This window comes from Streptomyces sp. ST2-7A (assembly GCF_021390475.1).
Classification (GTDB): Bacteria; Actinomycetota; Actinomycetes; order Streptomycetales; family Streptomycetaceae; genus Streptomyces.
In genome coordinates, this window is the sequence record NZ_JAJUWS010000011.1 from 57672 (window position 1) to 115342 (window position 57671).

Consider the following 57671-nt stretch of genomic DNA (forward strand, 5'->3'; position numbering starts at 1 on the left):
AGCAGGTCGCCCGAGAAGCAGCCACCGCACTGCGCCCCGATCATCCGGAGTATCTGAACGTGGTCCCGCCGCCTGAGCCGAAAATGCTGCGTTCGGTGGTTACCTCCGATTTGCATCAACTTTTCCTGCTCTTGGCTGCCATTTGTATGGTGGTTGGCGCCGTCGGCATCGCCAATACCACGCTGGTAGCGGTCCTGGAGCGGACGGGGGAGATTGGAGTGAGACGTGCAGTGGGTGCCCGGGCCCGACACATCGCCCTCCAATTCTTGGCTGAATCGGGAATATTGGGAGGGATGGGGGGAGTGATCGGCACCAGCTTCGGCACCCTGACCGTGGTGGCGGTGGCCGTGGTCCGTGACTGGACGCCGGTGGTTCCCACCCCGATGCTCTTCACGGCGCCGGTCCTGGGCGTGGTAATCGGTATAGTGGCGGGCTTGTATCCTGCTTGGCGCGCATCCCGTATCCAGCCCGCCGAGGCCCTGCGCCGCTGATCGCTGTGCTGCTCGACTCCCCTCACCCGCCGGTCTCACTCCTCGGCATCGGGCACCGGCGGCTGGATGCGTCCTATTCGGCCGAACGCGTGGCCATTGGAGGGTTGTGAGACGTGCGCGCAATGATGTCACGTCTGTGTTTTCGGTATTCAATCATGGTAACCGATTTGATGTGAAGGGCCGGGCGGTAACGGATGCTAAATCCTTCGCTTTTCACTCGAATCCGTGCTTCTTACTCCAATAGTTTGGCGGCGAGTCGCATCCGGTCCTCGTGCTGCTCCCGGGAGAGTTCCAGGATCTCGATATTCTCCTCGATGAGGCGATTTTGGTACTCGTCCTCGACCGATGACCACACGGCAACCAGGTCGGTATCCTTCTTGCAGTTGACATCCGCCATGGCGACATTGATTGCCTCGGGGCTCGATTGCTGGTTCTCGAGAAGATTTAGCTCCCACTGGGGGTTGATCGGATCGGTCACTTGATAACCGGATTCCGCCATGCAAGCCGACCAGGAATCGATCACATCGGTCACGCGGTTGTCATTGCGAGCTCGACCATTGGCCTCGAAGGCCAGATTCTGGGAGAAGAGTACATCCACATGCTCGTCGCTCGGCGCGTACAGTTTGAGGTAGGACTCGCGCTGGCAACCACCCACCGGTATCGGCGTTCCTGCGATCTCTTGGGTGGCCGGATCGTGCCGTTCCGCTTCTTCCTGACTGTCCGGGAGGTCGTTCGGATTCAGATTGTCTTCGCCTCCGTAAACGAGGAGAGCGGTTTCGCTCAGTTCCGCCAGGTCGCTCGAAGCGTCCTCGGGGCTCTCCTGCTCCGGCTGATTGTCCCGATGGTCGCCCCATGCGTACCCGTACCGGGCGGCATGCTCTGCGTCGTCGAGGCCGTACCGACGGTCCCCCATGTCCCCCGTCTCCTGTGTTGGGGCAACCTTTCCGGCCGGCGGAAAGACGAAACCGTAGCGGCGCATGCAGGTGTCGGTCAGGATGTCCTGTGCACGGCTGAGTTGTTCCTGATCTTCCGAGGACACCAGATACGACTCCAGCGGAAGGGCTGCCATCCCATCGACAGGCGGATCGACATCGCCTGGCCGTTCTTCGCCCTCGGCCGAGCAACCGGTTCCCGAGAACAGCAGAAGCACGATGACGCCGGGCACCGCGGCCGAGCGAAGACCGCGGTGTTGATCATTGCTCATGGTGATTATCCGTTGCCTTCATGGTCCGAGGTGTCCGTCCCGGACGGCACCGGTACGGACGTGAAATGGGACGGAGTCCGCCCGCCCGGTTGGCCGGGCAGGCGGACCCGGCATTCACTTGCGCATGCTGGAGATTTTGTTGTTGAAGGTGGATGAGGCGTCCCCACGGTGTCCGGAGGGAAGCCAACCATGAACACCGCTGTAGTTGTAGCCGGTGTAAACGTTCCACGTACCGGAGTGCCGGTTCCAGTAGGAACTGATGGTGTTGTCGACGATCAGGCTGTAGCTGTTCGCGTAGTACTCGTTTGCCAGAGTCGGATAGTTGTAGGGGGTGTCTATGACACTTCCCGTGGACAGGAATCCGCTATAGCCGCCGAACTCCCCGACGTCTACCTTCCCATCCCAGTACCACGCCTGGGCGGTGCCGGTACCCGCAATCAGTGCGCCTGCCGCTAAGGCCCCTGTCAGCCAGACCTGTGCTTTCCGAAGATTCCGCATCTCTCTCCTCTGCTGTTTTTCTGGTGCAGAGAAATGATGTTCGTCAAGATCCGATGAAGCCAGGTCGATTTCCAACCGAGACCGGAAACGTCCAGTCATTGACCAGGCATGCCTCCTTGACAGCCATCCTTTGGGGTGCGTAAAAGCAACCGCACGCCGGTTGTCGACCGGGGAGTCCAACGGCGGGGGACCAAGTTGTCGATGGACCTCTCCCGATCACGGCTGTCCCCGACCCCGTCTCCGACCCGGGGTCTTCCGATCCGGCCCGGGTCCAGGGACGGATCGGTTCCCGGACGACGAGGGTTCGCTTCGCTGACCCGGTGCGACCACGGACCTCATGTGAGAGGGGATTCGCGCCTCCTGCGGGAGACGGCCGGTGGTGTTCAGGGTGCGTGATGGGGGCGTTCCACCACGGTGATCGGTTCGGCGCCGGCGGCGTCGATCCGGACGAGGTGGCGAGTATCGGGAGTGATGAGTTCGATGCTCCAGACAGGGCGCCATTCACCGTTCACCTCCTCGGCCGAGAGGGTGGCAGCCGACTCCTCGGGAGCCGGAACGCCGGCGTGCCGGCGGGCAGCGGTGAAGGCTTCGGTCTCGGTCATCACCACGGGCGGCAGCTCGGGATCCGGGGTGGTGTCCGCGGTGAGATGGACGAGGTGGCCGTCCGAACGAAGCAACAGCTCCACCCGAGCCGGCATGATGACGCCGTCCACCACCCTCGCCCGGGTGACACGCCATTGGTCCGGGGCGTGTGGGGCAACCTCGATGTGACTTCCCTCAGCCGGAGGGACGGTGTGTGCGTCGAGGTATCGAAGCCCCGCCTCCTCGGCCTGTTCCGCCGTGGTGATGGGAGTCGGCTCCGGTGGGAGCGGCACCCCTTCGGGAAAGGCCGCATCGAAGCGCCGGCCGCCCGGCCAGTCGAGACCGGCGACGCCCTCGGCGAGATCAACGCTCACGGTGCCGCCCTCCCGGTTTCCGCCATAGCGGACGAATTCCTTCCCGGGTATCTCCACGGCCCCGTTCAGGAAACGGTGGAATTGCTCCGTCATGGCGGCGTACTGCTCCTTTGTGGCCTCCCGTTCCCCAGCGGTGAAGTCCATCACCACGGGTCTGATGGCGGTGAGGGCGACAGTGGTCAGGGTCACCGCGATCACGACGGCGATCACGGATACCGGGCGGGAACCGAAAGGTGGGCCCAGGAGCGGCCGGCGACGGACGGCACTCCAGCCGGTGGCGAGCAGCACGCCGATCCATGCGCCGGAGACGTTCATCACCAAGTCGCCGGTCTCGCAGACCCGCGCCACTGTCGGAACGATGGCCTGGGTGATCTCGACTCCGGTGGTGAGCAGTGCGGTCCACAGCAGCATGCCGGTGGGACGACGGGTGGCGAGAGTGCCCAGAAGACCGACAGGGAGGAACAGGACCAGGTTGGCCAGGCCCTGCTGGGTGGTGAAGCCCTCCAGCAGGGCCTTGCTGATCACGCATTCACCCGTCTCCTGGTGCCCGAAGTCGGAGAAAAGGGTGACGCGCAGGACGCCGGTAATCGCGGCCGCGTGCAGTGCGTGGGTCAGGGGACGGACGGCGCGTCCGCGCAGGGCCACGAAAGCGAGCAGTCCCACCGCTGAGCACAACAGCGCCGAGACAACCAGGAAGGAGATCAGGGAAGAGCCCTGCCCTTGAAAGATGTCCTTGTATAAGTTCATTGTCCTCGGTCGTCCGGAACTCGCTGGATGGTGTGCCGGCATGGATCGTAGCGGAGGTTTCCGAGGTCGTGGGCCGGTGCGCCGGGAGAAGGACCTTCTCGGGCACCACGCGCCGGCCGTCCGGGACGCCATGAGGAGGACCGACGGTGATTTCCGCCGGTACGCGGGTTTGTTGAGGGCCATTCTCCCGGAGTTCGGTGAGAAGAGTGCCGAAGCAATGACCGATGGGTGGAGAGGGGCACGGGTCCGATCCGGAGCGAACAATTCACCGTCGCCGAGACGCGTATTGGCCGAACCTCGTGCCGCATCGGGCGGGGATCCACCCTGTTCCGGGGTCCGGCACGACATCTCGCCGTCTTCCCGAACCAACCGGGGAGGCTCCTACGAGCCCGATCCGGTGCCTTGGGTCACACCGCGTCGCGTACTGCTCCTTGAGGGACAAGCTCTGTTCGATGCGGCTGTGGAAGAGGCCCTCGCGAGCGGGCCTCCCGGCTGGAGAACACGAGGACTGTTGTCCCTGTGCTGGACCTCCGGACTGTCTCCGCGCGTGATCATGTACCCACGGCGACCTGAAAACGCTTCGGTTCCTCCAGGGCGGCACGGGCGCCGTCGAAGTCGGTGAGGCGGGCGGCCACGGTGGCCACGGCCAAGCGGTGGGGGAGTGCGGTGGAGAACTTCAACCCCCGGACAGCTCGTTCATCGACCTCCGGCAGGACGAGTGCCGGCGCGGTCCGGGCTGCCTCCACCGCGTCGTGCCACATCCTCGTGGTCAGGTCTTCCCGCAGTCGTACGAACTGGTCCGTTGGGCGCTGGATCGGGTCGGCGACCGACGAGAGGGTCGCGGTCAGCGTCGCGTTGGCCCGGTACCCCGCCCACGTCCACCAGCGCACCTCGTGACCGTGACGGGTCACGATGGTGCCCGCCGGATGAACCGTCTCCGGGGCGTCCTCCTCCCTCCACGTCCCCAGGCACGCCTCGGCCCGGCGAGTGAGGGCGACAGGAGGATCGGTCCCGAGCAGCACCTCACGCATGGCCCTGGTCAGCGCGTGCGACAGTCCACCGGGCGTCCCACCGGACCACTTGGCGATCCCACCCCCTTCGACCGGTTCCACGAAGGCCCGCTTGCGCCCCCAGTCGATGAAGGTCACCTGCCAACTGCGGCCGGCCAGGAGCAGGCGACGAGGACCCGGCCGTTCCTCGGTGAGAACGGCGGGGTCCATCCGGCCGATCTCGGTGCGCCCGGAGAGGACGGTGAACTGGGGTGGCGCGGTGAAGGAAGCGGTCAGTTCGATGAAGTGCCGTCGGCCGAAACGCCGTTCGGCTTCGGAGCCGATGAACAGCATCCCCTCGTCAGTCTCCAGGAATCCCTCGTCGGTCAGGTACCGCAGGACGGGTGCGGCGGAGGCGTCGAAGGGGGCGAGGCCGTTCCATTGCTCGGCCCACAGCCGGTCGCCCAGCTTGTGCTCCTGGAGTGTCACCGAGAGCAGTTGCTGCGCGACGAGATGCCGTGGTTCGGGGGGCGGGACGACGGGTTCGACCCATCCTCGCCCCCACAGCAGGAGCAGGCCGGCGGCCTCCAGCAGGGAGTCCCGGTCGGTGGCCAGGAACAGGCAGTTGCGGGTGGTGTCGGGGCGGCGTCCGGTGCGTCCCAGGCGCTGCAGGAAGGAGGCGACGGTGCCGGGGGCGTCGATCTGGATGACACGGTCCAGGTCGCCGACGTCGATGCCCAGCTCCAGAGTGGAGGTGGCCACGATGACGCAGTCGCGTGCCTCGGCGAACGCCTGCTCGGACCGGGCTCGCTCCTCGGCGGAGAGCGAGGCGTGGGAGAGGAAGACCGTCACCCCGCGCGCCCGCAGCGCCGCTCCCAGTTCCTCGACCCGCCGTCGGGAGTCGCAGAAGACCAACCGCTTCTCACCGACGTGCAGGGCCGCGATGACCTTGGCGGCGTTGGTGAGGGAGCCCACGTGGTCGAGTTCGATCTCCCCGGGTGGTGGGCCCGGAGGAGGGGATGTGGGAGCAGTACTCGTTCCCTTTCCGCCGTCCGGAACGGCCGGGGCCGCAGGGTTGCCCGGCAGGTCGGGAGCCACGACCCGCCCCGGGCGGCTTCCCGCCCCCGCTCCCTGGAGCCAGGTCAGTAGCCGAGTCGGGTTGCCCACGGTCGCGGAGAGCCCGATCCGTTGGATGGGGCGTCCCGTCACCCGGGTGAGGCGTTCGAGGACCGCCAGGAGGTGCCATCCCCGGTCGTCCCCGGCGAAAGCGTGCACCTCGTCGACGACGACGGCCCGGACACCGCCCAACAGATGGGCGTGGTCCGTCTTCACCCCGATGAGCATGGCCTCCAGGGACTCCGGTGTCGTCAGGAGGATGTCGGGCCGTTCGGCACGGATGCGTTGTCGTCGGGATTGGCCGATGTCCCCGTGCCACAGGGCGGCACGACGGCCCAACCACTGCGCGTACCGGTCGACACGGGTGATCAGGTTGTTGAGCAGGGCCCTGAGCGGACACAGGTAGAGAACGGAGGTGCCGGACCACCGCCCCGAGGACATGAGCGAGAGGATCGGCAGGCAGGCGGCCTCGGTCTTGCCGCCGGCGGTGGGGGCGAGCAACAGGGCGTCCTCGCCGTCCATCACGGGATCGATGGCGGCGCGTTGCAGCGGCCGGAGATCGGGCCAACCGAGGGTGTTGACCACGTGGTGCAGGATGACGGGATCCAGCCGGTCGATCGGGTCGGTCGCCCCCGGCATCACGGTTCCAGGTCGATGTCGTCGGCCGACGCGGAGCGGGAACCGGCCGCCACCGGGGCGGGCGGGGCCGTGGCGAGGTTCCGCTCGACATCGGTGAGTTCCCCGGAGCCCACCGTCAGCCGGTAGTGCCGCCGGGGATCGAAGTCCGGGAACTGGTCGACGCGGTCGAGGACATCGCCCACCAGTTTCTTCAGGAAGAGCCGGGGCGCGACGCCGACCTTTCCCCCCAGGACCCCGCCGACGGCACCGGCGAGGTCGGCCACGTAATCGTCATCCACCACGGTCCGGATCCGTTCGGGTGTCTCGGCCCCCGAGGCGTACAGATCGCGGATTCCCCGACCGAGAGCGGTGAGGGACTCCGGGGTGAACCCCGGCAGACGGAGTTGCACGGCACGCGGATTGTCGAAGCGCGGGTCGGTGGTGAAGTCGGTGGCCAGACGTTGGGCCAGCGGTGCGAGGCGCTGCACGCCCTGCGGGCCGTCGTAGAAGGCGGGGGTGCCGGTGATGACGAGGTAGAGGCCGGGGAAGCGACCGGAGTGCACCTCGTCGATCAGCTGGCGCAGGGCGTTGAGCGCTTTGTCACGGGCGTCGGAGCGCACGCGTTGCAGGGTCTCCACCTCGTCGAGGACCACGAACAGGCCCCGGTGGCCGGAGTCCCGCAGGATGGTCAGCAGCCCTTGGAGGAAGCCGAGCGCGCCGAAGTGGTCCAGGTCGCCGCGTACCCCGGCGGATCGGCGGGCGGCGGCGGCCACGTGGGGTTGTCCCCCCAACCAGGCGAGGACCGCTGCCGCGGTCGCCTCGTCGCCGCCGGCGAGCGCGTTCCGGTACCCGCGCAGCGCGGTGGCGAAGGAGGGGGCGTGTCGGGACACCTCCGCGAGTCGGGCGGTGAGAAGTCGTTCCACCTCACCGCCCAACTCCTCCTCGGTCGCGCCGGCCGCGAGGACATCCTCCTCCAGCGCGTAGAACCAGGCGTCCACGACGGGGCGCAGCGCGCTCGGCGGGAAGCTCGGGGTGGACAGTCGCTCGGTCAGGCGCCGGTAGACGGTCTCCAGCCGGTGCAGCGGGGTTTCCGTCTCCGAGACCTGGATCTCGGAGACGGCGAAGTTGCGCTGTTTGGCGCGTTCGCCGAGCCAGCGGGTGAAGAACGTCTTGCCGGATCCGTACTCCCCCCGTACCGCCTTGAAGACCGAACCACCGGAGGCGACCGCGTCGAGTTCCGCGTCCAGGGCGGTCTCGAAGCGGTCGAGCCCGGTGGCGAGGAGATCCAGACCGCTCTCGGGCACGGCGCCGCGTCGCAGCGCGTCGATGGCGGCGCGGCGCCGGGTGGCGGAGACGGGGGAGCGGGGGATCTCGGTCACCGGATCATTGTTCCATTCCCGATGCGTCGGTACCCCGCTTCCGGATCATCCCCGACCGGGTGTGCCATACCCGAAATCGTGAGTCGGATCGGTGGTGAACCCTCGACTCCCCGCCGTACGGACGGCCCCCGGCGGTCCGTCGGGATCCCCCGGGTGACCCCGGGGGTGTTCACGGCGGGTCCGGCCGGGAGCCGACGGGGAGTCAGGTCAGACCGAACTGCGTCCTCAACAAAGTGGGATTCAAACGGACGGTCCGGCCGTCAGGGAGGATCTCCAAGACCTGGGCGCCGTCGTGGTTGAGGAGTTGACGCAGAACGGCGGCGAAGCCGTTCGCCCGGCCGATCGGATAGTCGACGCGTTGGGCCAGAGCGGTCACCGGGAGGGTGCCCCCGGCCTCCAACAGGACCCGAATCGCCTTCTCGACCTTGCCCATCGGCGGTTTGCGCGCCAAGAGGTCGATCTGGCTCCCGAACGTCTCCGAGGCGAGCAGCCCTTCGATGAGGACGTCCTCGCGATTCACCACGGTGGGTGTGACGAGCGCCCCGTCGTTCCCGGTCGCGGGCACCAGGGCGACATCGAACAGCGAGTCCTGGGGACGGTCCGCCCCCTCCTGCCTCCTCGACTGCTTCCGCCCCTCCTTCCGTCCCTCCTTCCGGGCCTCCGGCCCCGGTACCCCCGCTCGCGGAACCCCGGCCGGGGAGTGGGCCGTCGCCTCCTCGGGGCGGGCTGTCCCGGAGTCGAGTGCCCACCAGGCCGGCCGCTGGTCGCCCAGCTCCCGCCATCCCGTCGGGGGCTCGGCTCCGAAGGGCAGGAGGACCAGGATCGGGATGGCGACCTCGGCGAGGGAGGCGCCACCGTGGTAACCGGCCTTGCGCGCGGTGTACCGGGAGTCGGCGTCCCACAGCGCGACGATCGATCCGCCCGGATCGGGCTCGACCACCCGGGGGCCGCTCAGCGCGACCTCCGCCGGTCCGGTCTCCCCGCCGGGGGCGCGGTGCCGCGCGGACAACGGTGCCCCGGCCTCCACACGGTTTCCGTGCCGGTCCACCACGTGCCCGTGGTCGCTGGTGATCACCACCGCCATGCCCCGGGTGGCGGCCACCCGCAGCAGGTCGGGGAGGCCGGGGATGTGCTCCGCCCGCCAGGCGCCGTCGCCCAGTTTCCGTTCCTTGGCGAGTCGGTCGTCGATGGCGTTGAGGACGACGGCCACGTGGGTGCGGTCGTCCGCGAGGGCCTCGGTGAGAGCGGGGCCGAAGGTCTCCCCGGCGCTGTCGGCCCGCAGGTCCTCCTTGTGGAACAGGGCGGCGGGTGCCCCGCCCCACAGCGGTAGCGTGGGGAACAGCAGCTTCTCCTCCCGCTGCGCCCCCCGGGTGAGCCGACCGGTGAGGAGCGAGGCGCGGGAGACGACGGTGATCGTCGGAAGCGCGGCGGCCATCGGGCGCCGCCGGGGGACACCTTCCCGCAGCGGGTCGAACTCGGCCCAGGAGGAACGCAGTTCCTCGCCCAGTTCGGTGGCGATGGCGGCACTCATGCCGTCCAGGACCAGCAGCAGGACGCGTCGGTCGCCGGCACCGCGAACCACGGGGCGCACCACGCGCTCCAGGAACGTCTCCACCGTCAGCATGGCGCCGGGGGCGGTGCCGGCTTCGGTCCAGCCGGCCAGGGCGCGGGCGAACCCGCCGTCGATCCGGTGCCGGTGTTCGCGAACCCGGGCGGCGAGCTTGTCGTAGGCGGCGGCCAGGACCGGGTCGGGGTCCCCGCCGGCCTCGACGTGTTCCAGGGCGCGGTCCACCCAGCCGGTCTCGGCCATGTGGCGTTCCAACCCGGCGGCCACGGTGGACGTCTCGGCGGTCGGCCCGCCGGCGGTCCACCGCAGGAGCCGCAGGGCCATGCGGGTGCGTTCGACGCGGGGGCGGGCCTCCGGGGCACGGGCCCGCAGGTGCGCGGCCAGCTCCCGGATGGCGGCGGCGACCGGCGCGGGTTCGCCGTCGGCCAGGGCCCGTCCCACGACGGTGAAGCGTGCGTCCAGGCCGGCGGGCAGCAGGAGGCTGGCACGCGCGGCGGTCTCGGCCCCGAGCTGTCGGGCGAGCGTCGAGGCCCGTTCCAGGAGTATCAGGGCGGTTCGGCGGACCTCGTGGGCCGCCCCGAGCCCTTCGTCGTCCCGGGTCGCGCCGTCGAGGAGCCCGCGCACGTACTCCTCCGCCGCTCGGCCGAAGGCTCCGGCCAGGGCGTCGAACCGCTCACCGACCGCCGGCGGGTTCTCGCCGAACCAGCGTTCGGCCCGGCCGCGTGCCGTGTACACGGCGGCGTCGGGCTCGGCCCGCCCCCACAACGCCCCGCACACCAGACCGAAGGCCACGGCGTCCGGGCCGTGGCCGGCCTCGACCAGGGCGAGCAGCGTCCGCCCGGCGGCTCCCGCCTGTTCCTCCTCGCCGAGGAAGGCGACCAACCCCGCGCGTTCGGGGCCCCGCAGCTCCAGCAGGTGTTCGGGACGCCCCGGGGCCAGCGACCAGCCCAGCAGGGTGTGGATGTCGAGTTCCCCGCCCACTCCCGGGTGGTCGGGGGCGGTGCTTTCCTCCGCGTACCGCCCCAGTCGCAGCCGCCGCAGGGCCAGCGAGGCGAGGGCTGTGCGCCGGGAGAGCACGTCGCCCACCGGGTGGGGCCAACCACCGGGTGGGGTGGCGTCCAGGAGTGCCTCCGCGGCCCACTTCTCCCGGGTCAGACGCCGGTCGATCTGCCGGGCGCCGAAGGCGTCCCGCACCAGGTTCCAGTTGTCCACGGTGTCGACGCACCGTTTGTGGACCCGGGCCAGGAGGGCCGGGTCCAGCTCGTTCTCCTCCCGGTCGGTCAGCACGACGAGGACGGCCGGACCGGTCGCCCCCTCGGCGAAGTGGTCGAGCAGCAGCTCGTGCACGGCCAGGGGGGACGGGGCCGTCGCCACCCGGAAGCGCGGTCCTTCGCCCCGGGTGGCTTCGGCGGGACCCTCCCACCGCGGCTCGGAGCGCAGCAGCACGGCTCGACGGCGATCCCGCCCCGCCGCGGAATCGGCGAGCGAGCTCTGTCCGGAGAGGTACCGCAGGACCGTCGTGGTGTTCAACCGGACGAGGGGCGCCCCGACCGTCGTGGCCCCGACCCCGCCGGTCGTCCCGCGCGTGCCCGGGGCACCGGTGGTTCCCGTCACGCTCACGGCTCCACCACCCGCCAGGTGATCTCGACGGTGACGCCGGGCTCGCGCTCGGCCAGTTCGGCGAGCTCGGTCCGCAACTCGGCCACGGAGGCCCCGGCCGCCGCGGCGGTGGTCCGTCGGCCACCGGAGCGGCGCGGTCCGCCGGCACCGCCGGTCGGGGTCGGTGCCGGCCCGCCGTCGGGGAGGGGCGGGTGGCTGGTGGGGGTGTTCAGCGACACGTCCCCGGCACCGGGCGCGACGGGCGGGGGCGGGGGAGCGGCGGCGGCGCGGTTGCGCTTCGCCAGCGCCACGACCGCCCGCTGGGTACGGTCCAGCGCCTCCTTCAGGTCGTTGGTCCGCTGATCGCTCCGGGCGGCGTTGCGCAGGGACTCCAACAGCATCTCCCCCTCGGGTCCCTCCGAGGAGGCGAGGTCGAGGGTCCCCCAGGGCGCCGAGTCGAGCGCGTGCGCCACCTTCCGCGCCTGCTTGATCGAGGTGCCGAAGCGGTCCGCGCCGACCCCGCCGAAGTCGAAGCCCGCCAGGGCCTCGACGGTCCTGCGCGCCTCGGCCGCGCCCTGCCCGGGGGAACCCGCCAGGACGGTCAGCAGCTCCACGGCCCGCCGTGCGATCGCCGGCCGACCGGTCTCCTCGGTCTCGTCGAGCCCCAGGAAGTCGGAGTGCCGTTCCAGTTGGGTCACCAGCTCGCGGGCGTCGTCCCGGTGCCTTCCGGCCTGTTCGCCGATCAGCCGGGCGAACTGGTTGACCATGCGTCCGCGCCGCAGCGTGGGGGCGGTCTCCCCGAACAGGGCGGTGAACCGCTGCCGCGCGTTCTCCCAGTCCTCCGGGGAGGGCAGGGGCTGGCTGCGCAGCGCGTCGTACTCCTTGATCTCGTTCAGGGCGGGCGGGGGATCCAGCGGGGTTCCGGCGCGTACCCACACCCGGTCGTCCATCTCGGCGAAGGAGGCGACGACGAGTCGGACGAGGAAGTCGGGAAGCCCTCGCGGGGTCGGACGATCGGTCCAGTCGGTGAGGGTGATCAGGCTCAGATCACCGGTCACGCCCTCCTCGCGGGAGAGCTGTCGGAAGTGATCGGCCCAGTGGTGCGACAGTTCGAAGTACGCCTCCTTCTGCGTGCCCAGCCGGAGGGGGCCCGCCACCCGACGCATCAGGGCCCGTTCGGGGGCGGGGACCTCCGCGCGCCCGTCCCGGGCCTCGGCGGCGGCCCGCACGTGCGCGAAGACCTTCCGGGCGTCACCGACCTTGACGACGGTCCCGGTGTTCTCGGGGTCGAGGTCCGGGTGGTCGGGGTACTGGCTCGCGAGCAGTCTGCCCGCGATGTGCCGCAGGCCGTCCCGCATGGAACGGCCGAAGGACAGGGTCAGCCCGTCGACCTCGCGCAGGGACACCAGGTGGTCGTCGAAGCCGACCCCCACGTCACCGGGCTTCTTCTCCGCGAGCCCGTACGCCTGCTTGAAGGCACCGAGGACGTTCTTGAGCAGGGATTCGCGCTGGGTCTCCAGCATGCCCTTGGCGCGGGCCCGGTTGTCGGGGTTCAGGTGACCGGCGTACTGGGCGTCGAACCGTTGGTCGTCGGCCAGGGCCCTGTCGATGACGACCAGGCGGCGGAAGTCGGCGTACCGCTGCTTGGAGAGGTGGGTGGGCAACCAGGCGACGGTGCGCGACGGCTCTCCCTGCCGCTCCCGCAGCCGCCGCATGCGGTTGGCGTCCTCGACGGGACCGTACTCGCTCTCGTCGAACGGGAGATCGACCACGATCCGCCAGGATCCCTCCTGCGCGGGCGCGAGGTCGTGGTCGGGCAGTTCGTCCCGGTCCGCGACGTTGCCGAAGGCGATCTCGACGGCGCGTTCGGTGCCCCGCCACACGAACCGCATCTCGTCCTGCAACTGTCCCTGTTGAAGGTCCAGCTCCTCGACGAGCAGGCGCTTGGCGAGGGACTGCCGGTTGCCGGGGTTGTCGTTGACGCCGGCGTTGGCGAGGACGGAGTCCACGTCGACACCCGAGAGCTCCAACCGGACACCCGGGTTGGTGTCGGTACCGGTCTCCTTGATCTCGGGGAAGCGGCCGGCCCACTCGGCCACCTTGTTCTTCAGGATGCCGTACTCGCGGCCGGGGATCGGGGCGACCACCGAGCCGTAGTTCAGGGCGGACAACCGGCGGATCGTCAGGTCGGAGAGGGCCGGGACGCTGGGCGCGAGCGCCGACAGCAGGAGGGTGCCGATGATCCGGTTGTCCCCGATGAACTGCTGGATCCGGCCGCGCGACTGCGGGTCGGTGACCTCGCCGGGGCGGTTGGTGTACCGCTCGACGTCCTCCTCCGACACCTGGTGCGTGGTCAGCAGGTAGGGCCGCAGCTTGCCCCGGTAGAGCTTGTCGGCGGCCTCGAAGACCACCTTCAGGCTGTCGGTGAACGGCCGGTCGCCGCCTGTCGCGATCAGCTGGTACAGGTCGCCGACCGGGATCAGGTCGCCCAGCCGCAGTCCCTCCCGGTGCTTGGCGAGGAGTTCACCCATCAGCTTCATGCCGGTCCGGTTGCGCTGGAGCGCGGAGGAGACGTGTACGAGGGTCTCCATGAAGGCGGGGGAGAACGGATAGGTGAGCCGGAAGCTCTCCTCGTCCGCGCCGACCCCGCTCGCGCCCCGGTCGGAGCCCAGCAGGGTGTCCCACACCTCCTGGCGGACCTTGCGGGTCTTCTCGAACTCCGCGTCGATGAGGGCGCGGGCCTCCTCGTCCCGGGGCCTCAGCAGCCGGGCGTGCGCGACCTGCGGGAGGTTGCGGTCCTCCAGGGTGATCTTGTCGAACCGTCCCGAGGCCAGGTTGAGGCTGTCCTGGAGGGACGCCTCCGCCACCCCGAAGACCTCCTCGCCGACCAGTTCCCGCAGGTCGCGCTGGCGGGCGATGAAGGAGACGACGGGGACGGCGCGGCGGGAGTCGCCGCCCTCCACGAAGTTGGTGATCTTGCTCGCCTCCCGGGCCACGAACCTCTGGTCGTGGATGAGGGTGGCCAGCCACAGGATCAGCTCGTCGAGGAACAGGATCAGCCCGTCGTAACCCAGTGCCCTGGCGTGGGCGGCGATCACGGACAGGCCGGCGTCGAGGGAGACGAATCCGTGCTCGTCCTCGGCCGCGTTCCGCGCGAAGCCCGGCAGCAGGTGGGTGCTCGCGTCCTGCACCAGTCGGGCCCGCAGCTCGGACGGCGTGGACGGGTTCACCAGGTTGAGGGCCGACTCCCCGCCGTGCGCCTCCTCGGCGTCCATGGCGGTGTCGAGCAGTTGGGGACTCCAGCGGAACGGCTCGCCCCACTCGTCCTCCTCGTCCCCGGCCCCACCCCCGTCGGCCGCCCCCAGGCCGGCGATGACGGCCTCGTCGCCCATGCGGGTGCGCATCGCCCGGATGTCCTGGAAGAGGGTGTCGGTGCGGTACACCTGCGGAGTCGGGGCCTCCGGGTGCAGCTCCTTGACGTGCCGGACGTACCCGCCCAGGACCCGCTGCTCCAGGGACTTGGCGCCGAGCATGTGGTACGGCACGAGCAGGAACCGCTTCCCGTCCGTGCCGAGCCACTCGTGCCGGGTGAGCACCGGGTCCAGGTCCCGCCGGGCCCGGGCGGCGGGGCTGCCGCTCAACAGCGCGTGGAGCACTGCCATGAAGTGCGACTTACCGGAACCGAAGGAGCCGTGCAGGTACGCGGCCTTGGAGGTGTGGCCGTCCAGCGCGGCCCGGATCAGGCCGAGCGCCTCGTCGAAGTTCTCCAGCAGCCGCTCCGTGACCACGTAGTCCCGCAACGCCCGCTCGGCGCCCCCCGGGGAGGTCGCCTCGGACAGCTTGAGGACGAAGTCCGAGGTGGAGATGGACTCCTTGATGTCGATGACATCGCGGAGCAGGGGTGGCTGCTGGGCCATGGACGATCTCGCTCTCCGACGGGCGGCGGCAACGGGCTGGTCCGATCGTATGGCGTTGATCCGCCGCCCGATGCCCCTTTTCGACCATCGGCACCGGGCGACGGGCGCCGGGAGGGGCCGGGCCGCCCTATGCCGTCACCGGTGCCCCGACCCCGGCCGCCGGTCGGATGAGCGAGCGCAGCTTCTCGCGGGTTTCCGGGTCGGTGGAGTAAACGATCGTGCCGATCATGCTCCGGGTCAGCAGCACCTTGTAGGTGTTGCGGATGAGCCGGTCCACATTCTCGTCGGGGGTCGTCGACGTGAAGGTCGAGTCCTTGGAGGCGGTGCGGTCGACCACCCAGCGGTCGGTGCGCCACACCAGGTCCGGACCGATGATCACGCCCGCCCAGTCGTACTCGAAGCCCTGCGCGGTGTACACGCACCCCACCTGACCGAACCCCGCGTCCTCGGTGGCCCACAGCGCCGAGGGCGGCGCCCCGAGCACGGACCGATCACCCTGCAGGTTCCACGGCCGGGCCCAGTCGCCGATGACCACGTCGGCGGGCAACTCCGTCGTCTTCGGGGTGACCTTGCTCCACTTCCAGCAGTAGCCGGCCGTCATGCGGGCGCCGTACCCCTCCTCCCGGCGGGCGAGCAGGAACTCCTCCATCTCCCGGGGGCTCTCGGCGGTCAGCACCTCCATCCGACCGTCCGGCTCCCACACCGGCGGCCCGGTCTCCCCGTCCTCCAGACCGAGCAATCCCATGACCCATCGCTCGTAGGCGGCGCTGCCGCCGCACCGGTACTGCCCGTCCAGCTCCACCAGGACCGACTCCACGCCCATCCGCCCGGCGGCGGCCAGGATCTCCTCCGGGGTGCCCATCTCGCCCGGCCGCACCACCTGGTGCCGGTCGAGCAGGAACACCGGCACCCGGGCGGCGGCGATCAGCTCCTCCACCTGGGGGCGACCGGTGCGCAACTCCGCCTTCGTCCAGCGATTGGCGGAGGTCCTGCGCAGCCGGTGGGCCTCGTCGCAGATGAGGGCGTCCAACTCGTTCGGCTCGGCGGCCTGGAAGCTGTTGAAGTACTTGAACAGGTCCCGCACCACGGGCTTCCGGCGCCCGGCGACCCGCCGCATGGTCTTCGTGAAGGACTGGGAGCCGGTGGCGTGCAGGGCGGTCTCCCCGCGCCGGTACAGCTCCCCGAGGATGGAGAGGGCGATCACGCTCTTGCCGGAACCGGGGCCGCCGGTCACCACGACGACCCGCTTGCCGTTGGAGCGCCGCGACTCCCGCACGGCCGACATCACCAGCTCGTACGCCTCCCGTTGCTCGGCCAGCAGCACGAACTGCTCGCGGTCGCGCACCTCCTCCGCCGCCACCGACATCAGCTGCTTCGACGGCCTCACCTTGGCGTCGATCAGCAGGTCCGCCGCCTCGGCGCCGGGGGCGGGGGCGAGCCGGGAGCGCAGGAAGTCCAGGAAAGCGCCCCGCCGGTCGCCGGTGTACAGCCGGCCGAGCCGGTTCTCGCCGACGCTCCGCAGTCCGGCGACACCGACCTCCCCGGCGTTGTGCAGGAACGCCACCCCGGCCAGGGACTCCGGCACCCGCTCCACGGCGCCGTTGAAGGACTCCAGGTACGCGCAGTAGTCCCGGACCTGCTCGATGGGGTTGAGCACCGGCCGGGGGTAGGCGTCCACCCGGCACAGCGCCGGGCTCTCCTCCTCCGGGTACGCGGCGCTCCACTGCTTCAACTCCACGAGCACGTAGGACGGTTCACCGGTGGCCGGGTGGACGCCGGCGAGGACCGCGTCCACCCGTTTGCTGGTCAGCGGCAGGCCGTACTCCAGGAGCACCTCCACCTCCCCGAGCCCCGCCTCGTTCAGGGCGTTGACGAGAGCGGGGATGCTGCGCTCCCAGGAACGTCGCTCCGACGCACCGGGCCGATGGCCGTAGCGGTGCGCGAAGTTCTCGATCAGGTGCAGGGTCAGCGACCCCTCGAGGAGACGGGCGGCGACGGACGCCGCGGACTCACGGAACAGCAAGGACATGCCCCCGGACAGCACGAAGAGAACTCGTGCGGGTGGGGGCATGTCCTGCGACACTCCGCGAGAGCGGAGCGGGAAGCCCGTCGGGCCGCTGAGATGGCGCTCGCCATCCTAGGGGAACGCGACGATCACGGAGAGGTGATCCCCTCGGTCCCGGCCGGCTCCGCCGGGTCCGTCGGCGGGCGCCGGGCCTCGTCGCCCACAGGGGCGGCGGCGGACGGTTCCCCCGCCCCGGACGGAGGCTTCGGGGCGTCCGGGGGAGCGGCGGACGGTTCGGCGTCGTCGCCCCGGGCCGGGGAGGTGGGCGGTTCCGACTCCGGTCCGTCCGGGGACAAGGGGCGGAGTCGGTCGGGGTCGGCGTCCCACTCCCGCCCGCCGGAGAGCGGGCGCAGTTGCACGTACGGGCCGATGTGTCCCATCACCCGCCCGGTGCGGTCGAGTCGGGTGTCGTGCACGATCTCCCCGACCCGGGGAACACCCTCCGCCGTCACGGCGTGGCACCCTTCCGGATGACATCGGCGAGCGCCCGGGCCACGGCGGGGGAACACACCCCGAGGTGAACCAGCGCCGGTTGGGGATGCTCCCCGACCTCCGCCCACGGGGTGCGGACGTCGATGGCCGGCAGTTCGATGTCGGCCACGGCGAGGGAGAGCGCGAGCGCGTTGCGGGCGTCGAGGGCCTCTCCCACCCCGGGGACGGGGACGGGGGAGGAGGCGAGAGCGGTCGGTGTGCCGGTGGTGGGGACGGTCGGTGCTCCCGACGTGCGGTCCGGGTCTCCCGGTGTGGTCGTCACTGGGCCTCCTTGGTTCACGGGTCTCACTGTTCCCCCCACCGCACCGTGTCGAGTGAACTACTCTGCGTGGTGCGGGTGTCACGAGAATGCACCCGCAGGTGGTCGATCGCCCCCGTGAACGGGTCGGGCTTCCCCGCCGAACGGTGTCGCTTCCCCACCTTCCACACCGCCCGCGCGAGCGTTTCGGAAGGGAACGGTATGCCGCAGCGACGCGTCGTCACCGGCCGCAGCCGGGAGCCCCGCCAGCGGTTCGCCGAGGAACTGCGCAGTCTCCGCACCGGCAACGGGACGAGCCTGCGGCAACTCGGCGAACGGCTGGGCTGGGACTGGTCCCTCTTCGGCAAGATGGAGAAGGGCGACACCCTGGGCAGCGCGGACGTCGTCCAGGCCCTCGACCAGCACTACGGCACACCGGGCCTGCTGCTGGCCCTGTGGGAGTTGGCATCGAGCGACACCTCGCGCTTCCGCGAACGGTACCGGCGGTACATGGCGCTGGAGGCCGAGGCGGTCAGCCTGTGGCACTTCGCGGTGAGCGTGCTGCCGGGCCTGCTCCAGACCCCCGGCTACGCCCGGGAGGTGCTGGCGGCCGGTGGTCTGAAGGGCAAGGAACTGGACCAGCAGGTCGAGGCCCGGATGAGCCGCCGGGAGCTGCTGAAGGGGGAGGGCGCTCCGAGATTCCGGACCATCCTCTCCGAGGCAACCCTGCGTCTGGCCTTGTTGGACGCGGGGGAGTGGCATGGCCAGTTGCAGCATCTGGCCGAGATGGCGGAGCGCTCGAACGTCGTCGTCCAGGTGCTGCCGTTCAGTGCCGGTCCCTATGGGCTGGACAGCACGGATGTGTGGTTCCTGCGCTTGCCGGAGGGGCGTACGGTGGCGTACACGGAGAACGCGCACAGGGGTGAACTGATCGAGGAGAGCGCGGCGGTCGAGAAACTGCAAGGCGCTTACGATGCGGTGCGCGACCTGGCGCTTTCCCCGGCTGAGTCGCGGAAGTTCATCCTGCGGATGTTGGAGGAAGCACCGTGCGAACCATCGATCTGAGCGTCGCGACCTGGCGCAAGAGCACTCACAGCAACTCCGACGGTGGTGCCTGCGTTGAGGTCTCCGATGACTTCGGTGAGGTCATCCCGGTGAGGGACGGCAAGAATCCGAACGGAGGGGTGCTCCTCGTCCAGGGCGAGGGCTGGGCCTTCTTCGTATCAGCGGTCCAAGACGGACGACTGTCACCCTGAGTGGAACGGCGGGGGAGTGGTGATCCGTCATCGGATCACCACTCCCCCGCCTCCTCGGTTACTTCTTGGTGGCGCGGCGGCCTCGGGGGGCGGTGGCCGGACGCCAGGTGCGCAGGTCGTTGTCGGTGAGACCGTGCTTGCCCTGCTCGATCTGCCGGTCACCTTCGAAGAACTTGGCCGGGGTGGGGGAGAAGACCGGGTCCGGGTCGTTGTGCCACTGGTTCAGCCAGGGTTGCAGTTCCAGCAGCCCGGCGAGGAGTGGGGTGACCTCTTCGGTCGTCAACGCCTCGTGGGTGGCGATGTAGGTGTCGAGAGCGACCGCCTGCTCCCGGTGGTCCCAGCCCGCCCAGCCGTACAGGTCCGGCGTGGCCGTGTTGGTTTGCCCGTACGAGATGAACCGCTCCTTCGGCACATCCAGCTTCCCGCGTGCCCGCCAGTAGGAAGGGCGCAGGAAGTCGGCCGAAGTGTACTTCGGCGGCACGGGAATGGAGTCCCGGATCTTTTTCTTGGCCGGCTCATCCGGCGCCGCGTCCTCCTGCCGCTGGAGATCCCAGACGTGCTCCCAGTCCGCGCGCTTTTTCACCCCTGAGGGCTTGTACCGCAACGCGGGAAGGAACGGCACATGCTCGTCGGTGATCAGCTCGGTAACGACAGCGGCCAACTCCTTGCGGGGGGCATAGATCTTGGCGACGGAGGCGAAGTCCTCGTCACGGGACAGACCGTCGATCAGCCGAGACAGCGTGATAAGCGCCGGGTTCCCGTTCTCATCGAACCAGTGGGACCGGTCCTCCATACGGTCCAACAACCACTCCCGTAGCGCTTTTTCTTGAAGTTTTTCCCATCCCTCGGTGGCCCACCGTCGCTTGTACTCTGGCTGCTCGATCATATTGATCGCACGCGACGACTCGATGGCCTCAATACGCTTCTGCACCATTTCCCGGTACGCGGTAGGCCAGTGGCTGGGAATCTCAGTGATGGGAGTGGAACCATGCCGCTTAAACCATTCATCACTGGCTTCGCCTGCTGCGATGCGTCGCGCAAGGGCGATTTCGAAAGCGCGTTCGCCAAGGTTAATCTCGGGGAGGTTGATTGAGGCGGTTTCTTCGGGGGTGCTCAAATCCTCGCCATGTAGATTGTAAATGAAATACACTCGCCAATCCAGCTCTTCCTGTAGGGCGATCATTTTTGCCCGGGTCGAGTCCCACTTTTTTCTGGCTTTATTTAGATCGGGGGTTGAAGGGGTGTGTTGTGCAGTGAGGGCTGCGGGCGAGAACTCCAAATTTCGGTATTGGGCAAGATGTTCCAGGGCTTCGGTGAGGGCTTGAGGGTAAGAACCGGGGAGCGGGAAATCTTCTAGATTGGTTCCAGTGAACTCATAACTCCAAGACCATGGTTGATCGGATTTTCCACCTCCTGACTCTGGACTTCCGCCCTTTTTGTGGCTCACCTGCTTGAGCCAGAAACACGCCGTGGAGCTGTTCAGTACTCCGAGTAGGCGCAGGTGGTTCTCCTCACTCGCCCCCTCCCGCAGCTTGATGACCGGGGCAGATTGCTTGAAAGCCCTTCCTCCTCGGTCCAGTGCGAAGTGGTTGTGCGTTGCGACGAAAGCGAAAGTAATGGACAGGGGGGTGCGGTAGGCGGATGCGGTGTACTGCATGTAGTCCCACCACTGGAGACCGGCGTCAGCCATATCCCCTTGAAAGGTGCGTCGTACTTGGAGCACGCGGCGGAGCGCCCAGAGGTCGGCTTCCAGATCTCCAGGGCTGATTTCCTCGGCGTACGGAAACCAGATTGATTCTTCGGGCTCGGCTGTCCAGTCGCGGATGACTTCACCGATCATCAAGGGGCGAAGTGCGCCGCGGTGCGCCACGGTGCGATATGTATTGCGCCGAGGGCGGATGTATGCTTCATCGGCTCCTGCTCGGATCGCGCGACCCACGGGAGGCTCAATGACGGACTTCAGGGTTTGTGAGCTGGCTTTCTCGATTTGCTGGATCATTTCGAGTCCGCCGTCGGAAAGGACCCAGGGTTGATTGCCGAAGTAGGTCGATCTATCCAGGTCGCCCACTGAAACCCACTGACTGACCGAACCCGGAAAATCAATCTGTCGGGTGATCCCTTTCCAGACGAGGCCGTCTTCGCCGTTCTTCGGTGCGGTGGGCTCCCCCTGAACGCTTCGCACCGTCCGAATGGTTTCCGAGCGTGTGCTGCCTCCACGTCGTCTGCCGACCAGGATGACCGTGGGCGTTCCGTGTCCCGGAATGTAAGCGCCCGAGGTGTCGATGACCTCCGTCAACTCCACCTCGTGTGCGAAGAACGTCTCGATCAGCCGTGTTCCGAACTCCCGTTTCATGAAGGAGTTCGCCGTGATCTGACCGACCATGCCGTACCCGAGGCCGCTCTCCGCGTCGCCTGTCTTCGCCAGTTCGAAGAACCGCTGGGCGAATGGCACCGACAGCGCGTATGTGCCCGCGCAGGCGTCGTACAGCTCCCGGTACAGCGCGTTGAGCTTCTTGTCCTTCACCGTGATGTACGGCGGGTTCCCCACCACCACGTGGTAGCGGCCCTGGCGCAGGATCTCCGGGTACTCGTGGACGTCCTCGGTCTGGTACTTGAAGTCGGCGAGTTCGTCCGCGCCCTCCTCCTCGAATCCCTCGAAGAGGTTGCCCTGCTTGTACCGGTGCTTGATGAGGGAGTCGCCCACCGCGAGGTGGATCGGCCACTCGTACCGAGCGGCCTCGGTCAGCGTCCGCACACCGCTCGCGGCCATCGCCGCGATGAGCAGGCGGAAGCGGGCGATGGCCACGGCGAAGGGGTTGATGTCCACGCCGTGCACGGAGTCCAGCGCGGCCCGGACCCGCTCGTGGCGGTCGCGTCCGGGCTGTCCCTCGTCCCACAGCCGGACCAGGCGACGGAAGGCGCCCAGAACGAAGTGGCCCGACCCGCAGGTCGGGTCGATCATCCTCAGTTCCTCGTAGCCGAACTCCCGGACGGCCGGGTTCATCGTCCGGTCGAGGATGAACTCCTCCACGAACTCCGGGGTCTGCAGCAGCGCGTAGGTCTTCCGCGCCGCCTCGCTGAGGTCCTGGTACAGGTCGCCGAGGAAGCGGGTGTCCCACCCCTTGGTGCCGTCGCCGTCCTCCTCCAGCGGGTCGGTGAAGTCGTGGACGAGGACGCCCTCCTCGTCACGCTCGCGCCAGAAGGCCACCAGATCCCGGGCGCCGTCGTGGGACAGCGGGATCTGATACAGCGGGTTGTGCCGCCGGTCGAAGAGCAGACGCCCGGCCTGCCCCTCGCCCAGCTCCGCGAAGGCGCGCTCCAGCCAGCCCCGGTAGGTCGGGTCCTCCGCCCGCGCGACGTAGTCCTCGAAGCGGGCGATCGCCAGGTCGCGGCGGTCGACCCCGGGGGCCGTCAGGTACGGCTCGGGGATCAGCTCGTTGTCCTCGCAGAAGCGGACGAAGACCGTGCCCAGCACCCAGGCCACCGCGACCTGTGTGACGCGCTCGTCCAGCCAGGCGTTCCACGTCGCCGCCGTGCGGCCGAGCTTCCGTGCCCGGTCGTACTCCGCTCTCAGCCGGGCGTTGACCTCCGGCAGCGCCCCCACCTGTTTCCCGAGGTCCGTCTCCGCCGCCTTGACCTGTCGCTTCAGGTCCTCCAGCAGGGCCCTGCGGTCGATCACGTGCCGTCTCCCTCGGTTGTGTTCCCCACATCGGACCGGTGGGCGTTGCGCACCCACGAGTCCGGAAGTTCGATCCATTCGCCCAGCCCGGCCTGGTGGGCCACCGCCACCGCGCCCAGCCTCGGCTCCCGCGCCGGGTCCGGCTGCGGGACCAGCAGCCACAGGCCGCGCCCGCCCCCGCGGGCGGCGTCCGCGAGCCGGTCCAGCACGTCCATCGCCCCGTACCGGGCGAAGGCGGCCGTCTCCGTCAACAGCACCGGGCCCGGGCCGGCGTCGGGGTCGAGCAGCCCGCGCACCCGGGGCTCCACCACGCCCCAGGCGGTGCGCGTGTACTCGGAGAACTTCAGCGCCCCCCGCGAGCCGGGCTCGGCCACGTCCGCCCGCAGCAGCGTCTCCCAGGTCGGTTTCGTCCCCGGCCGGACCAGGCCGCGCAGGGCGTCCAGGAGGAGCCGGGTCACCGACACCGGGCGGGCGCCGATCCGCTCCGTCGTCAGCTCCGCGATCGCCTCCACCACGCGGTCGTGGTGCACGGTCAGCACCCGGTAGCCGTCCCGTCGCGCCGAGGCGCTCAACCGCTCCTCGGCCCGGATGGCGCCCGCCACCAGCGGGTCGTCCGACCAGCGGGTGAGGGTGCCGGGCGCGGTGGTGCCGCGCCGGGTGCCACCGCTCACGTAGCTGGACGCGGCGTCCATGTTGGCGGGCAGGTAGCGCGATCGGTGGTCGGTCTCGCGGGTCGCCACGACGAGGTCGAAACCGGCCTCGCGCAGCGCCTTCGTCAGCGGCCCGCCGGTCGGCAGCTTCCGGGTCGTCGAGCCCCGGCCGTCCGGGACGACCAGCTCGGGGAACCGGGACCGCACCCGCTCGTGGACCTCCTTCTCCGTCAGGCCCGGCTGCAGGCGCTCCGGGGTACCCGGGCTCAGCCGCACCAGACCCGCCTGGGTCAGGCGCAGCGCCCGCACCAGCGGCAGGTCGCGGGGGTAGATCTCCAGGCGGGGGGTGGCCGCCGCGTGGGTCGAGGCGGCGGCGGCCAGCTCCACCAGCCGCCGCTCGTCCCACTCGATCGTGCCCGCCGGCGTGGGCAGCGCGCTCAGCTCGGCGAGGACCGTCGTCGCGGTCGGCAGGGTCTCCAGGCGGGCCAGGTTGTCGGCGACGCGGCCCAGCCGCGCGGCGTAGTCGAGCAGGCCGGGGGCCGAGGGGGTGTTCGGGGCGTCCCTCTCCCGTACGTCCAGGGCGAGCAGGCCGGCGGCCGGGCCGTCCTCGGTGGCCCGGAGGTTGGGCTCGTGCAGGAACTCGGCCTCGTCCGGCCGGAGCTGCTCCGTCTCCACCACCGCCCGCACGGCGGCCAGCGCCAGCGCGCGCCGCTGCTCGCGGCCGGGCAGTTGCGTGCCGCGCCGCACCGCCAGGGCGTCGGCGATCTCCACGGCGGAGGCGACCCGGCCCAGACCCTCCAGCAGCCCGATGATCTCCTCGCGCAGTGCCCGCACCGCCCGGTGCCTCGCCCAGCGCTTGCGCTCCTCCTTCAGCATCAGAGACACGGAGACCTCGGTGGGGCCCAGCGCCTTCTCCACGTCCTTCTGCACGGGCCACACGCCGATGTCGGGGAGCCTGCCGTGCTCGTCGGGCAGCCTGAGCAGCAGCCGCGCCATCTCCGCCTTCTTGCGGTTGGAGCGGTTGTTGTTCACCTCGGGGACGAGGATGGTGGCGAGCGCGTCCAGGCTCACCGAGCGCAGGGTCGACTCGTCGATCCCGCCCGCGTCCTCCCCGGCCGCCAGGGTGCCCAGGAGGGAGGACTCGGCGCCGGTGAGGCGGTCGATCTCCTCCCTCGCCTCCGCCCTGCCCCTCGGGGTCAGGGGCGAGAGCGGCTCCTCGCGCAGCATCAGGCCCCATTGGCGCTGGCGGCGCTGCACCTCGCCGCGCGTCTTCGCGCCCAGGCCGGGGGCGTTGAGGAGCTTGCTGCGGCTGTGGTCCAGCAGGTCGCCGACGGTGGTCAGACCCAGCCCGTACAGGAAGGACTCGGCGGCCGGGCTGAGGCCGGCGGCGGACAGGTGCGTCTCGCGGGACACCTCGGCCGCCAACAGGTCGCGCTGCTGCTCGGCGCTGAGCGGCTCGGCCTCCGCGATCACCGGCTCACCCGACGGGGCCGGGGTGGCGGGGCCCTCGCCGGTGGGGCCCTCCACGGGCTCGGGGCGGTGGGAGGAGGGGCGGGAGCGGGGACCGGAGGGGACCGTCCGTGAGGCGTCCAGGAAGATCTTCCGCCAGGCATCCCGCATCGGCTTCAACTCGGGGAAGCGCCGGGCGGCGTCCCGGTGCAGCGCCTTCTCGAAGAAGGCCACCAGGCCGTCGCGCACGGCCGGCTCGAAGGCGTCCTTCGCGATCGTCGGGTGGGGGAACTCGGCCGGGTCGGTCATCCGGGGCGGCACCGAACCGTCCCCCCACCGGGGCAGCTCCCGCGAGGCCATCTCGTGCAGGGTGACGGCGACGGCGTACCGCTCGGCGTGCGAGTCGTACGCGGTGCGGGTCAGGGTGCCGATGAACGGGTCGAGGTAGCCCTCGGTGCCCGCGTCGTGCTCGCTCGCCGGGTAGCCGGCGAGCGAGAAGTCGATCAGGACGAGCTGGCGGGTGCGGTTGGGGCGGATCCGGATGGCGATGTTGTCCGGCTTGATGTCGCGGTGCCAGACCCCCTCGCCCTCCAGGAAGTCCACGGCGCCGAACAGGTACTCCCCGTACGCCTCCAACTGGTCCATCGGCAGCCGGCCGCTGTCGCGCAGCTGACGGGCGACCGTCTCCTCGCGGCGGGAGGGCCTGCGCGAACCGCCCTCGGCGCCCTCGCCGGCCGATTCGGGGGAGAGTCGCTCGTCGCCCACGTACTCCAGGGCCAGGACGGTCCGGCCCTTGACGCGCAGCGGGTCGGGCTCCACCAGCCGGATCACCCGGGAATCGGCGCGCAGCCGGTTCATCACCTCCGCCTCGCGGACCAACACCTCGCCACGCCCCTCGGACAGCGCCACCTTGAGCACCGCCAGCGGACGGGTCCTGCGCGCCTCCGCCCCCAGGTCGCGGACCAGGAAGGCCCGGCTGGTGGAGCCGGTGCCCAGGCGCCGGCGGACCTCCCAGCGCCCGCCCAGCACATCCCCGGCCACGGCCTCCAGCGGATCCTTCTCCGGCTCCGGGACGCCGGGGCCGGCCACCGGCGGGTCCTCGTCCCCGGGGGGCGCGGTCAGACCCTCCTCGACGATCTCCAGCATCTCCAGGAACTCGTCCACCGAGGCCAGACGCCGCTCGGGCCGGTACGCGGTCGCCGCCTGCACCAACTCGTCGATGTCCTCCGACAGGTCGTCCACCAGCGAACTGGGGCGCAACCCCTCGCCCGCCTCCAGCCGGGCCAGCAGCTCCGCCTGGCTCGCCGCCGGCGGCCGGCCGGTGACCAGCAGGTACGTCAGGACCCCCAGGCCGTACACGTCCGTGTACACCGGGTCCGCCCGGGGAGCTGTCAACTCCGGGGCGAGGTAGGGGTCGGAGTCCTCCGCCACGTGGCCGGTCGACAGCGCCGTCGGGGCGAGACGGCTCCCGGTGGGGCCGGCCCCGTCGTGCGACTCCGAGGCCCGTTGGGTGGCGACCTGCCAGTCCGAGATCCGCAGGTGCGGGGTCAGCCAGGACTCCTCCTCGCCGATCGCCCGCCCCGACGGGTCCCGCTCCCGGGGGATCACGTGGATCGAACGGGCGGCGAGCGCCCGGTGGTGCAGGCGGACCGAGTGCGCGGAGCGCATCGTTTCCGCGAGCTGACGGACCAGCGCCATCCGGCCGAGTATGTCCAGGTTCCCGCCGTACCGGAGCAGGTACTCGTCCAGTCGCACCGTCCCCGGGTGGTGCTCGAAGATCAGCGCCGGGCCGGCCGAGTGTCCGGACGGCAGGTACTCCTTGAGCTGCACCACCCCGGGATGGCGGAACCGCCGCAGCACCGCCGCCTCCCGGCGCGCGGCGTTCTCCACCGACCGCCGGATCGTCGCGTCCGCGCCGCGTTCGCTCAGGTAGACGCGGACCCGCGCGGTCTCCGGCAACTCGGTGTGTGTCCCCGTGTAGTCGGCCCAGGTGCGGCCGGAGTCGAAGGGCCTGCGCTCCAGTCGGTAGGGACCCACGTGGTACTCGAGCTCGCCGCGCCGGATGCCCACCCGGTCCAGCGCGCCCTTGATCTCCCGCGAGTCGGTGACCGTGATCCGGCGCCGCTCCTCGCGCGGCGGCTCCTTCAGCATGGCCACCAGCCCGGCGATGGTGTGGACGCCGTGGCGCTCGTGCGGCGGCAGGGTCAGCCGCAGGCCGTCGGAGGTCATGCACACGGCCTCCCCGACCCACACGCGCTTGCCGTGGCTTCCGAGGAGACCGGCCAACTCCTTGGCCTTCCGGTTGACCAGGTGCAGCGGATTGCCGTGCGGGCGGCGCCGTCCGGCGGGGGTGGTCTGCACCCAGGTGCCGTTCTCGACGGTCAGGGCGCCGTGCCAGTGCTTCAGCTCGATCATCCACACGCCACCGGGGGAGACGACCAGCAGGTCGACCTCGCGGACGTGACCGGTGTGCGCGGTGAAGGTGAAGTTCGACCAGGCCCGCCAGGGGTCCGCGTCCGGCAGTCTCTCCCGGATGGCTTCCAGGCCGCGGCGCTCGTGGTCGAACTCGGACTCGGTGACCGTGGTCCACCGGCCTTCCCGCATGCGCTGTCCCCACCTCTTGGCCCCGTGACGATCGGATGTCCGCTTCCGGCCGTGTGCGCCGTTCCGACCCGGTCGCGAACCCGCATCCTAGCCGGGGGCGGGGACGGGGAGGCGGTTTCCCGCACTCCGGGGAACGGACGGGCGAGCCGGTCGCCGCGTCCCGTTCGGCGGGACTCCCGCCGCCTCCCGGGAGAGGAGGTCGGCCCCCGGGAAGCGCGGTGCCGGAGGGTGATCCCGGCGCCTGCTGAACATGACATCCCATCGTTACTTCGATCAATTCCTTTTGTTTTTTAGTCGAAATCGATCATTTTCTGAATGGCTTTCGGCGAAAGGGGGTGTTGCGGAGGAGTCGAACCTTGTTCTTCCCTGTTCCCGGGAGCTCTGGTGGGGTGGTCGGGGAAGGGCGGAACCACGCGTTCCACTTCCCCGAAAGGGGCCCTGACCGTAGGATTCCGCTTCCGGGGGGAGGACCGGGCACGTTCGTGGTGCCGGCCGGTGGGGAACCGTGGCTTCCGGCGGGAGGCTCCGCGACCATTCGGACGCCCCCGTGGTGACGATCAGGGGGGACAGCGATCATGACGGTGCCGGAGGCTTTCGGAAGCCGTGTCGATCATCCGCGGCGGATGAGGACGGTGTTCGAGAAGTGGCGCTCGTCCCTGGTGGATCTGAGCGGACGCAACCGACTCCTCAACTTCCGGCACACCAGGAGCGCCTCCCTGGAAATCCGCTCCCCCGATCTCCTTCCCCTGGTGGAAGGGCTGGCGAAGGGCTGGGACTTCGTTCCGCTACCCGACGAGGAGCCGGAGGAGGAGGAAGAACGGGCCGGTTCGCCCACCGCTCTCACCGGGGCCCTCGCCGGCGTCCTCACCCAGAAGACCACCGGTCCCGCCCTCTCCCGCGCCCTCACCCGGCTGCGTGCGCAGTCCGTCCAGCTCTTCAACGACTACGGTCTGTGGACCCTCCACCTGGGTGCCGGGATCGTCCACTGGAGGGAGGACGGCGCACAGGTCGGTAACGACGCGCCGTTGGTGCTCCTGCCCGTGGAGATCGAGCGAGCCGACAACGGTCGCTTCCGACTGCGGCTCAACGAGGAGGAGGAACCACGGCACAACCCCGCGCTCCGGGTGAAGTTCGAACAACTCGGCATCGACTGGTCGTCGGTGACGGAGCACGACGTCACCGACCTCGTGGGGCTGCTGGACATCGTCGGCCGGATCGTCGACCGGCGGCCCGGGTGGAAGGTCGCGCCGCGGGCGGTCGTCTCCCTCTTCGCCTCCCACAAGGAGGCGATGTACCAGGACCTCCTGGACAACGAGCGGAGGATCTCCGAGCACGATCTGGTGCGGGCCATCGCCCTGGGGCCGGAGGCCGGCTTCGCACCGGACCGCTTCGACTTCGAGGAGATCGACCCCCGGGAGATCGACGAGGCGAGCCCTCCCGAGGAAACCCCCCTGGTGCTCGACGCCGACACCTCCCAACGCCAGGCGGTGGCCGCCGCGGTGGCCGGACGCTCCTTCGTGCTCGACGGCCCGCCCGGCACCGGCAAGAGCCAGACCATCACCAACATCATCGCCGGCCTGATGCACGCCGGGCGCACCGTCCTGTTCGTCAGCGAGAAGGCCGCAGCCCTCGACGTCGTGCTCAACCGGCTCGAGAAGGTCGGGCTCGACTCCTACGCGCTCGCGCTCCACAGCCACACCACCGGACGCCGCGCCGTCGCCGAGGCGCTGAACCGGGCGCTGGTCAACGAGCCGCACGCCAAGGGGCTGTCCGCCGAGGCGATGGAGAACGCCCGGGCCACCCGGAAGGCCCTGACCGCTTACGCCGACGCGATGAACGATGTCCGGGAACCGCTGCGGCGCACCCTGCACGACGTGATCGGCCGGGTGGGGCAACTCTCCGGAGCGCCCTCGATCAGCCTCTTCCCGGACAGGTTGCCCATAGGTGGCGGAGCGTCCGGCGCCGGAGCACCCGCCTTCCGGGTGGGCACCCTCACCGGCGGGGACCTGGACGCCCTCCTGCGAACCGCCGACATCCTCGCCGGGGCGTGGCGGACGCTGGCCGACCCTGCCTTCGCGTGGCGCGGACTGCGGGAGGGGACCGCCCATCCGGGCCCGGCACGGGAACGGGCCGACGCGGCCCTGGAACGTCTGCGCGCCGACGTGGCGACCCACCGCGACCTGCTGTGCGGACACGTCGCCGCCGAGGACGCCGAGGGCGTCGCACGGTTGACCCGGTTGTCCGCCCTGCTGGGCCAACGACCCGCGATCCCCGAGGAGTGGCTCACCACGGAGGACTTCGCAGCCGATGTGCAGGAGGCGGTCGACGCGTTCCTGCGCGACATGCGCGACGTCCACCGGGCCCGTGAGGCCGCACGCCGCTCGGCCGGTGAACGCTGGAGGGACATGTCCCCGCGACTGGGCCCCGAGCCCGGGAACGCGGAGATCGCGTTGGGGACGCTGTCCCCGCCCGGCCTGGACCTCGACCACGTGACCGAGGAGGAGGCCCGGAGCCTGGCGGAGGAGTTCGGGGTGGTCGCGGGGGCGGTGGAGAAGGCCGGGAAGCTCCTCGCGGAGATCCGTGAACGCGCGGGTGCCACCGTCCCCGTCGGCATCGAGGGGACTCGTCGGCTGATCGATGCCCTGAACACGGCCGCGAGCGCACATCGTCCCCCGGAGGCATGGCTGACCCCCGACGGTACGGCGCGGGCGGAGGAGACCGTGCCCCGTGTCCTCGCCGATGAGCTGCGGGCCTTCCTCGCCCGGCGGAACCGCGCCCGGGACGCCCGGGCCCGCGCGGTGTCACAGGCGGGCCCCGGGTGGCAGGCGCTCCCCGGGGAGTTGGACCCGGAGGCGCCCGAAGCGGAGCGGGCCCTCGCGACCCTGGTGCCCCGGGGGATCGACCTCACTCCCTTCACCCGCCTCCGGGCTTCCCGAACCGCCGAGTCGTTCCGGGAGCTGACAGAAATTCTGGAGGACTGGGCCGACACGGCCGACCGGGCGGCGGAGAGCCTCGGGATACCCTCCCCCCGCTCCTCGGAGGAGGCCGGGAACCTCCTCACCGTCATCCGAGCCGCCGGCGAACCCGACCGTGCCCCCGCGAACTGGTTGGACCCCGAGGTGCTGCCCCGGGCCGAGGAGGCCGTCGCCGAGATCATCGCCGCGGCCGGGCACCTGGACGCGGCCCGTCGGGCGGCCGAGGAGACCTTCACCGAGGCCGTGACAGCCGAGGACGACCTTCCCGAGGTGATCCGCCGCCTCGGCGAGGGACGCAAGGGCGTCGGAGCCCTGCTCTCCGGCGCCGTCCGGGCGGACCGCAGGCACATCGCCCGGCTCACCCACGCCGGCTCGTGGCGCAACGACCTCTACGACCGCTTGCCCCTCGCGGAGACCTGGCACGCCGCCCACCGGCGTCTCCGGGCCCTCTCGGCGACCCACCGCGACCTGACCGGTCGCTACGGGACGGGCGAACTCCCCGACGCCGCAGCCCTGGAACGTGCCCTGGCACACGCCCGGACCCTGCGCCGCGTCCTCCCCGAGACGGTCGAGAACCCCCGCCGGCGCGTGCTGCTCACGTCCCGGGTGGCCGACGGCCGGGAGCCCGGTACCTCCCTTCGGGAGGACGAGGCCGTGATGGCCAGGGCCCGGCAGCGGTGGGAGGAGAGTCTGCGCGAGCCCGACCTCGTCGAGCACGCCGGCGGCCTGGAAGCTCTGTCACCCGGGGCGGCGGCAGCGTGGCTGCGCGCACACGTCCCGGCGCTGGAACGCGCGGTGGAGGTGATGGACCTCCTCTCCCCGGCCGCCGAGGGCACCGCCGACCGCACGGAGCGCACCCTCGCCTCGGCCCGTGCGGCGATCACCGCCGTGCGGGCCGCCCGTCGGGAAACCACGGACTTCGAGGCACGGGCCGTCGAGGACACGGCGTTGCTGGGGGAGCGGTACCACGGGCTGGACACCGAGCCCGACCGGCTCGAGCGTCCGGACCCACGGGCGATCGCCCCCGACGACACCGCGACACAACTGCTGCGGGAGGCATCGGCGTTGATCCGTCGGGACCCCGGCCCGCACGCCGACGAGGGGGATCGCGCGTTCGCGGGTCGGTACGCCGCCGGCGGAGCCGTCGACACCGGTGCACTGGCCACCGCACTCGACGCCACCCGACTCGTCACGCGAGCGGTTCCGCGGACCCTCGCCGACCCGGCGGCCGGCTCCGGGCTCGTCGGGCTGCTGGCGGACGGCCAACCGGTGCCGCACGACCTGCTCCGGCGGGTCGCAGCCCTCGGCGACGAACTGGACACCTGGGAGAAGTTCATCCGCCAACCCCGGCCGGCCGCCGTCGCGGACGACCTGCGCGCACTGCCGATGACCGAAGCCGCCCGCTGGTCGCGTGCCCACATCGAGCCGTTGGAGGACATCTCCGATCTCCTCCGGGCCGTGACCAGGACCACCGGTGACCCGGGGATGACCGCCGGCCGGGCCCGCGAGGCGGTGGCGGCGGTCGTGGAGGCCCGCCGGGTCGAGGCCGACTTCGCGGGCGACGAGCGGGTGAGCACGGCCGTCCTCGGCGAGCTGTACCGAGGGCCCGACACCGACCGCGACGAGCTGCTCGCCGCGGTGGACTGGGCGGGGGAGGTGCGGCGCGTCGTCCACGGTGATCGTGCCGGCCCGCTCACCCCCGAGGCCGCACGGCTGATGCCCACCCTGCCGACCGACCGCTCGATCGGGGAGCGGGACCGGGAATGGCGCTCCGCGCTCGACGCGTTTCTCGAGCACTTCGAAGCCGACCGGGCACGGGAACTGCGAGGTGAGCTCTCCGCCTCCCTGCAGACCGCGCGCTCCCTTCTCGACCGACTGGCGGCGGACTCGCACGGAGCCGAGGCGTGGGGTCACCGAACCGAGGCGCTCTGCCGAATGGAGAACCTCGGGCTCGGGGACCTGCCCCGACGGATGGTGCGCGAGGGCGTCGGAGCCGATGACGTCCGTGAGGCGGTGGAGCGGGCCGTCCTCGCCGCCTGGGTGGAACACCACCTCTCCACCGACACCCGCCTGAAGCCCACCCGCGCGGCGGACCGTGACCAACTCGTCGAGAAGTTCAGGAGCGCGGACGCCGAACTCGTGCGGGCCGCACACGCCGAGGTGATCCGCGCCTGCAACAGCCGACGTCCTCGCCGCACCTCCACGGGATCGGCGGGAGTGATCCGGCGCGAGGCCGAGAAGAAGCGCCGCCACATGCCCGTCCGCAAACTGCTGGACGAGACCCGTGAGGTGGTGCGCCGGATCAAACCGTGTTTCATGATGAGCCCGCTCACCGTCAGTCGGTTCCTGCCGCCGGACTTCGTCTTCGACGTGGTGATCTTCGACGAGGCGTCCCAGGTGCTCCCGCAGGACGCGATCAACTCCGTCTATCGCGGACGCGCGCTCATCGTGGCCGGCGATCAGAAGCAGCTCCCACCCACGTCCTTCTTCAACGCCGGTTCCGAGAGCGAGGACGAGGAGTGGGACGAGGAGGGCGTCGACGAGTTCGGATCGGTTTTGGACGCCTGCAAGGCCAGTGGAGTCCTGCGCAGCCTCTCCCTGCGGTGGCACTACCGCAGCCGGCACGAGAACCTCATCGCCTTCAGCAATCACGAGTTCTACGACACTGAGATGGTGACCTTCCCCGGAGCCCTGGAGGAGGGGCCCGACATCGGCGTGGAGTTCATCCGGGCCGACGGCGTCTACGACCGGGGCGGGCGGAGCAACAATCCCCGCGAGGCGGCCACGGTCGCGCAGCGGGTCATCCACCACTTCTCCACCCGGCCCGACCTCACCCTGGGCGTCGTCGCACTGTCCAAGTCCCAGGCCGAGGCGATCGAGGAGGAATTGGACAAGGCGTTGGCCGGGCGCCCCGACCTGCAACACCACTTCACCGAGGACCGCCTGGACGGCTTCTTCGTCAAGAACCTGGAGACTGTACAGGGTGACGAACGCGATGTGATCATCCTTTCGGTGGGCTACGGGCCGGATCAGCGGGGCAAGCTCACCTCGTCCTTCGGGCCGCTCAACAGGGAAGGGGGGTGGCGGCGGCTCAACGTCGCCGTGACCCGTGCCCGCCGCCGCATGGAGGTCGTGGCCTCCTTCCACGGCTCCCGGCTCCCCGATGGCTCCAACGCGAGTGTCCGGGCGCTCAAGCGCTATCTGGAATACGCCGAGCACGGCCCGAACGTCCTCCGGGTCGAGAACGCGGACCCGGACGCCGAACCGGAGAGCCCCTTCGAGGAGGAGGTACTCGCCGTGCTCCGGGGATGGGGACACACAGTCCAGCCCCAGGTGGGCGTTGCCGGTTACCGCATCGATATGGCGATCCGACACCCCGACGCCCCGGGCGCGTACGCCCTCGGCATCGAATGCGACGGCGCCATGTACCACTCCTCCCGGGCCGCCCGGGACCGCGACCGGTTGCGCGAGGGGGTTCTGCGCGATCTGGGATGGGGACTGCATCGCATCTGGGGAACGGACTGGTATCGCAACCGCCGTGACGCCATCGAGCGATTGCGTCAGGCCGTGGAAGCCGCATGCGCTGTTTCCCCTCACGCGGCCCGGCCCCGGGCGGAAACGAAATCGGTGACCCCTGCAACCGGAACCGACGCCACCGCGCGGAAGGGTGAAGGGGATGACGCGGAGGCCCCGCGCCCCGTCCACTTCCGACCCGTCGGCGGAGAGATGGAGGAGTGGAGCCGCCCCTACCGGGAGACCGACATCGAGTCGCTGACATCGATCCGCGACCGTGGGATCGAGTCCCGGGCGATCGGATACCTCGAACTTCAGAACCCCGAGGCCAGGAGCATCGTGGCTGATGTGGCGCTGCACGTCATCCAAACGGAGGGACCGATCGAGGAGCAGTTGATCTTCACTCGAATCCGGGAGACCTGGGGCCTCAACCGTTCCGGAGCGGTGGTGCGCGACCGGATCCGCGACGCGCTCAAGGGGCTTGTGAAGACGCGGAGGGCCGAGCGTCTCGGTACGACATACATCCGTCCCGGGACAGAGATCACCTTCGCCCGCAGGCCGTCACCCGAATGTGCCCGCAAGGCCATCCTGGTTCCCGCCGTCGAGCGCCGCTTCGCCTTGAGCCGCACGGTCGAGGAGACCGTCGGTATCTCGCGCGATGAACTGCTCCGGGAGGTGGCTCGGTTCTTCGGTTGGGGGCGGGTGGGGGCCGACATTCGGAATGTCCTGATGAGGGATATCGACGCGCTGGTCGAGGAGGGCACGCTGCGCGAGTCGGCGGACGAACGCCTCTCTCCTGCCGAGGGCTGAAGGAAAGGGGTGGGAAGGTCTGGGCAGCGGCAGCGTCTTTCGGATGTCCTCGGTTTCCTCGCCACCGGGGTGGGGCCCGGATCCGCTGACGCCGGAGGAGGTTCGACGCGGTGCTGCCGTGGTGCGTGCCGCTGGTCACCCTCGTGCCGATCGTGGCCACCGTGGTGACGGCGCGGGGAACCGAGCCGTCCTTCCGGCAAGCGGTGCCGTTGGTCTGTCCCGGCATGATCATGAGGGGGCACCGTCGTGTTCCGTGGTGGGCGGACAGGAGGCACGCCCGACGTTTTCCCGGAGCCGAGCCGCCGTCCCCGAAGCCTTTCGAGTCGAGAGGTCCCCTCGCGACATGGGGGTACCGGATGATGTCGCTCGTGGGATTTCACCTGGTCGTGTCCATGGTGGTCCCCGGTGTCATGGACCCGGGGCGGTTCGAGAGCGGGCGGGCGATCCGGAGGCGGGCGACCCTGATCCAGGCTCGCACGACCCCGTGGAGGGCCGTGGCGGCGGCGCGGCACCACCGCGGGGAGGCGCGGTGACCGGCTCCCACCCGACCCGCCGGGGATCGCCGTCCGATCCCGGCTCCGGGCGTGTCGCCGTTCGGCACACATGCAAGAGTTGCTATATGATGATGTGGCAATGAGTCGCCCCGGTGCGAGCCGTGGGCGGGTACGCCACATCCGAGGAGTCCGTCATGACCACCGCCACCGAGCACCGCACGCACGAGGACCACGCCCACATCCACGGCGAGGGCTGCGGTCACGTCGCCTTCCCGCACGGCGACCACGTGGACTACGCCCACGACGGCCACGTCCACCGTTCCCACGACGGCCACGTCGACGAGTGCGACCCCTCCGGTCACGCGCCGCACGAGAGCCACGACCACGTTCACGGCGAGGGCTGCGGCCACGTCGCCGTCCCGCACGAGGACCACGTGGACTACCTGCACGACGGTCACCGTCACGCCGCCCACGACGGTCACTGGGACGATCACTGAGGCGACCGTCGAGGGATTCGCGCGCGGGGTGTCCCCACGCTAGTGGGAATCATTGTCATTTGCTAATATATGCATGTGACGATGATTCCCCCTCCCGCGACGGAGGACCCCCTGGACTCCCTCCGGGCCGCCAGTGACCTGCTGCGCGCCCTGGCGTCGCCGGTGCGCGTCGGCATAGTCCGGGAACTGGCCGGGGGTGGGAAGTGCGTCCACGAGCTGGTGGAGGCGCTGGGCGTGAGTCAGCCGCTGGTCTCGCAACACCTGCGGGTGCTGCGCACCTCCCGCATCGTCACCGTCCGCCGCCGGGCGCGCGAGGCCGAGTACAGCCTCGTCGACGACCACGTGGCGCACATCGTCCTGGACGCCATTCAGCACGCCCACGAGTAGTCGCCGCCCCGCCGCCGGGGTGGCGCGGCCCGACACGGTCTCCCGGGCGTTCCGGGCCGGGAGCGGCCGAGCCGAACCGGACACGCCGGAGCCCCGGCCGATCATCCGGCCCCGTGGCACCTCGGCTCAGGAGCGCCCCGGGGCGAGCCGGGCCGGGGCGTCGGCGGCCCCGGTGGCGGCGCCGACGCCGGCATGTACGCGGGGGTGACCGTCGATCTCGCCGCCCGGTACACCACCGTGTCGCTCGACCCGCGCGGCATGTCCCGCAGCCGTCCGCACCCGCCCGCACCCGGTCGGGGTCAGGAGGGCGCGCACTCCAGGAGGAGACGAGCCAGCTCGCGGGGGCGGGAGAACATCGGCCAGTGGCCGGTGTCCAGGGGCACCAGGCGCCAGTGTCCGCCCTTCACCAACTCGGCCACCTCCGGCGGCTCCCCACCCTCGAGCAGGCACGTGATGTACGTGGTCGGCAGCTCGGCGAGCGGGCGGGCCAACTCGGTGGGCTCGGTCAGCGAGGCCCCCGGATGCGGCGTGGCGCCGGCGACGATCCGCCCGATCTGCTCGTGGGTCAACCCCTGCCCGGCGTACTCCTCCGCCGGCAACGGCGGCCACCGGCCGTCGTTCGCGGCGATGGCGGCCTCCACCATCGCCCGGCCCTCCGGCCAGGCGGAGACGAACGACTCGCCGTCCACCGGCACGTTGGAGTCCACGCACACCAGATGTGCCAGTCGATCACCGATCAGCGCGGCGGCCTGTCCGACCGGGATGCCCGAGTAGTTGTGGCCGACCAACACCACCTCGCGCGGGTCGAGGCGCTCGATCTCCTCCACGATGTCCCGCACGTGGGTGCGCTGCCCGGCCGGCACGTCCCTCTTCTCCGCGAGTCCGGAGAGCGTCAGCGGATGCGCCTCGTGCCCGGCCGCGCGCAACTCCGCCACCACCTCGTCCCACGCCGATGCCCCGAGCCACGCTCCCGCCACCAACACGAAGTTCGCCATGCCCGGAACCGTAGCGGGAGGGTCCGACAGCACCCGGTCGGCGGGCCGTGCCGGGCGGATTCCGACATGTCGGATCCCCGACACCCGTCCCGGGGTGCCCCGCCCCCGACGCGGTGCGGGCTCCCACTCCGGAGACCAGGGATGGGAGCCCGCACCGTGCCCGCGTCGGACCGTCGGACCGTCGGACCGTCAGACCGGGAAGGACACGCCCGTCAGCTCCTCCGACAGCGCCCACAGCCGCCGCTGGACCGCCGTGTCCCTGGCCCGGGAATCCACCTTCACCGGCACCGGGTGCCCGCGGGTCTCCATGAAGCCGTCCGGTCCGTAGTACGACCCGCCCGGCACGCGCGGGTCGGTGGCGGCCCGCAACGTCGGCAGGGCACCCATCGCCGGGCTCTGCACCACGATCGAGCCGAACCGTTTCATCGAGTCGTTGAGGGGACCCGGCAGGTGGCGCATCAGCTCGGTCGCCGACAATCCCGGATGGGCGGCGGTGGCGATGGTGGTGTCCCGCTTCGCGAGCCGGGACTGCAACTCCCGGGTGAACAGCAGGTTCGCCAGCTTCGACCGGCCGTAGGCGGAGATCCGGTCGTAGGACCGCTCGGCGTGCGGGTCCTCGAAGTCGATCCCGGACCGGAAACGGTGCGCCATGCTGCTGATCGTCACCACCCGCGACCCCGGCACCGGCAGCAGCCGGTCCAGCAGCAGACCCGTGAGGGCGAAATGCCCCAGGTGGTTGGTCCCGAAGTGCAACTCGAAGCCGTCCCGGGTGCTGCCCCGCGGGATGTACATCACGCCGGCGTTGTTGATCAGCAGGTCGATCCGGGGGTACTCGCCGCGCAGCCGCTCGGCGGCGGCCCGGACGGAGTCCAGCGAGGCCAGGTCCAACTCCCGCACCGCGACCTTCGTCGCCGGGGCCGTCTCCGCGATCCGCTCGGCGGCCCGCTCACCCTTCTCGGTGTCCCGCACCGCCAGCACCACCGTGGCGCCGCGCTCGGCGAGCACCCGGGCGGTCTCGAAGCCGATGCCGGTGTTGGCCCCGGTGATCACCGCCACCCGACCGTCCTGCGCCGGCACGTCACCCTCGGACCACTGCTCCGCCATCATTCCTCCGTACATCGTCCAACCACGACCCGGCCCCCGTGTGCCCCAACGTAGAGGACCGACGACCCGGTACGACCGCGCGGGGCGGCGTGTCCCATCGCGGAGTCCTCCCTTCCCCGACTTTCCCCGACTTTCCCCGGCCTCGCGCGGGGTCGAGCCGTTGCCCGCCGGAGGTGTGAGAGCTCCCACGGGGGAAACCCGACCCCCATGGCCGAGGGGAACGGGTACCGGGTGGCGGCGTCGGGCGTGTGGCGCGACGAAGAGGACGGGCGCCGGCTCCCCGCCGGGGAGGTGCACGCCTGGCGGGAGGGCGGGAACGAGACCGTGTGCGGGCTCTCCCTCGCCCGTTCGGGCCTGGCACGCCTGGCGGCGTCCCGTGGGCCGAGGCATTCCCGGAATCGGGCGGTGCCGCCGACCGCGTCCGGCGCGTGTGCCCCCGGTGCGCGTCGGTGGCCGGCCGCCGGGGCCCCGACGCCCGCCCCCGTGGCGTCGGGTGAACCCCCGCCCCTGAGCGCTCCCGACCGACCCGAGCCGGCATCGACCCGACCCGACGCCTCGCGGAGGTTTCCACCGGCCCCGTCGGGCTACTCGGCCCCCATGAACGCAGCGAGCAGAAACCACCACGGCCCGGGCCGGCACGCCCTGCCGCGACCTCCCGCCGGTCCGGGGCCCTTCCTGTCGGCGGTGGACCGCCTGGAGAGGTACCCCGGCGCCGACGACATCATCGACACCGTTCGCCGGGTGGTGCGGGCCCTGCCGCTGGGCCGCGCCCGCGACCTCCTGCACGGCCGCCCCATCGGCCACCCGGCCCACCCGCTCCTGGTGCAGATGCCCATCGGCGCCTGGTTCTCCGCCGGAGTCCTGGACCTGCTGCCGGGGGAGGGGCGGCGTCGGGCCTCCCGCACCCTGGTCGGCGTCGGCACCCTGGCCGCGATTCCCGGCGCGTGGGCCGGCTGGGTCGACTGGGCGGAGTTGCACCGGCAGCAGATGCGCGTCGGCCTGGTGCACGCCGTCACCAATGGCGCCGCCATATGGGTGTACGCGGCCTCCTGGGCGGCCCGGCGCGGCGAGCGGCACGACCTCGGCAGGGCTCTCGGCTGGGTCGGGTTCGGTCTGGTGAGCCTCGGTGGGGCGCTGGGCGGTCACATGGCCTACCGGCAGGCGTCGGGCGCCAACCACGCCGAGGAGGTGCCGCATCTGGTCGGCCCCGGCTGGCACACCGTCGCGGACCTGTCCGACCTCCCGGTGGGGGAGCCGGTCCGCCGTCACGTGGGCGAGGTCGCCGTGGTGGTGGTGCGGGAGGGCGACGAGACCGTCCACGTCCTGGCCGACCGGTGCAGCCACCTGGCCGGCCCGCTGTCGGAGGGAACGCTGGAGAAGGGCTGCGTGCGCTGCCCCTGGCACGGCAGCCTCTTCCGGCTGTCCGACGGCTGGAACGTCGAGGGTCCGGCCACCGCCCCGCAGCCGGCCTTCGACACCCGGGTCGTGGACGGCCGACTGGAGGTCCGTATGCGGCACCTCTCCGAGGCCGGGGACCCCGACGAGTTCTCCGACGCCCACCGCGTCTCCGATGCCTCCGACACCTCCGACGCCTCCGACGAGCGGAAGCACCGCCGGGTGGGGGAGGAGGGTGAGGAAGCGGCCTGAAGGGGGCCGGATTCATCGGTGCCGGTGCCGGTGCCGGTGCCGGTGCCGATGCGGGAGCGGGCCGGGGGTCCCCCGGCCCGAACCGTCAGGGGTGGGCGGTGAGGGTGATGAGGGCGAGGTCGTCGCGGAGCCCCGACGCCGCCCACCGGGTGAGGGCGTCGTCGAAGAGCAGGTCGGCGAGTTGCCCGGCGGGAGGGTCCCCCACGGGACCGGCCCAGGAGTTCACCAGGGACGCCAGGTCCTCGGGTTCCCGCATCAGGTGGGGGCCGGACCCCTCGGTGAAGCCGTCGGTGTACAGCACCAGGCTGTCACCGGGGTGGAGCACCGTGGCGTGGACGGGGAGGTCGGTGAGGGGGAAGGCGCCCAGCAGGGGGCCGTGCCTGTCCAGGAGTCGGGTCCCGCCGTCGCGGCGCCGCAGCAGGGGGGCGGGGTGGCCGGCCGAGGTCACGCGCAGCCGGACGGAGCGATCGGTCGGGTCGGGCGGGTCCAGGACGACGTGGACGAGGGTGCAGAAGGGGCTGTTCTGCCGCTCCAGGGCCCGGTGGACGATGGGCAGGACGTGCCCGGGGTCGGGATCCTGCTGGGAGGCGGTCCACAGGGTGTGGCGGACCAACCCGGTGACGGCGGCGGCCGCGGGGCCCTTGCCGCAGACGTCGCCCAACATCAGGACCCACCGACCATCAGGCAGCGGGAAGACATCGTAGAAATCGCCGCCGATGTCCAGACTGTCGCCCTGGGGGCGGTAGCGGGCGGCGAGGTCCAGGCCGGGCACCCGGGGCAGGTCGGGTGGGAGCAGAGGCGTCTGAAGGGCCCGGGCGGTGGAGTGCAGACGGCCCAGGACACGGTCCTGACTGATGCCGACCGCGATCTGGTCGGCGATGCCGGCCAGTGCGTCGAGGGTCGTCCCGGGCAGCGGTCGGCGGGCGAAGAGCGCCATGACGCCCATGAGTTCGCCATCGGTGATCAGGGGGTAGCCGGCGAAGGCGACGATGCCCTCGCGGCGCGCCCACTCCTGGTCGTTGAGCCGGGGTTCGCCGACCATCGAGTTGGTCAGGTGCGGCTTGCGTCCGGCGGCGACGAGTCCGGCCTCGATGTCCCCGGGGCCGGCGGAGGAATGGGCGTCCCCGGGATCGAGCGGGGTCCGCAGTCCGGCGTCGACCCGGGGGGAGAGGGTGTTCCGCCGGGGGTCGCAGATCCAGACGCGGACGAGGGCGGCGTCCAGTCGGTCGACGACGGCCTGCGCGGAGCGCCGCAGCCGCTGCGGCAGGGGACCGCCGGTGGTCATGGCGGCGGCCACGTCACCGCTGAGGAGGGCGTGGCCGGTGCGTTCGGCCAGTCGGCGCCGGGTCTCGGCGACGCCGGTGACATCCTCCAGGATGATCAGGGTGTGCGGGGGGCCGTCGGCCGGGGTGACGGATTGGGCACTCATCCGCAGCACCTGCGGGACGTCGTCTTCCCCGGGGCGTTCGAAGAGCGCGGGCGGGGTGGGGGAGAGCGCGGCCCGGGCCAGGTGCTCGCACAGGTCCTCCCGGGCCGGCGGGGAGAAGAGGAGGGGGAAGGAGCGTCCCGTCGCTCCGGCCCGCAGACCGAGGATGTCGGCCGCCTTGCGGTTCCAGGCGATGAGGCGGGCGGTGGCGTCCACGGCGACGGCGCCGACGAGGGCCTGGTGGTGGAGTGGACCGAACAGGTGCTCGCCGGGCCGGCGGGGTACCCCGTCACCGGAGAGGAGCTGGCTCTGGGCGGCGTCCCGGGACGCCCGGTAGGCGTGCTGGAGGGCCAGTTGGTCGAGCAGCGACCGGGCGATCCGCGGAAGGTCGGCCACCTTGTCGGAGGGCACCCGGACGAGCCGCGCGGCGGGGGCGAGCAGGGCCAGGGCGGAGAAGCCGTCGGCCCCGCCCGGGTCGGTGTCGGCCGGGTCGGTGAGGAGGAGGAGAGCCAGCCCCCGGGCCCGGTCCCGCAACTCGCCGACGAGGCCGGCGGGCGCGGGCGCGCCCGCGCCCATGACCAACAGGGTCGGGGCCCCGGGGTCCCCGGACGACAGGATGTCCCCGGACGACAAGGGATCCCCGGACGGCGCGGCCTCCCCGGGATGGAGACGCCGCACGTCGGCCTCCCCGTCGAGTTCCCTCAGCAGAACGGTCGCGGTGGCGTCGTCGACGCCGGCCAGGAGCACGCGGGGCGAGCCGGAGAGGGTCACCTCACTCCCCCAGCAGCGGCTGGTCGAGCAGGGCTCTGCCGGTCCAGACGCGCAGGGTGTCGGTCAGGGGAGCCATCACGTGGGCGGCGCGGGCGTCGCGCAGATGACGTTGCAGGGGGCTGTTCAGGGAGTAGCCGATGCCCCCGGTGAGGGTGAGCGCGTCGTTGATCACCGACTCGGCCGCCTCGGCGACCTCCGCCTTGGCGGAGCACAGGCCCAACAGTCCCTCGGGTCCGCCGGCGTCGGCCTCCGCGGCGGCCCGGTAGATCAACCGCCGGGTGCGTTCGACGCGCGCCCACATGGTTCCCAGACGGTGTTGCACCAACGGCTGCGCGGCCAGGGCGTTGCCGCTGTGCGCGTGGCGGCGGCGCAGCAGGTGGCCGCGGGCCTCCTCCAGCGCCGCGGCGGCCACCCCCAGGTAGGTGCCGGCCATGGCGACCAGGAAGTAGGGGGCGACGACGTTGAAGACGTACCAGATCTCGGCGCCCTCCTCGCCGAGCAGCCGGGTGCGGGACAGCGACACCTCGTCCAGGCGCAGGGAGCGCGAGTTGTTGCCGCACATGCCCATGCCGGTCCAGGGCGGACCCCAGCTCACGCCGGGGCCGTCACCGTCGAGCAGCACGCAGGAGAACTGCCCCGGCAGCGCGTCCTCCCCGGCCGCGACGGTGGAGACGACGTAGGAGTCGGCGTGCTCGCCGTTGGTGACGAAGCTCTTCTCCCCGGTGAGGGACAGTCGGCTGCCGCGGGTCTCCATGCGGGTGCGGGGCAACCAGAACTCCCCTCCGGTGCCCGGCTCGGACAGGGCCAGGGTGGTCAGGTGCCTCCCGGCGGCGATGGGTTCGAGGTAGTGCCGCCGCTGGTGATCGGTGGCGCGGGCGGCGATCACCGCGCAGGCGACCAGATGCATGCCAAAGCAGATGGAGGTCGAGGCGCAGGCCCGGCCCGTCGCCTCGCCGACCCGTGCCACGGCCGACAGGCCGTGTCCCATTCCGCCGAATTCCTCGGGGACCACCAGGCCACCGAGTTCGGAGAGCAACGCCGCCATGCCCTCGGCCGGCCACCGGCGCTCGGCGTCCACGGAAGCCGCTCGCGGGGCGAGGACCTCCTCGGCCAGTCGGCGGGCCGTGGCCACGGCCGCTCCCGGTTCCATCAGCACCACCATCGACCGCCTTCGATCACGCCGCTGTTCACCGGCGACATCCTTGCCACCCGACAACCATGCCATGGTGGTGGGGTGGGATCGGTCCCGGCCCGTGTCGCGGTGGCCCGTCGGAGGCCCCGCCGACGGGGGTTCCCGCGGCCGGCGTATCGCTTCCCGCCCATCGCCGCAGGTGGGAGACGGCCCGTTCGATGTCGTGGCGGAGGGCGGTATGAATATCGGGATGAAAGGCGGAAAGTCGATCGATACCGGTGATGTTGAACACGTGTGCCACGGGAGACCGGGGCCCGGCCGTCCGGTGGGTCGGATGGGGCTCGGGGAGTGCTCGGATTATCCTACGAAATCGTCGTGTTCGTGCGGGGTGGTGCCGCACCTTCCGGCAACGGGGCCCCGGGCCCCGTTGCCGAGCCGTGGCGCCGGCCGGGGGCCGGGGCTCGGCGGCGGGTCACCGCCGTCGGCCGCCGTCATCGGTTCGGCGGGCGGACGCGCGCGCCGTGGGTTCTCCACGCGCGCGTTCGGTATCGGCGTGGCCCCGGGCCGTCGCCGCGAAGGAGAGGTGTCGCGTGGCAGGGCCTGAGGACGCGGAGCGGGAGCTTCCGGCGACCGCCGGTGTCGGAGTGTTCGCCGCCGACCCGGAAGTGGGCCGGGACCTGGCCGCGGTGGACTGGACGGCCACCCCGCTCGGGGTGCCGGAGGACTGGCCGCAGAGCCTGCGGACCGCGGTGAGCATCCTGCTGTCCTCCCGCTTCCCGATGTGGATGGCATGGGGGCCGGAACTGACCTTCTTCTGCAACGCCGCCTACCGGCGCGACACCCTGGGACAGAAGTACCCGTGGGCGCTGGGTCGGCCCGCCGACGAGGTGTGGTCGGAGATCTGGGACGACATCGGTCCCCGCATCGACACCGTGCTCGCCACCGGGGAGGCCACCTGGGACGAGGCGCTGCTGCTCTTCCTCGAGCGCTCCGGCTATGTCGAGGAGAGCTACCACACCTTCTCCTACAGCCCGCTGCGCGACGACTCCGGCACCGTGGTCGGCATGTTGTGCGTGGTCAGCGAGGACACCGAACGCGTCATCGGCGAGCGCCGCATGGCCACCCTGCGCGACCTGGGCTCCGATCCCAGCGTGATCCGCACCGAGCAGGAGGTCATGGCCTTCGCGAGCCGGCAACTCGCCCGCAACCCGCACGACCTGCCCTTCACGTTGACCTACCTGTGCGAGGAGGACGGCTCCGCCCGACTGGCCGGGGAGTCCGGCATTCCCGCCGGGCACCCCGCCGCCCCGGCCCGGATCGAGGCGGACGACCCCGACCCGGTGTGGCCCGCCCGGACCCTGGCCCGGGGGGAGACGACATCGGTGCCGCTGGACGGTGACCGGTTCGTCGGTTCGACCGCCGGCGGTTGGTCCGAGCCGCCCACCCGGGCACTGGCCGTACCGCTGCTGCGGCAGGGCGACACGCCCCACGGGTTCCTGGTGACCGGCCTGAACCGGTACCGGGTGTTGGACGAGGCCTACCGCGGCTTCGTCGAACTGGCGGCCGGTCACCTCGCCGCCGGCATCGCCTCCGCCCGCAGCTACCGGGCCCAGCAGCGGCGTGCGGAGGAACTGGCCGAACTCGACCGCGCCAAGACCACCTTCTTCTCCAACATCAGCCACGAGCTCCGCACCCCGCTGACCCTGATCACGGGACCGGTGGAGGAACTGCGGACCCGACTGGCGGACTCCGACGCCCGGGTCCGCGAGGAACTGGAGGTCATCCATCGCAACGCGCTGAGGCTGGGCAAACTGGTCAACACGCTGCTGGACTTCTCCCGCATCGAGGCCGGCCGCATGCAGGCCCGCTACGAGCCCACCGACCTCGCCGGCGTCACCGCCGAACTGGCCGGTGTCTTCCGCTCCGCGATGGACCGGGCCGGACTCGCCTTCGCCATCGACTGCGCCCCCACGGGCGAACCGGTGTTCATCGACCGCGGCATGTGGGAGAAGGTGATCCTCAACCTGCTCGGCAACGCGCTGAAATTCACCTTCGAAGGCGCCATCCGCGTCACCGTGCGCCGCGAGGACGACGGAGCCGTGGTCACCGTCACCGACACCGGCATCGGCGTGCCCCGCGCCGAACTGCCGCGCTTGTTCGAAAGGTTCCACCGCATCGAGAACGCCCGCTCCCGCTCCAACGAGGGCAGCGGCATCGGCCTGGCCCTGGTGCGGGAACTGGTCGGTCTGCACGGGGGCACCATCACCGCCGACTCCACCGAGGGCGAGGGAACCCGCTTCACCATCCGGCTGCCCTTCGGTCACGCCCACCTGCCGGCCGGGTCGGTCGCCCCCGAGTCGCTCGCCCCCGGGGCGGGCGGCGGCGTCGCGCCCACCGCCGTGGACCCCTACCTTCAGGAGGCGTCGCGCTGGCTGCCCGATGACACCGCCGAGGCCATGGTGGACGAGCTCGGCGCGCGGCCCACCGAAGGAGCCCCGTCCCCCTACACCTCGGGCCCGGCCGCCCCGGCCCGGGTCCTGGTGGTCGACGACAACGCCGACATGCGCGAGTACCTCACCCGCATCCTCACCGGCGCCGGTTACGAGGTCGCCGCGGTCGGCGACGGCCGGCACGCCCTGCGGGCCATCCGCCGGGACGCCTTCGACCTGGTCGTCAGCGACGTGATGATGCCGGACCTGGACGGACTGCAACTGGTCTCCACCCTGCGCGCCGACCCGCGCATCGCCTCCGTGCCGGTGCTGCTGCTGTCGGCCCGGGCGGGACAGGAGGCATCCATCGAGGGACTGGAGGCCGGCGCCGACGACTACCTGGTCAAGCCGTTCGCCGCGGCCGAACTCCTCGCCCGGGCCCGCGCCAACATCGAGTTGGCCCGACTGCGCGACCACCAGTCGCGCTGGCGCGCCGCCCTGGTGGACTCCCTGCAGGAGGCCTTCTTCGTCTGCGACGAAAGGGGCGCCGTCATCGAGATCAACACCGCGTTCACCGACATCCTCGGCTACGGTCCGGAGGATCTGCCGTACGAGCCGATCCACCCCTGGTGGCCCGACGCGGAAACCGATCCCGAGGCCCATCGGCAGGTCGGCGAGGCGTTCGACCTGCTCCTGGACAACTCCAAGGGCTCCTACACGATCCCCGTCCGACGTCGGGACGGGCACTGGCTGTGGGTGACCGCCACCTTCGCCCGGGTCCGGGACCCCGACACCGGGCGAGTCGTCACGGTCGGCACCTTCCGCGACGTCACCGCCGAGCACCACGCCATCCAACGCGAGAGCGCCCTGGCCGCGCTGAGCACCGTCCTGTCCGCGGCCGCCGACCTGCCCGGGGCACTGCGGGCCGCCCTGGAGGAGCTGCGGGCCCTGTGGGGATCCCGGCGCGTCCTGGCCGCCGTCTTCGACAACGGGGACACCCCCGCGCTCGTCGCCGGCGACGGTGCGACCTGGGAAGACCTGCCCGACGAGCGCCGGCACTCGCTCACCGGGCTGCGCCGGCGGCCCCCGCTCAGCCCGGTCACCGACCACACCGGGGCCGGCGTCCTCCTGGCACACCCCGAGGGGCCGATGGCCCTGTGGATCGAACTCGATGTCAAACGGCCCTTCACCGACGAGGACCGGGTGCTGTTGTCCCTGCTGGCCGGTCACCTGGCCCAGGGCCTGAACCGTGTCCACCGGATCGACCAGCAGCGCAGGACCGCCATCGCCCTGCAGCGCGCCATCCTCGGTCCCGCCGGCCTGCCCCCCGGCTTCGCCGTGCGCTACGAGCCCGCCGGCCGGCCCCTGGAGGTCGGCGGCGACTGGTACGACACGATCTCCCTGCCGGACGGACGCATCGGCATCGTCGTCGGGGACTGCGTCGGACGCGGCCTGGAGGCCGCCGCCGTCATGGGACAACTGCGCAGCGCCTGCCGGGCGCTGCTCCTGCAGGACGCCAACCCCGGGCGGACCCTGATGGCCCTGGACCACTTCGCCGCGGGCATTCCCGGCGCGGCCTGCACCACCGTCTTCTGCGGCGTCCTCACCCCGGAGACCGGGCGGCTGACCTACTCCAGCGCCGGGCACCCGCCGGGCGTTCTCGCCCACCCCGACGGCACCATTCGGCTCCTCGACGGGGGACGCTCCGCCCCCCTGGCCGTCCGTCCCGGCGGGGAACGTCCCGAGGCGGAGTGCGTGCTGCCGGCCCGTGCCACCCTCCTGCTCTACACCGACGGGCTGATCGAACGCCGCCGAACCCCGCTGACCACGGGCATCGACCGGGTCGGCGAAGCCGTCCAGGAGGGTCGGGAGGTCGCGGTCGACGACCTCGCCACCCGGGTCATGGACCGGATGGCGCCCGCCGACGGCTACGACGACGACGTCGCCCTGCTGCTCTACCGCCACCCGGCTCCCCTGGAGGTGACCTTTCCCGCGGAATCCTCCCAACTCGCGCCCGTCCGCAAGGCCCTGCGCAGTTGGTTGGGCCGGTGCGACCTGCCGCCCGGCACCGCGCAGAGCGTTCTGGTCGCCGCCGGCGAGGCCTGCGCCAACGCCATCGAGCACGGCCACCGGGACGCCCCCGGGGACACCGTCCGGCTGCGTGCCGAGGCCCTGGTGGACGACCTGCGCCTGGTCATCACCGACACCGGCCACTGGAAGACGCCGCAGCCGGAGCTCAACACCCATCGGGGCCGGGGTGTCACCCTGATGCGCGCGCTGATGCGCCGGGTCACCATCACCCCCGGCCCGTCCGGCACCACCGTCGACATGCAGATGAGGATCGCCCGATGACCACCTCGCTCACCTTCGCTTCCGGTCGGTGTCCCGACGGTCGTGCCCGGTTGGCGATCACCGGCGAGATCGACATGGGCAACAGCACCACCCTCGCCGAGGCCCTGGACGACCTCCCGGGTCCGCTGGTGGTGGACCTGACGGCGGTGGAATACCTCGACAGCGCGGGGTTGAGCGTGCTGTTCGCCCGGGCCGACCGCCTCGAACTCGTGGCCGCCCCGCTGCTGGAGCCGGTCCTGACGATCTCGGGGCTCGCCGACCTGACCACCGTCCGGATCGACGAACCGAACTCCACGGACGGCCCCGCCCGGCGCTGACCGGCTCCGCTCCCGCGGCGACGAGCGCGACGAGCGCGCCCCGCGCGGTCGCCGCGGGAGCGGAGCCGGTGCGGGAGCCCGACGCGGGAAAACACCGGGACCGTCCCGGGGCCCGGTCCCACCGCCGAGGGCGGGACGGGCCCGCCGGTCGGTCCCCGCCGCTCCCACGGCTTCGCCGACCGGAGGAGACGCCCCCGGAGGGTGCGCCGGGCACCCGTTCGGGCCGGCTGCGATGGCGACGGGAAGAGGGGGTGCCCAGAGTGGAAGCGCTCGATGTGGCCGTCCGCTCGGCTCCCACCTCCCGAAGGAGAACCGTCATGCCCGAACGCAACACCCTGATCCGCAGCCTGCACGATGTGGGGCTGGCCGCCTGGTTCGGCGGCTCGCTGATGGGGGCGGTCGGCCTCAACGGCGCGGCCCGGGACGAAGGCGCGACGGAGAAGGACGGGGCGCGGATCGCCTCCTCCGGCTGGGCGAAATGGACACCGGTCAACGCCGCCGCCATCGGCGCGCACCTGTTCGGCGGCGGCGGACTGCTCGCCGCGAACGCCCACCGGGTGGCGCACCAGCAGGGCGTGGGCGCCTCCACCGTGGCCAAGGCCGCCCTCACCGGAGCGGCCCTGGCCGCCACCGCCTACGCCCGCGTCGCCGGCAAGAAGATCGAGTTGGCCTCCTCCTCCGACCCGGAGGACACCGAGAAGGCGTCCCAACACCCCCTCGACACCGAGGAGGCCAAACGTCGGCTCGCCTACGCCCAGTGGGCGGTACCGGCCCTCACCGGCTGCCTGGTGGTGCTCAACGCGCTGCACGGCGAACAGCAGCGCCCCGCCGAGCAGCTGCGCGGCTGGCGCAACGGCGGGCTCCGTCACTCCATCCACGCCCCGTCGTTCCAGGGCGCGTTGAACCGAATGCCCTCGGCGGCCCACCGCCGGTAGGGGCGACCGGCGGCCATCGACGCGCGGCCTCTCCGCGGTGCGCCGCGCCCGGCGACGTCCGGGCGGGCCCGGGGCACGCCACGACCGTCTCCCTCCCCGCCCGGGAACCGGGGCGGGGAGGGAGACGTCCCATCCCCGGGTGAGCCCCCGGGGCGTCGGTGACCACCGGCGGCGGGGCCGGGGCGCCGGGGAGGGGTTGGCGTGGGGACGGGATCACGCGGGGGGCGGGGTGGTCGCCTCCGGGGCGTGGGGGCGATCATCCTGGTCGGCACGGTGACGGCGCTGCTCGCGACGGCGGAGCCGGCCCGGGGCGAGACGGGACCGGGGCCGCTGCCCGCGCCGGTGCCGGAGGACGTCACCCGGTGGTTCGAGGGGGCGACCCTCCCATGGATCGAGGAGGCGGCCGAGTCCGTCGAGGAGGACCCGGGGTACGGCCGCGAGGTGACCGACGGGCGGTGGGAAGTGCGTGAGCCCACCTCCTATCACCTGTTCACCACCCCCTTCCTCCGGGGCGTGGTACGGGAACCCGACGGGGCGCTGAGGCCGGGCGACCGGTGGCTCGCCGCCGTGACGGTCGACGGCACACCCCTGTTCACCGTCGAGGCGGAACGCGAGGAGGACGGTGGGATCGTCTTCGTGGCGTGGACCACGTCCGCCGATCTCGCCGAGGGACTGATCGACCTGCGCGAGGGGGAGGCCCCGCTGTTCGATCCCCCGCACCACGCCTGGTACGGGTACGCCGACGGGGTCGTCCGCGGCCTGAACGCCGACGGCCGGCGACACGTGCCGGAGCCGGTGCCGTTCGCGGAGTTCGCCCGCCGGATCGAGGAGGCGTACGCGCCCGTCTTCTCGCCGGACGCGGCGACGTGGCCGGAGGACCTCGTCGGGATCGGGCCCCCGACGGACCCCGGCCCGTCGGGGGCCGCCGTCCCCGGGTGGGTGTATCCGGCCGGCCTCGTCCTGCTCCCGATAGGCGTCTTCGCCGCCGTGGTGACGGTGCTGCTCCGCCGCCGGCGTGGCGCCGGCGGGCCGGAGACGGACCCGATCACCGGCTGAGGGGGGTGCTCCGGTGGTCTGTCGGTCCCCGGTCGGTGTCGCGGTCGAAGGGACGGGAGAACGGACATGGACGTGCCGGGTCGATCTCGGCCCAGACGATCTTGCCGCCCTCCGTTCGCGGCTGTGCTCCCCACCGGTCGGCGAGGGCGGCGATCAGAGCCATTCCGCGCCCCGACTCGCCGTGCGGCGGCGGGTTCTCCCGTTGATCGGGCAGCCGGTCGCCCCGGCTGTCGGTGACCTCGACCCGCACCGTGCCCGTCGCCGGGAGGAGCACCAGCGAGATGTGGAAGTCCCGCCCGTCCCGACAGCCGTGGAGAACGGCGTTCGCGCACAGTTCGGCGACCACGTGCTGGACACGTTCCGTCATGTTCGGCGGTACGTTCCAGCCGTGCAGCGTCTCCACGGCGAGGAGCCGGGCGAGCCGCGCGCCACGCGGCGTGGAGGAGAGAACCTGTGTGAAAGTCCGCAGAACAACGGGGTTTCGGGTACCGGCGGGGAAGTGCATGGAACCCACCGTGCCGGTCGCGCGCGGTTTTCGCCGGCATTTCATCGTGTACGAAAAGTGAGTGTACAAGCACTCAGGGTAGACGGTACGCTGATCCCGCGTCACACTGGGTGAAGGTGAGCGCCGGGTGCCCCGGCGCCTTCCGGAGGGAGCCAGGAGTGACGAACGGGGAAGCGACCACCACGACATGCGACGGCCTGCGCGAACCGGATCCGTCCGACAGCCTGCGGACCTTCGGCGCGGTCGTGCAGGGATTGCGCGAACACGCGGGGCTCAGCCGCGCCGAATTCGGCGATCTGGTCCGGTTCTCCAAACACACGGTGGTGTCGGTCGAGTTGGGGCGCAGGATGCCCGACCCGTCGTTCGTGGAACGGGCGGAGGAGGCGCTGGGCAACACCGGTGCCCTGCGCCGGGCCGCCCGTCACCTGACGCGCGGCGAACCCGGCCTGGCCGCATGGTTCCGCCGCTGGGCCCGCCTGGAACGCGAGGCGGTCAGCCTCTCCACCTACGAATGCCGCCTGGTCCCCGGCCTGTTGCAGTCCGAGTCCTATGCCCGGGTGGCTTTCCACAACAGTGTTCCCCCGCTTTCGGACGAGCAGATGGAAGCGCAGGTGACCGCTCGCCTGCAACGCCAGCAACTCATCAAGGAGAAGTCGAACACCTCCTTCAGCTTCATCGTGGAGGAGTTCGTCCTACGCCGCCCCTTGGGTGGAGCAGCGGTGACACGTGATCAATTGACCCACATCCTGGAACTCACCGAGCATCGCAACGTGAGTGTCCAGATCATGCCGATCGGGAGTGAGCGGCACGCGGGGCTGGACGGTCCTCTGGCACTGTTGGAGATGCCGGATGGTCGACGTCTCGCCTACTCCGAGGGGCAGAAGAACGGTCGTCTGATCTCGGACGTGGCCGAGGCGGTGGTGTTGCATCAACGGTATGCGACACTCCGCTCACAGGCCCTCGATCCCACAGCCTCGGTGGGCCTGTTGAAGAGCCTACGAGGAGAGTCATGAAGAAGCGCCTTGCCTGGTTCAAGTCCAGTTACAGCGGTACCGAGGGGGACAACTGCGTCGAGGTCGCGTTCGGTGAGCGGGCGGTTCTGGTGCGGGACTCGAAGGACACGGCGCGTCCGCACCTCGCCGTCCGGCGCGAGGAGTGGGCCCGACTGCTGGAGTTCACCACCGCGCGGCTCTGAGCTCCCATCCGGCCGGACCGGCCACCGATGATTGACCGCGACCGTTCGGCGGCCGTCGCGGAGCGGGGTGGACACGCACGGGGGCCGGTCCGGATTCCGCCCGGTCGCCCGCCCGGTGGTCGGGGCGGGCGGGCGACCGGGCGGGGCTCAGCCCGGGCGGCCGCAGTAGGTGGAGCCGCTGCTCCGCCTGATCTCCCAGCGCATGGCGTTGCGGGTGTTGGGTCCGTAGACGCCGTCCGAGGCGACTCCGTTCCGGCTCCGGGCCGTGCGCAGGGCGCTCTCGGTGGCGGGACCGAAAACGCCGTCCACGTCGAGACGTGCCCCCTCGCACCGGTTCAGGGACCACTGGAGGGCCTTCACGTGCTCGCCGCCGGCGCCACGCCCCATGACGCAACTGAAGGAGCCGCCGCTGGCGGCGGGCAGGGGCGCCCGGTCCCCGTTGCGGAGGGTGTACCAGGACGCCTTGGCGCACGGGTTGTCGGCGTGGGCGGTGGACGCGGTGGTCACGCCGAGACCGCTGAGCACGGCGACCGCGGCGAGTGTGGCGGCGAGATGCTTCTTCACCTTCACGGGGACTGCTCCTCGGAGGTCGTGGCCTTGATCGCGTCGGCGATCAACCCTGTGGCCAACCCTGCCGGAACCGGGGAATTCTCCGGGTTCCCGAGGAGATCATCCGGGTTTTGAGGGCACTTCCGGCAGTGGGGTGAACAGTTTTCACCCCACCGGTGGATGAAGTGACGAACGTTCGATCGGCGGCATGGTCGATGTGCGGTTTCCCGGCTCACTCACCGTGCGACCCTTGCGGAAAATCGACACGGGAAACAACGACGACGGGATGTGCAATCCTGGGTCGTTTCCCGTTGACGAAGGGGGTGGCGGTTTCCCATCAGGGGCCCGGACGGGGCCGGGTGCCGGAGGCCCCTCTGTGGGGGCGCCCGACCGCCGGAGGGCCCCGCCCCGGGGTGGGGAAAGCGGCGCGGACGCCTGCCCGTGCGCCCGGTGGGCCGGTTCCGCTCCCGGTTCGGGCGACTCCGATCGGAGGAGGAAAACACCTCACGTGCCACCCGGGGCAACACCCGTGGCGACGCTTTCACGGGACACGGCAAATAGGCCGGCCGGGCCGAAAATCCCTCCTTTACGGCATCCGGTTTTCCCTCGGAATCTGTTGGTGTGGGCGCCGGATCGGACCGAGGAGGGACCGTCGTGTCGGAAACCCCCTATGTTCCCGTCCTGCCGGTTCGGAAATTCGCCGTCCAGGCCCATCGGATGCTTCATCCCCCGATTCGCCACGCGATGTTCCCGCTGTGGACCCTGCATCCCTGCCCCGGTGTTTCGCCGAAGGACGCGGAGGAACACCTTCGCCCCCTTCTGGCCGATGTTGGAAAGTGCCAGGCCGGGCGCCCGGGGTGGATCGACGCGTCGGCCCTGGAGGACGGGCAGTGGTCCCGACTGCTTCCCGCCCTCGTCGAACTCGTCGAGTTCTGCTCCCTGCGGCCCGTGGTGACGGTCGGCCGGCACCCCCACGACCCCAAGCAGGGGATCCCGGGGGTGATCGGTGGTGATTCGGGGGAACTGGGCATCCGCGTCCGTGTACCGGGGGAGTGGCGGGAGTCGTCGGCCGAGGTGGTCCGCACCCTGGTGGGCCGTCTCGACCCGGCCACGCGAGTCGACCTCCTGCTGGATCTGTCCGTGGTGTCCGGGGACCGACCGGAGGCGGCCAAGGAAGCACTGCGCGCCCTGGACGCTCTCGTGCCGTTGGCGTCCTGGCGGACCGTCGTCGTCCTGGCCGGTGGCTTCCCCGAGCCCGCGCCGGTCTCGGCGGGATACGAATGGGTCGAGGAGGCCCGCACGGAGCGGCTGGTGTGGCGGGAGGTGCTCGCCGCCGGCCGCGCGTACTCACCCCTGCTCGCCCCCGGGGATTACGCGGTCCGGTCACCGTCCGTCCTCGAGGCACCGGTGAGGGACCAAGGGGAGAAGCGGCACACCGGGACGCTTCGGTACACCACCGAGGACTCGTTCGTGATCTGCCGGATGTGGCACCGGGGGCGGAGGCGGGACGAGATGAACCGGGAAACCCTGCGTCGTCTCGTCGGGCTGCCGGAGTTCCGGGGCACGGCGGCGGGAGCGGGGGAGACCTGGCTGTGGAACGCGGCCCGGGGGCACGACGACTTCGGCGGACCGGTGGGCACCGGGGCCCATGCCGACTGGATCCGGATCGGCACGGTGCAGCACCTGACGCGGGCGGTGCGCGAACGGCACGGGTGAGGGACCGGGCCGCCGTTCCGCCGGGGACGGTCACCCCCTGGCGGAACGGCGACCCGGGTGTCACGGCTCCAGGCCGGTCAGCCAGGCGCGCGGACCCTCCACCTCACCGGTGGGGTGCAGGTAGACGGTGGCGGGCACCTCGCCGTCGTCCAGCAGGTGGATCGTGCACTCCCGCACCGTCCCGCCGGGCCTCAGCATCTCGTTCGGGACCGCGTCCGGGCAGGGCTCCACCCCCCGCCCGTGGACGTCGAGCAGGAGTAGCGGCTTGGAGGAGGCGCCGGTGGCCGTCCAGACCTCGATGCCGTCCCGCATGCTCGGCAGCAGGTCGTGCTCCCCGTCGTTGCGGTACTCCATCGTCACGTGGAAGGGGGTCTTCCCCTCGGTCTCCACGTCCCACTCGTGGAGGTCCCGCGCGGTGCCCTCGGCCACCTCCACGAGGGAGGCGAGCAGGGGGACGTTCTCACCCGAGTGCTTGGACCAGGCGGTCTCCACCTCGGAGCCGGGCGCCCGGAGCGTCTCCATCGGCTCGGCGCCGTCCACCGGCCACAGCAGCGGCTCGTCACCCGGGTCGGTGTACGCCACCCGCAGCGGCTCGCCCCCCGGGTACATCAGGAACATCTGACAGATCGTGACGGTCTCCCCCTCGTCGATACGGTCGGGGGCCTGCCGATCACAGGCCGCCGGGTAGGGGGAGGAGCCACCGCCGAAGGTCATCAGGGAGAGCGGCTCCGCCGCCCGGCCGTCCGTGCCCACCACGGCGAAGCCCTCCTCCACGGCGGGGTCGGTCACGGCCCCGTCCGTGGCCGTGACCTCGAAGGTGAGGTAGTGGGGGACCAGACCCTCCTGGTGGTCGCGCAGACTGATGTTCTCCAGGTCGGACTCCTTCCCCCTGGTCAGGATGGACGGGGTCACCTCGATCCCCCGGGCGCTTTCCCCCTCGTCGGTCCAGGTGGTTCCCCGGGTGTCACCGGCCAGGGGCAACTCCTCGGCGTCACCGCCCCCGGGCGCCCCGGCCTCGTCCGCCGTCTCCGCGTTCCCGGCGCCGCCCCGGTGGCCGGGCCGGTCTCCCCCTCGCCCCGCTCGGGGAGGCCGCCCCCGCAGCCCGTGAGCACCAGGGTCACCGCCGTGGCGGTGACCGTCCCCGTGACGTGTCCGCGTATGCGCACCGGAACTCCGTGTGTCGTGATGCGTCGCGCGTGCCGTCCCCCGATCGGTGGCGCCATGGACCCCCCGGCACCGGCCGCCGGCGGCCGACGGCACGGCCACCCCCGGTCGGTGGCCGGCTCCGCGCCCGGCGTCCCCTGTCCCCCGGGCCGGCCGGAGCGGCACCGCGCGCCCATCGTGGGGACCGGGGAGCCGGTGCGGTCCCACGGGTCGTCACGTGGACCCCGTGGGGCGGGGATCGACGACCCCGGTCGGGCGCCGTCGCCCCGATGGGGGTCGCCGACGGGCGGGACGGCCGATCCACCGGGAGGATCGGTGCCCGTGCAGACCTTTCTCCCCGTCCCCGGTTTCGCCGACTCGGCCGCCCTGCTGGACCAGCGGCGACTGGGCAAGCAGCGGGTGGAGACGATCCAGGTCCTGCGGGCGCTGACCGTGCCCGGGTACGGGTGGCGCCGACACCCGGCGGTGCGCATGTGGCGGGGGTACGAGGAGGCGGTGGTCCGCTACGGGCTGGAGATGTGCCGTGCCTGGGTGGCCGGCGGCCGGAAGGACACCTGCGCGCTCACCCTCACCACCGATCTGGGCACGGCCCGCGCCCTGACGGAGGTGCGCGACCAGGCGGGGTTGGCCGAGGCGGGGGAGTTGCCGCCGTGGTTGGGGGAGGAGGCGTTCCACCGGGCGCACCGTTCGGCGCTGCTGCGCAAGGACCCGGATTTCTACGGTCCGCTGTTCCCCGGGACCCCCGACGACCTGCCCTACGTCTGGCCCTCCTCGGACCGCGATCCGGAGGCGTGAGCGGGGGAACGGACCTCCTCCGGGGACGGGTCGGCGCCGGGGACGAGTCGACGGCGGTACCGGATGCCCGGCCGGCCGTCGAGGTCGATCTCCCCGATCACGGCGAAGCCGTTGTGGGCGAGCACCGCGCGGGACGCCGGGTTGTCGAGGGTGGTGACGGCGGTGAGCGCGGACAGCCCGTACACCTCGGCGGCCCGGCGGCAGACCTCGGCGACAGCCCCCGTCGCGATGCCCCGGCCGGTCGCCTCCTCGGCGATCCGGTAGCCGAGTTCGGCCACTCCGTCCGTGATGTCCACGAGGTTGACCCGGCCGATCACCCGCCCGTCGTCCACCAGGACGTGCAGGTGGTGCAGGCCGGCCCGCTGCTCGGCGAGCAGGGCGCGGTGGCGTTCGCCGAACCCAGCGAACCAGGCGTCACCGCGATCGGGGATCGAGCGGGCGAACCACTCGCGGTTCTCCCGCTCGAAGGAGAGGACCGCAGCCGCGTGATCGGCGCGCAACCGTTCGAGTACCACCATGGTGTTCACCCTACGACGTGCCCGCCGGGGCGCGTCCGCCCCCTCGCCCGGGGGTGGGCGCGCCCCCGGGTCACCGGCGGGGCTCGGCGTCGGGGGCCGGGGTGTCGGGGATCGGGTGGCGATGGTCGGCCGCGTAGGCGGCGAAGACCTCGGCCGTGTCACCGCCGGTGCGCAGGAAGTTCCGGTCCAGCACGCCGGCCAGGTCGTCCAGGGCGTCGCCCAGCATCGCCGCCGACAGTCGCACGTCCGCTTCATCGGATTCGCGCCACCGCAGGGCGAGTCGGTGGGCGTGGTGGACGGTCGCGGAGAGGGAGAGGTGCTCGTCCGCGTCGTGGAACCAGTAACCCTCGGGGTACTGGGTGAAGTCCCCCCGGGTCTGCACCACCGACGCCGTCAGGTCGTCCAGCAGGGAGGAGGTGAGGGCCCCGTCCCGGGCGAGGCGGTCGTTGGTCCGCAACAGGTGGAGTCGGCCGGCCAGTTGGCGGCGGTGGCCCAGGGTGGGGTAGACCCCCAGCACCCAGGAGACCACCGCGGTCAGCAGGACGAAGCCGAACATCGCCTCGACCGGTACCGCCAGGCGCAACCAGCCGTCGGAGGGGGCCACGTCCCCCAGACCGAGAGTGGTCAGGGCGACCAGCGACATGTAGGCGGCGTCGAGGAAACCGCTGTGCTCGGTGGGGTCCAGGGAACTGTCGAAGATGAAGAACTCGGGGAGGTTCGGCCAGTAGAGCAGGGCCCAGCCGAGGGCGCCGAGCACGCCCCACAGGAAGATCACCGTCACCATGCCCAGCGGCCCGACGAGGCCGCCGGGACCGCGCTCGCGCCCCCGGCGCGGCAGGGAACGGGAGATCCGCCACAGCGCGGCCATGGTCAGG

General features: G+C 71.4%; 36 protein-coding genes and 1 pseudogene (2 of these 37 cut by a window edge). 16 read left to right on the forward strand and 21 right to left on the reverse strand.

The genetic code is table 11. The features are described 5' to 3' along the window. Positions 1–491, forward strand: partial view of an ABC transporter permease gene (locus tag LZF96_RS09270; RefSeq protein ID WP_233868561.1) — the 3' end only. 769 nt of this gene lie to the left of the window's left edge; the window shows 491 of its 1260 coding nt (coding positions 770–1260); its start codon lies beyond the left edge, outside the window; its stop codon occupies positions 489–491. Between the two features lie 232 nt (positions 492–723). Here the strand turns inward: LZF96_RS09270 and LZF96_RS09275 are convergent, their stop codons facing one another. From LZF96_RS09275 to LZF96_RS09320, 10 genes are all read right to left on the reverse strand, one after another. Beyond that, positions 724–1695, reverse strand: a complete 972-nt coding sequence (locus LZF96_RS09275; protein WP_233868565.1) for a hypothetical protein — start codon at positions 1693–1695, stop codon at positions 724–726. Positions 1696–1809: 114 nt separating this feature from the next. Then, the gene (locus LZF96_RS09280) at positions 1810–2268 is read right to left on the reverse strand and encodes a peptidase inhibitor family I36 protein (protein ID WP_233868570.1); all 459 of its coding nucleotides are present in this window, start codon (positions 2266–2268) and stop codon (positions 1810–1812) included. A gap of 308 nt (positions 2269–2576) precedes the next feature. Then, a complete protein-coding gene (locus LZF96_RS09285) occupies positions 2577–3896 on the reverse strand; it encodes a VanZ family protein (RefSeq protein WP_233868573.1) in 1320 nt (439 codons plus the stop codon). A 551-nt stretch (positions 3897–4447) separates the two neighbouring features. Further along, positions 4448–6640 (reverse strand): DEAD/DEAH box helicase, encoded by a 2193-nt coding sequence (locus tag LZF96_RS09290; protein ID WP_233868577.1) that lies wholly within the window; start codon positions 6638–6640, stop codon positions 4448–4450. Next, positions 6640–7989 (reverse strand): BREX system ATP-binding protein BrxD, encoded by a 1350-nt coding sequence (gene brxD / locus LZF96_RS09295; RefSeq protein ID WP_233868707.1) that lies wholly within the window; start codon positions 7987–7989, stop codon positions 6640–6642. Before brxD ends, LZF96_RS09290 begins: the two co-directional genes overlap by 1 nt. A gap of 211 nt (positions 7990–8200) precedes the next feature. Then, entirely contained in the window at positions 8201–11095 is a 2895-nt protein-coding gene (gene pglZ, locus LZF96_RS09300; RefSeq protein ID WP_233868579.1) for a BREX-2 system phosphatase PglZ, read from the reverse strand. A gap of 86 nt (positions 11096–11181) precedes the next feature. Further along, a complete protein-coding gene (locus tag LZF96_RS09305; RefSeq protein ID WP_233868581.1) occupies positions 11182–15081 on the reverse strand; it encodes a phage resistance protein in 3900 nt (1299 codons plus the stop codon). Positions 15082–15208: 127 nt separating this feature from the next. Beyond that, positions 15209–17152 carry a DUF2075 domain-containing protein gene (locus LZF96_RS09310; RefSeq protein ID WP_233868583.1) on the reverse strand — a complete coding sequence of 648 codons (1944 nt, stop codon included), beginning with the start codon at positions 17150–17152 and terminating at the stop codon, positions 15209–15211. Positions 17153–17235: 83 nt separating this feature from the next. Continuing rightward, a complete protein-coding gene (locus tag LZF96_RS09315; protein ID WP_233868727.1) occupies positions 17236–17598 on the reverse strand; it encodes a hypothetical protein in 363 nt (120 codons plus the stop codon). Beyond that, the gene (locus tag LZF96_RS09320; RefSeq protein WP_308294173.1) at positions 17595–17900 is read right to left on the reverse strand and encodes a hypothetical protein; all 306 of its coding nucleotides are present in this window, start codon (positions 17898–17900) and stop codon (positions 17595–17597) included. The genes LZF96_RS09315 and LZF96_RS09320 overlap by 4 nt, the downstream gene beginning before the upstream one ends. 198 nt (positions 17901–18098) lie before the next feature. On the opposite strand from LZF96_RS09320, the gene LZF96_RS09325 reads away from it, so the two are divergent. Together LZF96_RS09325 and LZF96_RS09330 are read left to right on the forward strand one after the other, a co-directional pair. Further along, positions 18099–18941 (forward strand): helix-turn-helix transcriptional regulator, encoded by an 843-nt coding sequence (locus LZF96_RS09325; protein ID WP_233868585.1) that lies wholly within the window; start codon positions 18099–18101, stop codon positions 18939–18941. Continuing rightward, positions 18923–19132 carry a DUF397 domain-containing protein gene (locus tag LZF96_RS09330; RefSeq protein ID WP_233868588.1) on the forward strand — a complete coding sequence of 70 codons (210 nt, stop codon included), beginning with the start codon at positions 18923–18925 and terminating at the stop codon, positions 19130–19132. The genes LZF96_RS09325 and LZF96_RS09330 overlap by 19 nt, the downstream gene beginning before the upstream one ends. Positions 19133–19190: 58 nt before the next feature. Here the strand turns inward: LZF96_RS09330 and pglX are convergent, their stop codons facing one another. Both pglX and pglW read right to left on the reverse strand, forming a co-directional pair. Next, on the reverse strand, positions 19191–22811 hold the full coding sequence (gene pglX, locus LZF96_RS09335; protein WP_233868590.1) for a BREX-2 system adenine-specific DNA-methyltransferase PglX: 3621 nt from the start codon (positions 22809–22811) through the stop codon (positions 19191–19193). Beyond that, the gene (gene pglW, locus LZF96_RS09340) at positions 22808–27514 is read right to left on the reverse strand and encodes a BREX system serine/threonine kinase PglW (protein WP_233868593.1); all 4707 of its coding nucleotides are present in this window, start codon (positions 27512–27514) and stop codon (positions 22808–22810) included. The genes pglX and pglW overlap by 4 nt, the downstream gene beginning before the upstream one ends. A 623-nt stretch (positions 27515–28137) precedes the next feature. Between pglW and LZF96_RS09345 the strand changes: the two genes are divergently transcribed. The 3 genes from LZF96_RS09345 (at position 28138) to LZF96_RS09355 (ending at position 36190) form a co-directional block, all read left to right on the forward strand. Next, the gene (locus LZF96_RS09345; RefSeq protein ID WP_233868596.1) at positions 28138–34812 is read left to right on the forward strand and encodes a DUF3320 domain-containing protein; all 6675 of its coding nucleotides are present in this window, start codon (positions 28138–28140) and stop codon (positions 34810–34812) included. Positions 34813–35500: 688 nt separating this feature from the next. Next, the gene (locus LZF96_RS09350; protein ID WP_233868599.1) at positions 35501–35803 is read left to right on the forward strand and encodes a hypothetical protein; all 303 of its coding nucleotides are present in this window, start codon (positions 35501–35503) and stop codon (positions 35801–35803) included. Between the two features lie 81 nt (positions 35804–35884). After that, entirely contained in the window at positions 35885–36190 is a 306-nt protein-coding gene (locus LZF96_RS09355) for a metalloregulator ArsR/SmtB family transcription factor (protein WP_233868713.1), read from the forward strand. A 299-nt stretch (positions 36191–36489) separates the two neighbouring features. On the opposite strand, the gene LZF96_RS09360 is transcribed toward LZF96_RS09355, so the two are convergent. Next, the gene (locus LZF96_RS09360; RefSeq protein ID WP_233868602.1) at positions 36490–37185 is read right to left on the reverse strand and encodes an alpha/beta fold hydrolase; all 696 of its coding nucleotides are present in this window, start codon (positions 37183–37185) and stop codon (positions 36490–36492) included. Positions 37186–37374: 189 nt separating this feature from the next. Further along, positions 37375–38289, reverse strand: coding sequence for an SDR family NAD(P)-dependent oxidoreductase (locus LZF96_RS09365; protein ID WP_233868605.1), 915 nt, complete (start codon positions 38287–38289; stop codon positions 37375–37377). A gap of 207 nt (positions 38290–38496) precedes the next feature. Here LZF96_RS09365 and LZF96_RS09370 point away from each other — a divergent pair. Continuing rightward, positions 38497–38800: pseudogene (locus LZF96_RS09370) on the forward strand (hypothetical protein). Between the two features lie 86 nt (positions 38801–38886). After that, positions 38887–39936 (forward strand): Rieske 2Fe-2S domain-containing protein, encoded by a 1050-nt coding sequence (locus tag LZF96_RS09375; protein WP_233868608.1) that lies wholly within the window; start codon positions 38887–38889, stop codon positions 39934–39936. A gap of 85 nt (positions 39937–40021) precedes the next feature. On the opposite strand, the gene LZF96_RS26970 is transcribed toward LZF96_RS09375, so the two are convergent. Next, a complete protein-coding gene (locus LZF96_RS26970; protein ID WP_233868611.1) occupies positions 40022–42133 on the reverse strand; it encodes a SpoIIE family protein phosphatase in 2112 nt (703 codons plus the stop codon). A 1-nt stretch (position 42134) separates the two neighbouring features. After that, complete coding sequence (locus tag LZF96_RS09385) at positions 42135–43358, reverse strand: acyl-CoA dehydrogenase family protein (protein ID WP_233868614.1); 1224 nt, start codon at positions 43356–43358, stop codon at positions 42135–42137. Between the two features lie 497 nt (positions 43359–43855). Between LZF96_RS09385 and LZF96_RS09390 the strand changes: the two genes are divergently transcribed. The 4 genes from LZF96_RS09390 (at position 43856) to LZF96_RS09405 (ending at position 50354) form a co-directional block, all read left to right on the forward strand. After that, positions 43856–48046 (forward strand): SpoIIE family protein phosphatase, encoded by a 4191-nt coding sequence (locus tag LZF96_RS09390; protein WP_233868617.1) that lies wholly within the window; start codon positions 43856–43858, stop codon positions 48044–48046. Beyond that, positions 48043–48363 carry an STAS domain-containing protein gene (locus tag LZF96_RS09395; protein WP_233868620.1) on the forward strand — a complete coding sequence of 107 codons (321 nt, stop codon included), beginning with the start codon at positions 48043–48045 and terminating at the stop codon, positions 48361–48363. Before LZF96_RS09390 ends, LZF96_RS09395 begins: the two co-directional genes overlap by 4 nt. A gap of 317 nt (positions 48364–48680) precedes the next feature. Continuing rightward, entirely contained in the window at positions 48681–49298 is a 618-nt protein-coding gene (locus LZF96_RS09400; RefSeq protein WP_233868623.1) for a hypothetical protein, read from the forward strand. A 246-nt stretch (positions 49299–49544) separates the two neighbouring features. Then, on the forward strand, positions 49545–50354 hold the full coding sequence (locus tag LZF96_RS09405; RefSeq protein WP_233868730.1) for a hypothetical protein: 810 nt from the start codon (positions 49545–49547) through the stop codon (positions 50352–50354). On the opposite strand, the gene LZF96_RS09410 is transcribed toward LZF96_RS09405, so the two are convergent. After that, on the reverse strand, positions 50344–50757 hold the full coding sequence (locus tag LZF96_RS09410; RefSeq protein ID WP_374203184.1) for an ATP-binding protein: 414 nt from the start codon (positions 50755–50757) through the stop codon (positions 50344–50346). The genes LZF96_RS09405 and LZF96_RS09410 overlap by 11 nt on opposite strands. A 260-nt stretch (positions 50758–51017) precedes the next feature. Here LZF96_RS09410 and LZF96_RS09415 point away from each other — a divergent pair, with 260 nt between their 5' ends. Then, the gene (locus LZF96_RS09415; RefSeq protein WP_233868628.1) at positions 51018–51872 is read left to right on the forward strand and encodes a helix-turn-helix transcriptional regulator; all 855 of its coding nucleotides are present in this window, start codon (positions 51018–51020) and stop codon (positions 51870–51872) included. After that, positions 51869–52054 carry a DUF397 domain-containing protein gene (locus LZF96_RS09420; protein WP_233868633.1) on the forward strand — a complete coding sequence of 62 codons (186 nt, stop codon included), beginning with the start codon at positions 51869–51871 and terminating at the stop codon, positions 52052–52054. The genes LZF96_RS09415 and LZF96_RS09420 overlap by 4 nt, the downstream gene beginning before the upstream one ends. Positions 52055–52201: 147 nt before the next feature. Here LZF96_RS09420 and LZF96_RS26975 read toward each other — a convergent pair whose 3' ends face one another. Further along, positions 52202–52624: a peptidoglycan-binding protein gene (locus tag LZF96_RS26975; protein WP_233868636.1), complete on the reverse strand. Its 423-nt coding sequence runs from the start codon at positions 52622–52624 to the stop codon at positions 52202–52204. Positions 52625–53257: 633 nt separating this feature from the next. Here LZF96_RS26975 and LZF96_RS09430 point away from each other — a divergent pair. Further along, positions 53258–54319 (forward strand): beta family protein, encoded by a 1062-nt coding sequence (locus tag LZF96_RS09430; RefSeq protein ID WP_233868639.1) that lies wholly within the window; start codon positions 53258–53260, stop codon positions 54317–54319. Positions 54320–54379: 60 nt separating this feature from the next. Here the strand turns inward: LZF96_RS09430 and LZF96_RS09435 are convergent, their stop codons facing one another. After that, a complete protein-coding gene (locus tag LZF96_RS09435) occupies positions 54380–55300 on the reverse strand; it encodes a hypothetical protein (protein WP_233868641.1) in 921 nt (306 codons plus the stop codon). Between the two features lie 504 nt (positions 55301–55804). Here LZF96_RS09435 and LZF96_RS09440 point away from each other — a divergent pair. Beyond that, positions 55805–56278 (forward strand): MSMEG_6728 family protein, encoded by a 474-nt coding sequence (locus tag LZF96_RS09440; RefSeq protein WP_233868646.1) that lies wholly within the window; start codon positions 55805–55807, stop codon positions 56276–56278. Here LZF96_RS09440 and LZF96_RS09445 read toward each other — a convergent pair. After that, positions 56239–56796 carry a GNAT family N-acetyltransferase gene (locus LZF96_RS09445; RefSeq protein ID WP_233868649.1) on the reverse strand — a complete coding sequence of 186 codons (558 nt, stop codon included), beginning with the start codon at positions 56794–56796 and terminating at the stop codon, positions 56239–56241. The genes LZF96_RS09440 and LZF96_RS09445 overlap by 40 nt on opposite strands. Positions 56797–56866: 70 nt before the next feature. Continuing rightward, a protein-coding gene (locus tag LZF96_RS09450) for a potassium channel family protein (protein WP_233868651.1) crosses the window boundary here: on the reverse strand, positions 56867–57671 show its 3' portion. 104 nt of this gene lie beyond the right edge of the window; 805 of the gene's 909 nt are visible here — the last part of the coding sequence; its start codon lies beyond the right edge, outside the window; its stop codon occupies positions 56867–56869.

Bases quoted from the DNA above. Each gene is read 5' to 3' on its own strand.
- LZF96_RS09275 (WP_233868565.1), bottom strand. From the start codon at position 1,695: ATGAGCAATGATCAACACCGCGGTCTTCGCTCGGCCGCGGTGCCCGGC.
- LZF96_RS09285 (WP_233868573.1), bottom strand. From the start codon at position 3,896: ATGAACTTATACAAGGACATCTTTCAAGGGCAGGGCTCTTCCCTGATC.
- LZF96_RS09290 (WP_233868577.1), bottom strand. From the start codon at position 6,640: ATGCCGGGGGCGACCGACCCGATCGACCGGCTGGATCCCGTCATCCTG.
- LZF96_RS09305 (WP_233868581.1), bottom strand. From the start codon at position 15,081: ATGGCCCAGCAGCCACCCCTGCTCCGCGATGTCATCGACATCAAGGAG.
- LZF96_RS09310 (WP_233868583.1), bottom strand. From the start codon at position 17,152: ATGCCCCCACCCGCACGAGTTCTCTTCGTGCTGTCCGGGGGCATGTCC.
- LZF96_RS09325 (WP_233868585.1), top strand. From the start codon at position 18,099: ATGCCGCAGCGACGCGTCGTCACCGGCCGCAGCCGGGAGCCCCGCCAG.
- pglW (WP_233868593.1), bottom strand. From the start codon at position 27,514: ATGCGGGAAGGCCGGTGGACCACGGTCACCGAGTCCGAGTTCGACCAC.
- LZF96_RS09345 (WP_233868596.1), top strand. From the start codon at position 28,138: ATGAGGACGGTGTTCGAGAAGTGGCGCTCGTCCCTGGTGGATCTGAGC.
- LZF96_RS09350 (WP_233868599.1), top strand. From the start codon at position 35,501: ATGACCACCGCCACCGAGCACCGCACGCACGAGGACCACGCCCACATC.
- LZF96_RS09355 (WP_233868713.1), top strand. From the start codon at position 35,885: ATGATTCCCCCTCCCGCGACGGAGGACCCCCTGGACTCCCTCCGGGCC.
- LZF96_RS09360 (WP_233868602.1), bottom strand. From the start codon at position 37,185: ATGGCGAACTTCGTGTTGGTGGCGGGAGCGTGGCTCGGGGCATCGGCG.
- LZF96_RS09365 (WP_233868605.1), bottom strand. From the start codon at position 38,289: ATGGCGGAGCAGTGGTCCGAGGGTGACGTGCCGGCGCAGGACGGTCGG.
- LZF96_RS09375 (WP_233868608.1), top strand. From the start codon at position 38,887: ATGAACGCAGCGAGCAGAAACCACCACGGCCCGGGCCGGCACGCCCTG.
- LZF96_RS09385 (WP_233868614.1), bottom strand. From the start codon at position 43,358: ATGGCATGGTTGTCGGGTGGCAAGGATGTCGCCGGTGAACAGCGGCGT.
- LZF96_RS09395 (WP_233868620.1), top strand. From the start codon at position 48,043: ATGACCACCTCGCTCACCTTCGCTTCCGGTCGGTGTCCCGACGGTCGT.
- LZF96_RS09400 (WP_233868623.1), top strand. From the start codon at position 48,681: ATGCCCGAACGCAACACCCTGATCCGCAGCCTGCACGATGTGGGGCTG.
- LZF96_RS09420 (WP_233868633.1), top strand. From the start codon at position 51,869: ATGAAGAAGCGCCTTGCCTGGTTCAAGTCCAGTTACAGCGGTACCGAG.
- LZF96_RS09445 (WP_233868649.1), bottom strand. From the start codon at position 56,796: ATGGTGGTACTCGAACGGTTGCGCGCCGATCACGCGGCTGCGGTCCTC.